The organism is Azotobacter salinestris (assembly GCF_009363155.1).
In the GTDB taxonomy this organism is placed as follows: domain Bacteria; phylum Pseudomonadota; class Gammaproteobacteria; order Pseudomonadales; family Pseudomonadaceae; genus Azotobacter; species Azotobacter salinestris.
Genome location: NZ_CP045302.1, coordinates 2472983 through 2520000 on the forward strand (window position 1 = coordinate 2472983; position 47018 = coordinate 2520000).

A 47018-nucleotide genomic window follows, 5' to 3' on the forward strand; every position below is an offset into this window, starting at 1 on the left:
AACGTGCTCGGCCTGGCCGATGTCTATGGCAGTCCGGTCCGCGGCTACGCCGGTGGCTACCTGCGCGAAGGCCCGCCCGCCGGATGATGGCACAATCGCAACCACCGACTCGGCAACCCTCCAGCACGAAACCTCTCCCATGCCTGCCTGCTATTTCCCACTCTGTCTCGCCGCCCTGCTGCTGTCCGCCCGTACAGGCGCCTTCGCCCAGCAACCGCCCGCCGCCGGCTCGCGCCTCGGCGCGAACGAGGTGCAGACCCTGCTGCGCGAGCACAACCGCGCCCGGGCGGATGTCGGGGTCGCGCCCCTGCAATGGTCGGCGCAGGTCGCCGGCACCGCCCAGCGCTGGGCCGACCAGCTCGCTGCCGGCAGTTGCCGCATGCAGCACAGCCGCGGCTCCAGGTACGGGGAAAACCTGTTCATGGGCACCGCCGGCTACTACGGCGTGAAGGATGCCGCCCTGGCCTGGGAGCGGGAGAAGAAGCTCTACAGGGGCGGCGTGCTGAAGCTGAACACCATGAAAGGCATCGGCCACTACACCCAGATGGTCTGGCACAAGACCCGCCGGCTCGGCTGCGCCCGCAGCCAGTGCAGCAACCGGATGATCGTGGTGTGCAATTACGAGCCGGCGGGCAACTACCTGGGGCAGGCGCCGTACTGAGGCGCTGTTGCCTGTTCAGATACCGAACAAGGCCCGATGCAACGCCTCCACGGACTCGACCCTCCGAAACCGCCCCTTGGGAATGACCCGGATGTTGGGCCGCTCCGCCTTGACGCCCAGGGCATTGGCCTTGGTATGCCGCGCCACCCGGAAATCCCCCAGCGGCGGCAGCGGCTCTCCCGGTGCACCGCCGAAGAACAGGAAGGGGCCGAGCTGCAGGGTTGCGGAGTCGAAGCAGATCCAGATCACGCAGCCGGAAGGCTTGGCTCCCAGGCCGACGTGAATCTTCTGGCTGGCCGCTGACGCATCGACGGCCGAGCTCTTGAGCTGCACATGGCGCATGACCCCGTTGGCCTCCAGCACGATATCGTGCCCGGCCCGGTCCAGCGACGCTTTCGAGACCTCGAGGGTGGCGCCATGACGAAGCCACGAAAGCTTGAGCAACTCCCCGATCAGCAGGTGCTCCAGCAACTGCTCGCGGTAGACGGATTGATGGGTATCCAGCGACATGTCCAGGCAGGCTCGGTCGTGCTCCCGCGCGCCTGCGCAGAAGCCGGATTGGCAAGGGCTCGGAATGAGGCCTACCGCTTGCCTGCCGCGGCGGATACCCGGCACTGCGTCATATGGCGATCCGGCGAGGACCACAGGCAGACGCTGCCTGTCTCTCGAAGTACCTCTTGATCCTCTTGAACGACTCGTCGTTGTTGCAGACCGAAATCCCCAGCCAGCCGAGCGTGTTTATCCTGAGCTGGTTGAAGAACTTGTCGATGGAGCTCCTCGAGGCCACCCGGTTCTGCTTCGACAGGCCATGCTCGTGCTTGATGAGGAACACCTCGCGCATGGCCTCCGGATAGGCCACGACGGGCGTTCCGGACCTCGCGACTATCTCGCTTATCCACAGGTCGTCCGTCTGCGGGCAAATGCTCAGGTAATCCTGATTGCCTAGAAAACACTCCTTGATATGACGCTTCTTGAGAATGACTCCGCCCACCCCGGTGATCAGGTAACCGGCATCGAGTTCGGTCTCCTTCTTGATCACAGGCCAGAGCATGTATGTCTTGTGGCGACCGAAGATGTTTCGTCTGCTGAGCCTGACCCGCGAGGCGATGATCTTTTCTTCACGATGCGTCCGAAACTTGGCGACCAGCAGCTTGAGCCAGTGCGCTTTGTAGACGACATCGTCGTCTGCATAGACGATGATCTGCTCCTCACCGGCCTCGCCGAGGGCGGGAAACAACTTTCTATACGGACCGGTATTGGGGGTCCATCTGAACTCCACGATATCCCTTATCTTGTTCAACTCCCCAACCCAGGCCGGCTCCTCGTCTACCCCGGTATCCATCAGGTAGGCCTCTCTGGAAACCCAGACCACTATCCGGTCGGGAAGGAGCGACTGGTTCAACAGCGACCATACCGTCTGCGAGCACAGATCCAGCCTGTCGTGCGTGGTTGTGATATTCACGGCAATAGTGCTCATGTATTTCATTGCCTCGATCAACCAATACGCCTTTCAGATCGGCTCCTTCAGGCAACCCCCTACAAAACCTGCCTCCACGCAGGCATGAACTCATGCCGACGGGTATTCGGGCGGAGATCAGGAGGTCACTCCGACCGGCACGCCGCCCGATACCTCCTCGGCACGCCTCCGGTCCCTATCGACTCCGGGACATCACATCGACACGGCATAAAAGTCTTCATTTTCCGGCACCCTCGACAACGAATTGCCAGGCGTCCATGGCAATTCCATCGACTTGCTGCCGGAGGTATTTATCGACATTTCAAGCAAGGCATGGGCTCGGGCCTTCTCGTAGTAGGCTCTTTTCTTGAAGAATCTTGCCGTTCCACTATCCCCGGCCTCACCGCACAGCTCATTAGCGATATCGCGATAGACATGTGCCAATTCCAGGCGCCGATAAGCACAACGTGCAATTCCATTCATCTTCATTCGACTCCAGAGCATGATGATGCGATAGGCTGGTCAAGCCCGCCCGACTCTCAGTAGTTAAGTATTAAAATGAAAAAACTGCTCTTTACGGGTGAATTTGGCGACGAACGGTTGTCTATCGCTATTGAACTCCCGAACAATGACCACACTATCTAGAAGTTTAACCTTCCTCAGGCGTAAAAATTTTGTGGAAGACCCGTGCGAGCCGTGAATAATTCGTGAAAGCGCACCGTCATTTGATTAATACGCCAGTCCCAACTGGAGAGGCTTCCAAATAAAAGTGCCACGGTCGAAGTTGGCTCGGGGAACTTGGCTTTCACGCATGGCCTACCAAGAACTCCGCCTCCGGCCAGGTCATCCGGGCGCGACAATTACGGCGGGCACATACAGGACCCTGCTGATGCAAAATCCTTACGGTATTCGTTATCAATACATTGATTAGGGAAGAATCCTATTTTTCATATGCCCCTGCTGTGGCCATGACCGGGAAATCAAGAAAAGAACCCTGTGCCGCCTGCCGGGTACAGGCCGCGCCGGGACAGTTGCCCGGCGGCGACGTCCCGATGGGCGAGCCGCCCCGGCTACCGACCCTGAAACGCCATGCCGAGCAAGGCCGCCCGCATGCGCGGCGATGATCGCTGAAGGGCGGACCGCCGCAGCCGAAAAGCCCGTTGCCCCGCGGGCCAGGGCAGCGGTGAACGGGCCTGCCTCCCCTGTGCAGAGAGCGCCGCTGGTGTGCCCGCGCAAGCCCGGACAGGATATGGGAGAGCGATTCCGCCCGCCCCGTACCGCCCCTAATACTCCATGAATCTCAGCAGGCGCCGTCTCAGGCTCTCGTTCTCGGCCTTCAGGCGCGCCACCTCGTCGAGCAGGTCCAGGGTCACGGCCACGGCCTGCCAGTCGAGCTCCAGCTCGCGCTGCAGGCGCAGCGCCTGGCGCAGCCGGCCCAGGGCGACGGCATCGAAGCGCCAGTCGCGGGGGCTGCCGCCGTCCGGATCGACGATGCCGTATTCGACGATCTCGATCAGGCTGGCGGCCGGCGCCTCGACCAGTTGGCTGCATTCCTCCAGGGTCAGTTGCACGGTCAGGGTCGTAGTCATGCTTGCTTGCTCCATTGACTGCGCGGCTCGAAGCCCGCCGCATCGCGCAGCTCGGCCCACAGCTGGCGGGCGCGTTCGTCGCTGTGCACCGGCATCACCACCTTCAGCACGGCATAGAGATCGCCCTCGCCCTGCCTGCCCTTCAGGCCCTTGCCCTTGATGCGCAGGCGCTGGCCCGTCTGGGTGTCCGGCGGGATGCTCAGGTTGATGCGCCCGATCAGCGTCGGCACCTCGATCCGCGCGCCCAGCGCCGCCTCCCAGGGCGCCAGGGGTACGGTGAGGAGGAGGTCGCGGCCGTCGACGTCGAAGATCGGATGGGGCGCCAGGCGGACGGTCAGGTACAGATCGCCGCTCGGCCCGCCGTTGACGCCCGGCGCCCCCTGGCCCTTGAGGCGGATGCGTTCGCCGTCGGCGACGCCGGCGGGAATCTTGATGTTGAGGCTCTTCGACTGGTTGATGCGCCGGCCGTGCTCGTCGAAGGCCGGCACCAGGTAGTCGAGCGGCTTGCGGTGCTCGACCAGGGTTTCCTCGAGGAACACCGGCATCTCCAGCTCGATGTCGCGCCCCCGCCGGGCCGGCCGCGCATGCGGATGGGCGCCCGGCCGGCCGCCGAAGATCGCCTCGAAGAAGTCGGAAAAATCGCCGCCGAAATGCTCGTGCATACCCCCGAAGCCTCCTGCCCGCTGCCAGCCCGGCGGCACCTCGAACTGCTCGCCGGCATGGCCGTATTGACGTAGCCGATCGTACTCGGCGCGCTTCTCCGCATCGCTCAGCACCTCGTAGGCCTCGGCCACCTCCTTGAACCGGTTCTCCGCGCCGGCCTCCTTGTTCATGTCCGGGTGGTACTTGCGCGCCAGCCGGCGGTAGGCCGTCTTGATGGTTTTCTCGTCGGCCGTGGGCTCGACGCCGAGCATCGTGTAATAGTCCTTGAACTCCATGGAAGCTCCCCTGGTTCTGGGCTGCTTTCAGTCTAGGTGCACCAGACGGGGGCGGATCGATGCAGAAGGCGGTTGCAGGCCGATGCAGCGGCCCGCCATACCCCTACCAGACGTAAGTCGATTGCCTGCAACGCCCTTGCTGCGTCATAGTGACGCAAGCTCATATGTAGGAACCTATTGAAAGCCCCTGCATCAGGAGGAGTCGATGATCTTCAGTCCGACTGTTTCCGCCACCCTGGTGGTGATCCTTCTTGTGGTTTCCCTGTACCTGGCAACCCGGCCGCGCCGATCCGGGTCCGCTCAGGACGCGCCCGGCGACGATGCGCTGTTCGATGGCTGGCACGAACTCGGCCCGGACGAGCGCAAGCAACGCCTGGCAGCGTACCGGCAGCAGTTGACGGAAAATGGGCATGCAGAGGGCCAGCCGCTCCGGCCGCGGCGGGGCCTGTGCGTGTGAGGGCATAGGGGCGCGGTGCAGCGCGCCGCGCCATGTTCTTCTCAGGCTTTACAAGAACTCGCCCGATACAGATATCGAGCGAGCTTCCGCAGCAGCCTGTCCGAGCCTTTGCCGAGGCCCCTCCCGCGTCGGGGCCTGAAGGCGAATGGTGGACAAGCGGAGCGTTGTCCACCCTACCCAACCCGACACTCCGGCGTAGAGTGGAAAATCGCGAAGTGTTTTCCACGGGATGGAATTCGGGCTACCTTGCTGCAGAGTCTTTCAGACTGCTCTGTCCTCTGGCTAGGGTTTGTCTGAAAAGTCGATTTGGCTAAAATGCCGCCTCCGTTGTTCCGAGCGCAGCCATGTCAGGCCGTTACGAGATTTCTGCCCAGCGCTGGGCGATGATCGAAGCCATCGTTTCTCCCCCTCAACGCATGGGCCGCCCCCGGCGAGATGACCGCCAGATGCTCAACGGCATCTTCTGGATTCTGTGCTCAGGGGCCAAGTGGCGCGATCTTCCCGAGCGTTATGGCCCCTGGAAGACGGTATATCAGCGCTTCAGGCTGTGGCGTGACAACGGCACCTTCGAGCAGGTGCTGCGGCATCTGCATCTGCGTCTGCGTGAGGACGGCTTTATCGACCTGGATACCTGGATGGTCGACTCAACGTCGATTCGGGCCACCAGAGCCGCCAGCGGTGCGAGAAAAAAAGGGGCCTGCAAGAGCCGCAGCACCAATGTCTCGGCCGAAGCCGTGGTGGGCTGACCACCAAGCTTCATCTGGCCTGTGACAGCAACGGGTATCCGCTGGCAGTGATGCTTTCACCCGGGCAGGACGCCGACTCGCGCTATTTCATGCCCTTGCTTGAGCAGATCAGCCTGCCTGGCAGCCAGGGTCGTCCGCGCAAGCGCTGCCGGTATGTACTGGCTGACAAAGGCTACGACAGCGAAAGCCTGCGCCAATACTGCGACCGGTATGGCATGAAGCCCATCATTCCCTTACGCAAGATGCACCGTAAGCCTCGACCGGGCTTGCCTCGCCTATTTGACAGACCGCAGTACCAAAAGCGCAACGCCATTGAACGACTGTTCAGTTGGCTCAAGGAAAAGCGCCGTCTTTGCACCCGTTATGACAAGCTGGCCAGCAGTTTCAAGGCCATGGTCACGCTGGCCTGCATCGAAAAATGCTTACGTGCCGACTTTTCAGACAAACCCTAGTGTGGTGAATCACAAGTTCGCTTCATTATTTCTTTGCAAGGCTCGAGCAGCCCTGCCGACAGAGGCCAGGATTTCACCTGCTCCCTTACGCCAGCGGAAGGGCCTTGGATTCTGGTTGTAGGTCGCCAGGTAATACTCGATGGACTGCTCGAGATCCTTCACGCTGGTATGGGCCTGGCGCTTTATCCACTTCTGGGTGAGCATCGAGAAAAAGCGCTCCACCAGATTCAGCCATGACGCAGACGTCGGGGTGAAATGCACGTGATAACGCGGGTGTGCGACAAGCCAGGCACGCACCTTGTCGGTCTTGTGCACGGCATAGTTATCCATGATCAGGTGTATGGCCTTGTCGCTCTCGACCGTTTCCTCGATGGCCCTGAGAAACTCCAGGAATTCTGCGCTGCGGTGACGGCGCTTGAGACGTCCGATCACCTCGCCGGTGGCCACATCCAGGGCGGCAAACAAGGACGTCGTGCCATGGCGCTGATAATCATGGGTACGGGTCGCCGGATACCCAGGCTCCAGCGGCAGCCCCGGCTGTGTTCGATTGAGCGCCTGGATCTGGCTTTTCTCATCGACGCACAGTACCAGCGCCTTATCCGGCGGATTCAGGTAGAGCCCTACGATATCCTGCACCTTGTCGACAAAGGCAGGATCGGTGGACAGCTTGAAGGTGTGCTCCAGGTGAGGCTTGAGCCCGAAGGCTCGCCAGATACGCTGTACGCTCGCCGGTGAAATATGGGTGGCCTTGCTCATCCGGCGCGAGCTCCAATGGCTGGCATCGTCGGGCCGGGTCTGCCGCACCCGGTCGACCACTTCCTGGACCTTTTCATCACTGATGCTGCGTGGGCGGCCTGAGCGCGGCTCGTCATTGAGGCCTTGCAGGCCCAAACGGGCGAAGCGAAGGCGCCACCTCGAAACGGTTTGCGCCGTAATGCCGAGCCGTCGAGCAATGGAAGAGCCGGACTCGCCTCGAGCGCAGGACAGAATGATCTCGGCGCGCAGCTGCATATCGGCAGGCCCCTTGTGCCTGGCTCGGCGGCGGGTGAGTTCGGCATGCTCGTGTTCGGTCAGTTCGATCCGAACGGCTGGGCGGCCTGTTTTCATCGCATGCCCTCCGAAAAAACTCTGCCAGCTCCGCGGTAGACAAGACTTATCCTGAGTAGTTGTGATTCACCACACTAGAGCAAGCCTGGCTTCAAGCCCCCCAACTATCGAGCGAAATTACATTTACACACTTCGCCGAATGTATCGATCAATTTTCCTGACAGATCCTGAGAAAAACTCTAGCAATTGAGGCAGTGATGAATTCAGAAAAAATACTCTCTGAGGCTTCAAGCGTTATCAGCTTGGTAGTTAGTGCAATCCCATTACTTTCCGCCACCATAATCCTCTTACTCGTAACTTACATCTGGAAACGCGCGGGATCGACAAACTTTATACTTGAAAGAATATGGAGCACCCTAGCTGGCGGAAAAGAATTCAACGACCAGAAGCTAAGCACCGAGTGGAATAAAGTCATAGACTTTGAGCGCTTCAAATTCAAAACCGGAATCAGATTTCCCAACAGCGCCAAAATCCACGAAACCTTGGACTGGCTTGACAGACATGGAATTACCCTAGAGCAACTGATAATTGCAAGAAATTATTTTGACATCCAAAATCTAGAAATACGCGACCCGAATAGCAAATTCAAAAAGCCCCTAATCAATTTAATAGCCGTCGTCATTGCGATCTGGATTGCTGCATCTTTAACTTTTGCCGCATCAGATTCTGCGCTACTAAAAATCAAAAAAACAGGAACAATATTATGGCTTTCTGAAAGCTCGGCACAGTCCTGGGACTTATTTTCATGGAATATAAATGGCGAAACATGCGAAAACAATGAAACAAAAATCAACCCACATGACAAGCAAGTAATATGCAATGTAATATCCAACAAGAATGACTTGAGCTACTTAAAAAAATTGTGCCAACTCAGAAAATCATTGGATGGTCGCTTTTCGGGATCGGCTTGCTTTTTATTTTCACCGTCAACCGGAGCTTGACTGCCTCTCGTGCAGCGGAAAGCTTATACAAGCAATTAAAAACCCACTCTATGCAGCAAATTGAATTAGATTTTTATGAAGAGCATCGACAAGCCATAGAGGTCGCACCAAAGAATTTAATCTCTCAACATAGAAACACGTGATGCTAAATACACTGATGGTATAGCACCGCACTTATACCTACTCCTCCAACAAAGCCCCCACGCAATCCAGCACCTGCTGCACGATCTCGTCCGGTGCCTTTTCCTTGAAGGTGGCCCGGCGTACCCGCCAATCCAGGGTGCGGACTTGGTGGCTGTGGATGTTTCCCTGGGTATCGGTTCCCGTCCCCATCAGGGTGATCAGGAAACCATGGCTGCGCGCCTGCTGCGCCGCGCCCTGGGAGATCGGGCACACCAGGGCCAGTCCGAACGCTTCGTTGAATTCGCGCTTCGACAGCACCAGGCAATAATGCTCGCCCAGCATCTCGCGCTTGGTGGAAGGATCGAAATTCGAATGCCAGATTTCGCCGCATCCCAGAACGGTGGGCAGGCGCTTCACCATTGCTCGTTCCCGGCCGCCGGCATGGCATCCCAGCCCTCGGCCCGTGCTTCTTTCGGCGTTTCGGCGATCAGTTCGGCCAGCATCGGTTTCTTGTGGGCCGGCTTGATGATCAGGACGTCCCCTTCGATCTTCCAGACCATCTGGCAGCCGGCCGACAGTCGGTTCTGCGCGGCGAAGGCTGCCGGCACGGCCAGAATCAGCGATCCGCCGGAGCGGCGCAGTGCAACGGTACCCATGGCGAGAGCCTCCTCAGGTTTTCCGAAAACATAACCAAGGTTTTACGGATGGAAAACCAGCAGGAGAAAGCCGAGCCGAGCGGCGGATGCCGCAGCCGGCACACAGCGGCAGGTTGGTGTGCCGGCGCCCATGCCGGTCGCGGCCGATGGCGTCGCTGCGGATCGGCTTGCAGCAGCCGACCGCCAGCAGACAGCCCACGAATCACTCTCGCCAGTCAGCCTGGCTGGCCTCCAGCAGGGCAGCCCAGTCATCCGGTGGATGGCCGCGCTGGAGCATTTTCTGAAAGACGATGTACGGGTCGGTCTTGCTGCCCGAGGAACGCAAGGTGTTCTCGTCGTTCACCCAGGCAAACACGATGATCCGGGCCTTGGAGTCGAAACGGAAGAAGAGGCGAAAGCGCCGTCCGATCTTGGCCCGACGCCAATGGCGGAAAGCCGTGCCCATGGTGTTGCCCTGCCGGTACTCGTCGCGCCCCGGGTCGGTCGGAACGACGTCCAGAATCAGTTTCGACAGTGCGCCAAACAGCTTCGTGTTGGCGTTCGATTCATAACCGGTGGGGTCTTGCAAGCGGGCACGCTCGACGGCGGCCTCCAGGGAGCGGAGTTGCTCGATCAGGCATTGGTGGAAGAGCAGAGTCCACCCGTGGCGCCGAATCACAATGCCACATCGCCATCGATTTCCTCGTCGAGGTCGATGGGGCGCTCCAGGCTGGCCAGCATCGAGCGCGCAAGATCATCCGGCAGGGCCGTCATGTGCTGCCCGGATCGAATGTCCTGCTCCAGCAGACGCAGAAAGCTGCCAATTGCAGGATCGTCGTGATCCTCATCCGCTACGCGGGAGACGATGACCTGCGAGCCCACCAGATCGAACGCGACTTTGCCGCCCAGATCCACGCCCAGCGCTTGGCGGATCGACTTGGGCAGGGTGATTTGCCCCTTGGCGGTAATGGTGGCGACGCCATGAATGCTGGCCATGCTGGAACCCTCCTGATTTCGAGCAAAAGTAAGGAATAATCCTTACCTCGTCAATGACCGTCTGCCTACCCTGGACGGAAACAGGCTCTGGCCTGCCTTGAGTCGCCTCTTGCTTCGACAAAAAGCCGCTGCCCCTCTCGGAAGCAGCGGCTTTTTCTTGCCACAAACGCGCTTACCGGCGGGCGCCGCGCACACCCTCAGCCAGTTCGCGGCAAAGCCCCAGCACATCCCCCACCGCCTGCTCCTTGCCGGCAGCCTTGGCGATGCGGTCGACCAGTGCCGAACCCACCACCACGCCGTCGGCCAGGCGGGCGACGCTGGCGGCGTGTTCCGGGCTGCGGATGCCGAAGCCGATGCACACCGGCAGGTCGGTGTGGCGGCGCAGGCGGGCGACGGCCTGCTCGACGTGCGCCAGGGTGGCGGCGCCGGCGCCGGTCACGCCGGCCACGGAGACGTAGTAGACGAAGCCGGAGCTGCCGGCGAGCACCACCGGCAGGCGCTGGTCGTCGGTGGTCGGGGTGGTCAGGCGGATGAAGTCGAGGCCGGCGGCCTGGGCCGGGTCGCACAGCTCGTCGTTGTGCTCCGGTGGCAGGTCGACCACGATCAGGCCGTCGACGCCGGCCTCCCTGGCGTCGGCGATGCAGCGTGCGACGCCGTAGGCGTAGATCGGGTTGTAGTAGCCCATCAGCACCAGCGGGGTGTCCTGATTGCCGGTGCGGAATTCGCGCACCATCTGCAGGGTTTTCACCATGTTCTGCTTGCCGCCGAGGGCGCGGATGTTGGCCAGCTGGATGGCCGGGCCGTCGGCCATCGGGTCGGTGAAGGGCATGCCCAGCTCGATCACGTCGGCGCCGGCCTCCGGCAGGCCCTTGAGGATGGCCAGGGAGGCGTCGTAGTCCGGGTCGCCGGCGGTGACGAAGGTGACCAGGGCGGCGCGGTTGGCTTGCTTCAGTTCGGCGAAGCGGGTCTGCAGGCGGCTCATGCGTGCTTCTCCAGTTTATCCTGCATGTGGTGCATCACGGTCTGCATGTCCTTGTCGCCGCGGCCAGACAGGTTGATCACCATCAGGTGATCCTTCGGCAGCGTCGGCGCGCGCTTGAAGGCTTCGGCCAGGGCGTGGGAGGACTCCAGCGCCGGGATGATGCCTTCCAGACGGCAGCACTGGTGGAAAGCCTCCAGTGCCTCGTGGTCGGTGATCGGCACGTATTCGACGCGCTTGATCTCGTGCAGCCAGGCGTGTTCCGGGCCGACGCCGGGGTAGTCGAGGCCGGCGGAAATCGAGTGGGCATCGGTGATCTGGCCGTCCTCGTCCTGCAGCAGGAAGGTGCGGTTGCCGTGCAGCACGCCCGGTGCGCCACCGGCCATGCTGGCGGCGTGCTTGCCGGTGTCGATGCCGTGGCCGGCGGCCTCGACGCCGACGATCTGCACGCTGGCGTCATCGAGGAAGGGGTGGAACAGGCCGATGGCGTTGGAACCGCCGCCGATGCAGGCGACCAGCGAGTCGGGCAGGCGGCCTTCCTTTTCCATGATCTGCGCGCGTACTTCGTTGCCGATCACCGACTGGAAGTCGCGGACCATCGCCGGGTAGGGGTGCGGGCCGGCGGCGGTGCCGATCAGGTAGAAGGTGGTCTCGACGTTGGTCACCCAGCCGCGCAGCGCCTCGTTCATGGCGTCCTTCAGGGTGCCGGTGCCGGCGACGACTGGGATGACCTCGGCGCCCAAGAGCTTCATGCGGAACACGTTGGCCTGCTGGCGATCGATGTCGGTGGTGCCCATGTACACCACGCACTGCATGCCGAAGCGCGCGGCCACGGTGGCGGTGGCCACGCCGTGCATGCCGGCGCCGGTCTCGGCGATGATGCGCCGCTTGCCCATGCGCCGGGCCAGGAGGATCTGGCCGATGCAGTTGTTGATCTTGTGCGCGCCGGTGTGGTTCAGGTCTTCGCGCTTGAGAAAGATCTTCGCGCCGCCGAAGTGCTCGGTCAGGCGCTCGGCGAAGTACAGCGGGCTGGCACGGCCGATGTAGTCGCGCTGGAAGTAGGCGAGTTCCTCGAGGAAGGCCGGATCGTTCTTGGCCTTTTCGTATTCCGCCGCCAGCGAGTTGATCAGCGGCATCAGGGTTTCGGCGACGAACTGGCCGCCGAACTGGCCGAACAGGCCTTTTTCGTCGGGGCCGGTGCGGTAGGAAGTCTCGGTCATGGGTGCTCCCGGAGTGTGCAAAGAGGCAGGCTGACGCTCTTCACGGTCCACCTGCGATGGTCACACGTTAACCAATGGCGCCCCCGGCGAAAAGCGATAAGATCGCGCCGATACGTCAGGAAAACTCACCGATGATGCACCCGGACCTGCCCTCCCTGAACGCCCTGCGCGCCTTCGAGGCCGCCGCCCGCCTGCAGAGCGTCAAGCAGGCAGCCAAGGAGCTGTACGTCACCCATGGGGCGGTCAGCCGGCAGATCCGCGCCCTGGAGGAGGAGTTGGGGGTGGCGCTGTTCGTCAAGGAGGGGCGCGGCGTAAAACTCACCGATGCAGGCATAGTGCTACGGGATGCCGCCGGCGATGCCTTCGCCCGTCTGGATAGCGCCTGCGCCGAGCTGAAGCGGCGCACCGAGGAGGCGCCCTTCGTGCTCGGCTGTCCGGGGAGCCTGCTGGCGCGCTGGTTCATCCCGCGCCTGGATCGCCTCAATCGCGAGCTGCCGGAGCTGCGCCTGCAGCTCTCCGCCAGCGAGGGCGGGCCGGACCCGCGCCGGCCGGGCCTGGACGCCACCCTGCTGTTCGCCGAGCCGCCGTGGCCGGCCGACATGCGGGTCTTCGAACTGGCCGCCGAGCGCATCGGCCCGGTGCTCAGCCCGCGCCATGCGCGCTTCGCCGCGCTGCGCCGGGCGCCGCCGCAGGCGCTGCTCGACGAGACCCTGCTGCACACCGCTTCGCGCCCGCAGGCCTGGCCGAGCTGGGCGGCGAGCCAGGGGCTGCCGACGGCCGGGCTGCGCTACGGCGCCGGCTTCGAGCATCTGTATTACCTGCTGGAAGCGGCGGTGGCCGGGCTCGGCGTGGCCATCGCGCCGCAGCAACTGGTCGCCGACGATCTAGCCGCCGGGCGATTGGTGGCGCCCTGGGGCTTCGTCGAGACGCCGGCACGGCTGGCACTGTGGGTGCCACAGCGCCGCGGCGACGGCCGGGCGGAGCGGCTGGCCGGCTGGTTGAGGAGGCAGTTGGCGGATCGGGCCGTGCGCTGAGGAGTTGGCCGGGGATGGACAGGTGCGGGGTTGCCCCCTCTCCCGCTGCGGTTCAGCCCGCCAGAGCGGTGTCCTTGTCCAGTTCGTAGCCGTTCGGGTTGCGCCGCTGCCAGCGCCAGGCGTCGCGCAGCATGCAGCTCAGGTCGCGCTCGGCGCGCCAGCCCAGTTCACGCCCGGCCTTGCCCGGGTCGGCCCAGCAGCGCGCCACGTCGCCGGGGCGGCGGGCGACGAAGCGGTGCGGCAGCGGCCGGCCGGTGACCTGCTCGAAGGCGCGGATCATCTCCAGCACCGAGTAGCCGCGGCCGGTGCCGAGGTTCCAGATGGACACGCCGTTGCTGGCCGACAGCCGCTGCAGCGCCTTGAGGTGCCCGCGGGCCAGGTCGACCACGTGGATGTAGTCGCGGATGCCGGTGCCGTCCGGAGTCGGGTAGTCGCTGCCGTAGACGTTGAGGCATTTCAGCCGGCCGACGGCGACCTGCAGCATGTAGGGCAGCAGGTTGTTGGGCAGGCCGTTGGGCGATTCGCCGATCAGTCCGGAAGGGTGGGCGCCGATCGGGTTGAAGTAGCGCAGCAGGCCGATGGACCAGCGCGGGTCGGAATGGGCCAGGCCCTTGAGCACGTTTTCGGCCATCAGCTTGGACTGGCCGTAGGGGTTGGTCGGGATGCCGGTCGGGCAGTCCTCGCGGATCGGCATGCTCACCGTTTCGCCATAGACCGTGGCCGAGGAGCTGAACACCAGGCGGAACACCCCGGCCCTGCGCATCGCCTGGCACAGGGCGATGCTGCCGGCGACGTTGGTCTCGTAGTAGCGCAGCGGTTCGCGCACGCTCTCGCCGACCGCCTTGAGGCCGGCGAAGTGCATCACCGCGTCGATCGGGTATTGCTGGAACAGACGGTCGAGCAGCCGGCGGTTGCGGATGTCGCCCTGCACGAAGTCGAACGTTCGGCCACTGAGCTGCTCCAGGCGCTCGAGCGCGAGCACCGAGCTGTTGCACAGGTTGTCCAGCACCAGCACGTCGTGGCCGGCGTCGAGCAGTTCGAGCACGGCATGGGAGCCGATGTAACCCGCACCTCCAGTCACCAGAATCATTCAGGACCTCCGTCTGCGAGCAGGGCGACGGGCCAGCCAGGCGGAGCACGCCGGCACCGCGAGGCGCCGGAGGCGATGCCGGTGGCCGGCTCGTCGGGCTGAAACGAGCCGAGCATGGGAATACGGATGCCTCGCCGCCAGCGGAGTTCCCTGCCGGCCGCCGGGCTGCACGGCTCGACGGCCGCCCGGCGGGCAGGCGGAACCTGGCCGCTTTTCCTCCGGTCCATACCCCCCATGACGGCTCGTTCGCCTGCCGGACGGCGAGCCAGACACCGACAAACCGGGAGCAGGAGGCAGCCGGCTTCCGCACGGGGGAACAGGCATGAGCTGGGCAGGACCCTTTCAATACGCCCTCGGCAAATCGAACCAGGCCAGCGCCGCGGCACCGATCGACTACGCGGCGGATGCGCCGACCCTCTTGTGCCTTTCGCACCTGCGCTGGAGCTTTGTCTACCAGCGTCCGCAGCACCTGATGGCGCGCTTCGCCCGCGACTGGCGGGTGCTGTTCTTCGAGGAACCCATGGCCGACGCCGGCGGCGAGCCCTGGCTGGAAAGCCGTCACGAGGAAGGCGTGCAGGTGCTGGTGCCGCACCTGCCGGCGGACTGTCGCGGCCCGGCGGCGGCCGCCGCCCTGCGCCGCCTGCTCGACGAGCACCTGGCCGCGCAGCGCCCGCGGCGCCTGATCCTCTGGTACTACACGCCGATGGCGCTGGCCTATAGCGACCACCTGACGGCCGAGGCGGTGGTCTACGACTGCATGGACGAGCTGTCGGCCTTCCGCGGCGCGCCGCCCGAGCTGGTCGAGCGCGAAGCCGAGCTGCTGGCGCGCGCCGATCTGCTGTTCACCGGCGGCTACAGCCTCTGGGAAGCCAAGCGCCAGCGCCACGCCAACGCTCACCCCTTCCCGAGCAGCGTCGACATCGCCCACTTCGCCGCCGCCCGCACGCCGCAGGCCGATCCGCCCGACCAGGCGACGCTGGCGCGCCCGCGCCTGGGCTTCTACGGGGTGATCGACGAGCGCCTGGACCTCGAACTGCTGGATGCGCTGGCCGCGCGGCGGCCCGACTGGCAGCTGGTCATGCTCGGCCCGGTGGTGAAGATCGATCCGGCCAGCCTGCCGCGCCGCCCCAACCTGCACTTTCTCGGCGGCAAGGTCTACGACGAGCTGCCGCGCTACCTGGCCGGCTGGGACGTGGCACTGATGCCCTTCGCGCTGAACGAGTCGACGCGCTTCATCAGTCCGACCAAGACGCCGGAATACCTGGCCGGCGGCCGCCCGGTGGTCTCCACGCCGATCGCCGACGTGGTGCGCAGCTACGGCGACAGCGGCCTGGTGCGCATCGCCGCCGGTGCGGACCCATTCGTCGCCGCCTGCGAGGCCGCCCTGCGCGACAGCGCCGACCGCGAACGCCTGCTCGAGCGCGCCGATGCGCTGCTTGCCGACATGTCCTGGGACACCACCTGGGCACAGATGAGGGAGAAGATCGCATGCACGATGAACCGAACGGCAGCCGGCGCCGCAAGCGCCAGGGTTTCGACTACCTGATCGTCGGCGCCGGCTTCGCCGGCAGCGTGCTGGCCGAGCGCCTGGCCGCCGGACTCGACAAGCGCGTGCTGCTGATCGACCGCCGCCCGCACATCGGCGGCAACGCCTACGACCACTACAACGACGACGGCATCCTGGTGCACCGCTACGGGCCGCACATCTTCCACACCAATTCGCAGCGCATCGTCGACTACCTGTCGCGCTTCACCGCATGGCGCCCCTACGAGCACCGGGTGCTGGCCGAGGTGGACGGCCGGCAGGTGCCGATCCCGATCAACCGCATCACCCTGAACCGGCTCTACGGCCTGGCGCTGGACGAGGCCGGGGCCGCGGCCTTCCTCGCCGCCCGCGCCGAGCCGGTGGCCGAGATCCGCAGCAGCGAGGACGTGGTGGTCAACCAGGTCGGCCGCGAGCTGTACGAGAAGTTCTTCCGCGGCTACACCCGCAAGCAGTGGGGCCTGGACCCGTCGCAGCTGGACCGCTCGGTCACCGCCCGGGTGCCGACGCGCACCAGCGACGACGACCGCTACTTCACCGACAGCTTCCAGCAGATGCCGCTGCACGGCTACACGCGGCTGTTCGAGCGGATGCTCGACCACCCCAACATCAAGATCCTGCTCAACACCGACTACCGCGAGATCCGCAGGGCGGTGCGCTACCGGCACTTGGTCTACTGCGGGCCGATCGACGAGTACTTCGACTACTGCTACGGCCGCCTGCCCTACCGCTCGCTGCAGTTCCGCCACGAGACCCTCGACCGGGAGCAGCTGCAGCCGGTAGCGGTGGTCAACTACCCGGCCGAGGACGTGCCCTGGACGCGGATCACCGAGTACAAGCACCTGACCGGCCAGCGCCATCACAAGACCAGCGTCACCTACGAGTACCCCTCGGCCGAGGGCGAGCCCTACTACCCGATCCCGCGCCAGGAGAACACCGAGCTGTACAGGCGCTACCAGGCGCTGGCCGAGGCCACGCCGGGGGTGACCTTCCTCGGCCGGCTGGGCACCTACAAGTACTACAATATGGACCAGGTGGTCGGCCAGGCGCTGGCGCTGTACAAGCGCATCGAGGAGGCCGAACGCGGGACGGCGCCGGACGAGAGCCCGGAGCACGCCGCGAGCCTGGCCCGGCAGGCATCCTAGGATGCTGCGCGGCGCCGAGCGCGCCGCGCCTTCCGCACCCGTGGGTATCAGACCAGCATTCCCAGGCAGGAGTGGATGATGCACCGACCGACCATCTTCGCCGGTTTCTTCCAGGGGGGCTTCGAGTGCTCCACCCACCGGCGTCACGACGACCTGCGTCTCGACCTGATCGCCGCCACCGGCCATGACCGCCACGCGGCCACCGACTACGCCATCATGGCCGCCCACGCGCTGTTCACCGTGCGCGACGGCGCGCGCTGGCACCTGATCGAGCGCTCGCCGGACCAGTACGACTGGTCGAGCTTCCTGCCCATGCTGCGCGCCGCCCAGGACCAGGGCCTGCAGGTGATCTGGGACATCTGCCACTACGGCTGGCCGGACGACCTCGACATCTGGCGGCCAGCCTTCGTCGAGCGCTTCGCCCGCTTCGCCGCCGCCCTGGCCCGACTGCTGCGCGACGAGGGCATAGCCGAGCCCTTCTATTCGCCGGTCAACGAGATCTCCTACTGGGCCTGGGCCGGCGGCGACCAGGCGCTGTTCAACCCGCTGGCCCGCGGCCGCGGCCAGGAGCTCAAGCACCAGTTGGTGCGCGCCAACATCGCGGCGATCGAGGCGATCCGCGCCGTCGAGCCGCGCGCGCGCTTCGTGCAGATCGACCCGGCGATCCACGTGCTGCCGTCCCGGCCCGCCGATACCCAGGCGGCCGAGGCGCATCGCGAGGCCCAGTACGAGGCCTGGGATCTGCTCACCGGGCGGGCCTGGCCGGGGCTCGGCGGCCGTCCCGAGTACCTGGACATCGTCGGCGTCAACTACTACTCGGACAACCAGTGGTTCCATGGCGGCGCCACCATCCCCCTCGGCCACCCGGCCTACCGGCCCTTCCAGGGCATCCTCGCCGAGGTCTACCAGCGCTACCGGCGGCCGGTCCTGATCGCAGAGACCGGCGCCGAGGGCGAGGCCCGCGCGCCCTGGCTGCGCTACGTCGCCGAGCAGGCCTTCGCCGCCCTGCAGCGCGGCGTGCCGATCGAGGGCATCTGCCTCTACCCGATCCAGGACTATCCCGGCTGGTTCGACGAACGGCACTGCTCGACCGGCCTGATCGGGGTGCCCGACAGCCAGGGTCGGCGCATACTGCACAGCCCGCTGCAGACCGAGCTGCGCACGCAGCAAGCCCGTCTGTCCCAATTGCTGGAAGACCCGAGCGCATCGCATTTCCCGTCATGAGCCCAAAAAACAAGTCTGCCCCCCGCCGACGGCTGAAGCTGCCGAGCAGTCCGCTGCCCTTTCTCTGGCGTTACGTGCGCCTGCGTCCCGGGCATTTCGGCCTGATGTTCACGCTGATCGTCGGCGCCGCCGGCTGCGCGGTGGCCGTGCAGTACGGCATGAAGCTGCTGGTCGACGCCATGGCCGCCGGCGACCGCCAAACCGCCGACGTATGGACGCCGCTGGCGCTGTTCCTCGGCCTGATCGTCGCCGAGAACGCCCTCTGGCGCCTCGGCGGCTGGCTCGGCTGCCACACCGTGGTGGCCAGCTGCGTGGACATCCGCGTCGAGCTGTTCCGCTACCTCACCGGCCACCCGATGCGCTACTTCAACGAGCACTTCGCCGGCGCCCTGGGCAACCGCATCACCGCCACCGGCTCGGCGGCCGGCACCATCTACGGCGGCTTCGCCTGGAAAATCATGCCGCCCCTGGTCGACTTCGCCGGCGCCGTGGTGGTGCTGCTCACCGTCGACTGGCGCATGGCTCTGGCGCTGATCGGCGCGGTGCTGCTGGTCGCCCTGCTGATCACCAGCTACGGCATCCGCGGCCGTACCAAGCACCAACGCTACGCCGCCCACGCCGCGCACGTGGGCGGCGAGTTGGTCGATGCGGTGTCCAACGTCTGGACCATCAAGGCCTTCTCCGCCCGCGACCGGGAGAGCGAGCGCCTGGCGCAGAAGATCGGCAGCGAGGCCCGCGCCCACCGCAAGAGCTGGATGTACATGGAGAAGGCACGCCTGCTGCACGATGCCTGCCTGTCGCTGATGGCCGGCGGCATGCTGGTCTGGGCCATCCTGCTGTGGCGCGCCGGCAGCGTCAGCGCCGGCGACGTGGTGCTGGTCAGTGCGCTGACCTTCCGCATCCTGCACGGCTCGCGCGACCTGGCCCTGGCGCTGGTGGACACCGCCCAGCAGCTCGGCGCGATCGCCGACACCCTGCGCATCATCGTCCAACCCCACGCCCTGCACGACCCCGACCAGCCGCTGACCGCCGCCGACGGCACCATCGACCTGATTGGCGTGGGCTACCGCTACCCGGACGGCCGCCAGGTGTTCAAGGACTTCGACCTGCACATCCCGGCCGGGCAGAAGGTCGGCCTGGTCGGCCCCAGCGGGGCCGGCAAGTCGACCCTGGTGTACCTGATCCAGCGCCTGGACGACGTCCTGGAAGGCAGCATCCGCATCGACGGCCACGACATCCGCCAGGTCAGCGTGGACAGCCTGCGCCAGATGATCGCCGTGGTGCCCCAGGAAACCGCGCTGTTCAACCGCAGCATCCGCGAGAACATCCGCTACGGCCGTCCCGAGGCCAGCGACGAGGAGGTCGAGGAGGCGGCGCGCATGGCCTATTGCGACGTCTTCATCCGCGAGCTGCCGCAGGGCTACGACACCCAGGTCGGCGAGCGCGGGGTGATGCTCTCCGGCGGCCAGCGCCAGCGCCTGGGGATCGCCCGCGCCTTCCTCAAGGACGCGCCGATCCTGATCCTCGACGAGGCCACCTCGGCCCTCGACACCCATTCCGAGGCGGAGATCCAGGTCGCCCTGGCCGACCTGGTGCGCGGCCGCACGGTGCTGGCGGTGGCCCACCGGCTGTCCACCGTGGCCAATTTCGACCGCATCCTGGTGATGCAGAAGGGCAAGGTGGTGGAGGACGGCACCCCGGCCGAACTGCTCGCCCGCGACGGCCTCTACGCCTCGCTGTGGCGGATGCAGGCCGAGGGCTTCCTGCACGATCCCAGGCTGCCGACGGTCAGTTGAGCGGCGCGACGGCGGCTGAACTCTCGCGCCTGCGGCCTGCCTCACCTAGGGTCTGTTGAGGTTTTGGCGTGAGCCGCGTTGCCACGTCAAATGCCGCCAGGTTAGGCGCGGGGCGCCGGCAATGGTCATTCCCTTGCCAAGACCCGCAACGCCGCATGGCGGCATTTGCCGCGCAACCCGTAGGGACGGGGCCCGTTTGGCGCAGCACGGCGTCGCCCGTCGTTCGTTTGGAATGACCAAACCTCTCTTCTCGTTCCTTGTTCTGCGCCAAACGGGCCGCCGTCGCGGCCTACGCCAAAACCTCAACAGACCCTAATGGGGCAGGCACCTGGGCCGGCCCCGCCCATCGATACGGGAGGCCCGCATGTCCGACCACCACACCTACAAGAAGATCGAAATCATCGGCTCCTCGCGCAGCAGCATCGAGGACGCGATCAGCAACGCCCTGGCCGAGGCGTCGAAGACCCTCGACTATCTGGAATGGTTCGAGGTGGGCGAGATCCGCGGCCACATCGAGAACGGCGCGGTCGGCCACTATCAGGTCACCCTGAAGGTCGGCTTCCGCCTGGCCGACAGCTGAAGGGCCGCCAGCCCGGACAAGGCGGCCACCGGCGCCGCCTTTTGCTTTAGTCTCCTCCCTTTCCCGACGGACGAGTCCCGGAGCGACTCGAGGAAACCTCCATGCCACGACTGGCCGACACCGCGCTTTCCATTCTCGACCTGGCGCCGATCCGCGACGACGGCGGGCCGGCCCAGGCCCTGCAGAACGCCCTGGTCCTGGCCAGGCATGCCGAGGCGTTGGGCTTCACCCGCTTCTGGGTGGCCGAACACCACAACATGGACGGCGTCGCCTGCTCCGCCACCGCCGTGCTGGTCGGCTATCTGGCGGCCGGCACCCATCATATTCGCGTCGGCGCCGGCGGCGTCATGCTGCCCAACCATGCGCCGCTGGTGGTCGCCGAGCAGTTCGGCACCCTCGCCACCCTCTATCCGGGACGCATCGACCTCGGTCTCGGCCGCGCGCCGGGGGCCGATCACCACACCGCCCGCGCCCTGCGCCGCGACCGCCTGGGCAGCGACGAGGACTTTCCGGCGGACGTCGAGGAACTGCAGGCCCTGCTCGGCCCGGCGCAGCCCGGCCAGCGGGTGATCGCCATGCCCGGGGTCGGCACCGAGGTGCCGATCTGGCTGCTCGGCTCCAGCCTGTTCAGCGCCCGGCTGGCGGCATGCAAGGGCTTGCCCTACGCCTTCGCCTCGCATTTCGCGCCGCGCTACCTGCACGAGGCGATCCGCCTCTACCGCGACAACTTCCGGCCTTCGGCGGTGCTCGACAAACCCTACGTGATGATCGGCGTACCGCTGATCGCCGCGCCCACCGACGAGGAGGCGGAGTTCCTCGCCACCACCGCCCTCCAGCGCGCACTGGCGCTGATCCGCGGCGAGAGCCGGGTGCTGCGCCCGCCGGTGCCGTCGATGATCGGCCGCTGGCAGCCGCAGGAGCAGGCGGCGGTCGGCGAGTTCCTCGGCCTGGCGGTGATCGGCGGCCCGGAGAAGGTCCGTGCCCGCCTGGACGTGCTGCTCGAGCAGACCGGCGCCGACGAACTGATCTTCACCGGCGACATCTACGACCCGGCTGCCCGCCTGCGCTCGTTCGAGATCCTCGCCGGGCTGCGCTGAGAGAGCGGAGCCGGGAGAGTCCGCCTCTCCCGCCGCCGGAGATTCAAAAAAAAAGGGAGTCTCACGACTCCCCAAACCGCCTTTCAAACTTTTGCAAACTGCAACTCAGCCCTCGATCTCCACCAGCAGTTCGCCGGGGTTGACGCGATCGCCCTTGGCGATGTGGATGGCCTTGACCGTGCCGCCGATCGGCGCCTGCACTTCGGTTTCCATCTTCATGGCCTCGGTGATCAGGATCGGCTGGCCGGCCTTGACCACATCGCCCTCCTTGACCAGGACGTCGACGATATTGCCCGGCATGCTGGTGCTGACGTCGCCCGGTGCGCCGGCCTGCTTGCGCTTGCCGGAGCCGCCGGCGACGAACTCGTTGAGCGGCTCGAACACCACCTCTTCCGGCATGCCGTCGATAGACAGGTAGAAGTGGCGCTTGCCCTCGCCCTTGAGGCCGACGCCGGTGATGTCCACCCGGTAGGTCTCGCCGTGCACGTCGATGAGGAATTCGGTGGGCACGCCTTCGCTGGCCGGGCCGGCGCCCGCGGTGGGGATCGGCAGCAGGGCTTCGGGCACCAGGGTGCCGGCCTTGCGCTCCTCGAGGAACTTGCGGCCGATGTCGGGGAACATGGCGTAGGTCAGCACGTCCTCCTCGTTGCGCGCCAGCTCGCCGATCTCCGCACGCAGCTTGGTCATTTCCGGCTTGAGCAGGTCGGCCGGGCGCACGTCGATGACTTCCTCGGTGCCGATCGCCTGGAAGCGCAGGTGCTCGTTGACCTTGCCCGGCGCCTTGCCGTAGCGGCCCTGCAGGTAGAGCTTCACCTCGTTGGTGATGGTCTTGTAGCGCTCGCCGGCGAGCACGTTGAACACCGCCTGGGTGCCGACGATCTGCGAGGTCGGGGTGACCAGCGGCGGGAAGCCGAGGTCTTCGCGCACGCGCGGGATTTCGGCGAACACCTCGTTGATGCGGTGCAGGGCGCCCTGCTCCTTCAGCTGGTTGGCCAGGTTGGACATCATGCCGCCCGGCACCTGGTTGACCTGCACGCGGGTGTCGACCGCGGTGAATTCGCTCTCGAACTGGTGGTAGCGCTTGCGCACCGCGTAGAAGTACAGGCCGATCTCCTGCAGCAGCTCCAGGTCCAGGCCGGTGTCGTACTCGCTGCCGCGCAGGGCGGCGACCATCGACTCGGTGCCGGGGTGGCTGGTGCCCCAGGCGAAGCTGGAGATGGCGGTGTCGATGTGGTCGGCGCCGGCTTCGATGGCCTTGAGCTGGCACATCGCGCCGAGGCCCGCGGTGTCGTGGGAGTGGATGAACACCGGCAGGTCGATCTCGGCCTTCAGCGCCTTGACCAGCTCGGCGGTGGCGTAGGGGGTCAGGAGGCCCGCCATGTCCTTGATCGCCAGGGAGTCGACGCCCTTCTCCTGCATGCGCTTACCCAGCTCGACGAAGGACTCGACGGTGTGCACCGGGCTGGTGGTGTAGCAGATGGTGCCCTGGGCGTGCTTGCCGGCGGCCTTGACCGCCTCGATGGCCACGCGCAGGTTGCGCACGTCGTTCATCGCATCGAAGATGCGGAACACGTCGATGCCGTTGACCGCCGCCTTGGCGACGAAGGCCTTGACCACGTCGTCGCTGTAGTGGCGGTAGCCGAGCAGGTTCTGTCCGCGCAGCAGCATCTGCAGGCGGGTGTTGGGCAGCGCGGCGCGCAGCTGGCGCAGGCGCTCCCAGGGATCTTCCTTGAGGAAGCGGATGCAGGAATCGAAGGTGGCGCCGCCCCAGACTTCCAGCGACCAGTAGCCGACCTTGTCCAGCTTGTCGCAGATCGGCAGCATGTCCTCGAGGCGCATGCGGGTGGCGATCAGCGACTGGTGGGCGTCACGCAGGATGGTGTCGGTGACCGTGATCTTCTTCATTCGTCAGTTCCTCTTGAGCCTGCAGCCGGACAGCCGGGCTGGTGTTCGTCAGAGCCCGGCATGGGCGGCGATGGCGGCGGCGATGGCGATGGCCAGCTCGCCAGGCCTGCGCTTGATCGAGTAGTCGAGCAGTTCCGGATGTTCGTCGACGAAGCTGGTGTTGAACTGCCCGCTGCGGAAATCCGGATTGCCGAGAATCTGCTGGTAGTAGGGCGCGGTGGTCTTCACCCCCTGCACGCGCATGTCGTCCAGGGCGCGCAGGCCGCGGGCCAGCGCCTCTTCCCAGGTCAGCGCCCAGACGATCAGCTTCAGGCACATCGAGTCGTAGTACGGCGGGATGGTGTAGCCGGTGTAGATCGCCGTGTCGGTACGCACGCCGGGGCCGCCGGGGGCGTAGTAGCGGGTGATCTTGCCGAAGCTGGGCAGGAAGTTGTTCTTCGGGTCCTCGGCGTTGATGCGGAACTGCAGGGCATAGCCGCGGTGCTGGATGTCCTTCTGCTCGATGGAGAGTGGCAGGCCCGAGGCGACGCGGATCTGTTCGCGGACGATGTCGATGCCGGTGATTTCCTCGGTGATGGTGTGCTCCACCTGGACCCGGGTGTTCATCTCCATGAAGTACACCTCGCCCTCGGCGAGCAGGAACTCCACGGTGCCGGCGTTCTCGTAGCCCACCGCCTTGGCCGCGCGCACCGCCAGATCGCCGATGTAGGCGCGCTGTTCGGGGGTCAGCTGGGGACTCGGGGCGATCTCGATCAACTTCTGGTTGCGGCGCTGGATCGAGCAGTCGCGCTCGAACAGGTGCACGGTGTTGCCGAAGGAGTCGGCGAGGATCTGCGCCTCGATGTGCTTCGGGTTGACGATGCACTTCTCGAGAAAGACTTCGGCGCTGCCGAAGGCCTTGGTCGCCTCGGAGATCACCCGCGGGTAGGCGTGCTCCAGTTCGGAGACGCTGTTGCAGCGGCGGATGCCGCGGCCGCCGCCGCCGGAGGTGGCCTTGAGCATCACCGGGTAGCCGATCCGCTCGGCCTCGCGCAGCGCCTCGGCCAGATCGGCGACGTTGCCTTCGGTGCCGGGGGTGCAGGGCACGCCGGCGGCGATCATGCTGCGCCGCGCCTCGGTCTTGTCACCCATGCGACGGATCACCTCGGCCGACGGGCCGATGAACTTGATCCCGCGCTGGGCGCAGATCTCCGCCAGCTCGGCGTTTTCCGAGAGGAAGCCGTAGCCCGGGTGCAGGGCGTCGCAGCCGGTTTCCACCGCCAGGTTGACCAGCTTGCGCGGGTTCAGGTAGCCGGCCAGCGGATCCTCGCCGATGAAGTGCGCCTCGTCGGCCCGCTTCACGTGCAGGGCATGGCGGTCGGCTTCGGAGAAGATGGCCACCGAGCGGATGCCCATCTCGGCGCAGGCGCGCACGATGCGGACAGCGATCTCGCCACGGTTGGCAATGAGGATTTTTTTTATCACGGAGGTCTCCCTCGGCTGAGCTGGCCAACTCGGACGGTCAGTCGGCAGGTGTGCTAACCCTAGGCCGGGGGATCGATTAAGAAAAATGAATATTTGTTAGGTTAAGCATAAACTACAACTTATACATCCACAGATAGCCACACGCGGAATGCGGTCTTTCCTGCCGAAAACCGCGCCGCACGCCTTTTCGCCACCGAGGTCACCATGCGTAAGTCCTTGATGCGCCTGACCCTGCGCCAGTTGCGGGTATTTCGCGCGGTATGCGAGAGCCGCTCCTACAGCCGCGCCGCCGAGGAGATGGCGCTGACCCAGCCGGCGGTCAGCCTGCAGATCCGCCAGCTGGAGGAACTGGTCGGCCAGCCGCTGTTCGAGTACGTGGCCAAGAAGCTCTACCTGACGCCGGCCGCCGAGGCGCTGCTGAAAACCAGCGAGGACATCTTCGGCCACCTGGAAAGCCTCGACATGCAGCTGTCGGACCTGCAGGGCTCGCTGCAGGGCCAGCTCAACCTGGCGGTGGAGTCCAGCGCCAAGTACCTGGTGCCGCACCTGTTCGCCGCCTTCCGCGCACAGCACCCGGAGGTCAGCCTGCAGCTGGTGGTGGTCAACCACGCCCAGGCGGTGCGCCGCCTGTCGATGAGCCGCGACGACCTGCTGATCATGTCGCAGGTGCCGAGCGAGCTGGCGCTGAACTTCTATCCCTTTCTCAACAATCCGATCGTCGCCGTGGCCCCGCCCGGACACCCGCTGTGTGCGCGGCCGAGCCTGCGCCTGCAGGATCTGACGGACTTTCCGCTGCTGCTGCGCGAGCCCGGCTCCGGCACCCGCCGCGCCGGCGAGGAGTATTGCCACCAGAAGCGCGCGCACTTCGCCGAGACGCTGGAGATCGGCTCGACCGAGGCGCAGTTGCAGGCGGTGATCGCCGGCCTCGGCCTGGCCCTGCTGCCGCGCCATGCGGCGAGTCTGGAACTGGCCGCCGGCCAGCTCTGCGAGCTGCCGGTGGAGGAGTTGCCGCTGTACCACAGCTGGTGCCTGGTGCACACCGAGGGCAAGCGGCTGAGCCCGGTGGCGCGGGCGTTCGAGACGTTCATCCGCGCCGAGCGCGCGAAGATCAGCGCGCTGGCCGAGCGCTTTGCCGGAAGATCGCCGCGGATGCCGGCGCCAGGCTGACCATGCGCAGATCCGGGTAGTCGTCCAGTTCATGCTGCAGCCGACGCTGCTCGTCGTAGCGCTCGATGGCCCGGCGAAAATGCATCCGGCGCTCGTCCAGGCGCTTGCGGCGGGCCTTCGAATCCAGGGGGCAAGGATAATACGCGTCTTCCGTGTGGCGAGGCATGAGGGTCTCCCAGCAAAGGTCGGGGGTCCTCAGGATTGCCGGCGGCCGATGACGCCTTCACGGCAGGCGGATGACACTGTCGTGACCCGCGACCGCCGGGTGCGCTACTCCTCTGCGGCGCGCACTGCCTTGGGCGACAGGCGCAGGCTGCGCAGGCTGCGCTTGACGCTCTTCAGGTGGTTGACCAGATCCGGTCCGCGGGCCATGGCCACGCCCATGGCCAGCACGTCGATCACCACCAGGTGGGCGATGCGCGAGGTCAGCGGGGTGTAGACCTCGGTGTCCTCGTGAACGTCGATCGCCACGTTGATGTCGGCCAGCTCGGCCAGCGGTGTCTGCCCGGGGCACAGGGTGATCAGGGTGGCCCTGGTCTCGCGGACCAGGTTGGCGGTGATCAGAAGGTCCTTGGAGCGTCCCGACTGGGAAATGCAGATCGCCACGTCGCCGGGCTTGAGGGTCACCGCCGACATGGCCTGCATGTGCGGGTCGGAATAGGCGGCGGCGGTGAGCAGCAGGCGGAAGAACTTGTGCTGGGCATCGATGGCCACCGCGCCGGAGGCGCCGAAGCCGTAGAACTCGATGCGCGGCGCCCCGGCGATGGCATCGATGGCACGCTGCAGGGCCGCCGGATCGAGCTTCTCGCGCACCCCCATCAGGGTGTGCAGGGTGGTGTCGAAGATCTTCAGGCTGAAGTCGACGACCGAATCGTTCTCGTGGATGGCGAACTGGCCGAAGCTGGCGCCGGCGGCCAGGCTCTGCGCCAGCTTCAGCTTCAGGTCCTGGAAGCCGGCACATCCGATGGCCCGGCAGAAGCGCACGATGGTCGGCTCGCTGACCCCGACCTCCTGGGCCAGACTGGCCATCGAACTGTGCATCGCCGCGGCCGGGTCGAGCAGCACATGATCGGCCACCTTGAGTTCCGACTTGCGCAGCAGGGCGCGTGATTGGGCAATATGCTGCAAGAGATTCACGGAGGCTGAACTCGGTTATGATCGGGATCGGGCTGTAGTGCGCCTGTAGTTATACTACATGACTGGCGCCCAGCCCATAGCCAAACGCGTTGGAGGCTGTTGTGACCCTTCCCTGCGACATGCTGGTTTTCGGCGGCACCGGCGACCTGGCGCTGCACAAGCTGCTGCCGGCGCTCTACCACCTGCACCGCGACCGGCGCCTGCCGGCCGACATGCGCATCCTCGCGCTGGCGCGCAAGCCGCTGGGCCGCGATACCTATCGCGCCCTGGCCGAGCGCCATTGCCGGGCCCACGTGCCGCGGGCAAGCTTCGACACCGCCACCTGGCAGGGTTTCGCCGAACGGATCGACTATTTCGCCATGGATGCCAGTCAGAGTGCCGACTACGGCCGCCTGGCCCGCCACCTGGGCAACGCCTGCCAGCGTGGGCGCATCTATTACCTCGCCACCGCCCCCAGCCTGTTCGAGGACATCGCCGCGCACCTGGCCAATGCCGGCCTGGCCGGGAACGACACGCGCATTGTGCTGGAGAAGCCCATCGGCCATTCGCTGGAGTCGGCGCTGGCGATCAACCAGGCCATCGGCCAGGTGTTCCAGGAGTCCCAGGTCTTCCGCATCGACCACTACCTGGGCAAGGAAACCGTGCAGAACCTGATGGCGCTGCGCTTCGCCAACGCCCTGTTCGAGCCGGTCTGGCGTGCCGGACACATCGACCACGTACAGATCAGCGTCTGCGAAACCCTCGGCGTGGAGAACCGCGGCAGCTACTACGACAAGGCCGGGGCGATGCGCGACATGCTGCAGAACCACCTGCTGCAGCTGCTCTGCCTGGTCGCCATGGAGGCCCCGGTGCGCTTCGATGCCGAGGCGGTGCGCAACGAGAAGGTGAAGATTCTCGAAGCGCTGAAACCCATCACCGGCTTCGACGTGAAGGATCGCACGGTGCGCGGCCAGTACGCCGCCGGCAAGATCGGCGGCCAGGAGGTCCCGGCCTACTATTTCGAAAAGCATGTCGACAACGACAGCGATACGGAAACCTTCGTCGCGGTGCATGCCGAGATCGACAACTGGCGCTGGGCGGGCGTGCCCTTCTACCTGCGCACCGGCAAGCGCATGGCGAAGAAAAGCTCGGAGATCGTCATCCAGTTCAAGCCGGTACCGCACCGGCTGTTCCCGGGCGGCCAGGCCAATCGCCTGCTGATCCGCCTGCAGCCGGAGGAGTCGATCAGCCTGCAACTGATGGCCAAGAGCCCGGGCAAGGGCATGCATCTGGCGCCGGTCGAGCTGGACCTCAACCTGGCCCATGCCTTCCGCCAGAAGCGCCGCTGGGACGCCTACGAGCGTCTGCTGCTGGACGTGATCGAGGGCGACTCCACTTTGTTCATGCGCCGCGACGAAGTGGAGGCCGCCTGGCGCTGGGTCGACCCGATCATCGGCGGCTGGCATGCCTACTACCAGAGGCCGCGCCCCTACCCCGCCGGCTCATGGGGACCGGAGCAGGCCCACAGCCTGCTCGAACAGCAGGGCCATGCCTGGCACCAGTGAGCCGACTCACCGGGGCTCAGGCCCCGGCGCCCGCCTCGCCTTCGTCGTCTCCGGCCAGGCCCAGCCAGTGCGCCAGCACGTCGTGGGCCTCCTCGACCCCCTGGCGCTTGGGTGCCGAGAACAGCTGGATACTCACCCCCTCGCCCCAGCCCTTGTGGAGCTCCCGCCGGACCTTGAGCAAGGCGTTCTTCGCCGCACCGAAGGCCAGCTTGTCGGCCTTGGTCAGCAGGATGTGCATGGGCATGCCGCTGGCGCTGGCCCAGTCGAGCATCATCCGGTCGAAGTCGGTCAGAGGGTGGCGGATGTCCATCAGCAGGACCACGCCGGCCAGACTGCGGCGGCTGCCCAGGTAGGCCTCCAGGTGGTGCTGCCAGTGCTGCTTGAGAGGAATCGGCACCTTGGCATAGCCGTAGCCGGGCAGATCGACCAGGCGACGCTGGTCGTCGAGACGGAAGAAGTTCAGCAACTGGGTGCGCCCCGGGGTCTTCGAGGTGCGCGCGAGATTGGCGTGGGTCAGGGTGTTCAGCGCGCTGGACTTGCCGGCATTGGAGCGTCCGGCAAAGGCGACCTCGAGGCCGTCGTCGGCAGGACACTGGTCGACCCGGGCAGCGCTGAGCATGAAGACAGCCTGCTGACACAGGCCGAGAATGGGATTCTTGAAGGACATCGGAGAGTTCCGCTGGGTTGGCACGCACAGGCTGCGGCGCCATGTCGTTTCCGTTTCGGAGCCATCAGTATATAATGCCGCGGATTTTGTGTGCGCTTTGCCCCTGTCCCTGGGTAAGTGTTCACGGGAACGGTTTAAGACTGACCGTACGTTGACCGCACGGTGCTTGTTCCCTGCGGAAGGCCTGCTCAAGGAGCCTGTTGCCCGCCGCAGCGTCGTGATGCTGCCCTTGACTGCCAGCTGCCCAGTCGACTCTGGCCCCTGCAGGCGCGCATGGATGCATGGACAGCCACGCCGAAGCCGCCGGGAATTCCCCTGAGATCGGGCACATCGGTCGACAACAACACTTTTCTTGAGCCGTGATTTGGATTAGCTGATGAACAAAGCACTCGTGACTCTGCTGTTAACCCTGGGGATCACCGGCCTGGCCCATGCCGAGGGCGATGCCGCCGCCGGCCAAGGCAAGGCGGCCATCTGCGGTGCCTGCCATGGTCCGGACGGCAACAGCGCGGCACCGAACTTCCCGAAACTGGCCGGCCAGGGCGAGCGCTATCTGCTCAAGCAGATGCAGGACATCAAGGCCGGCTCCAAGCCGGGCGCTCCCGAAGGCGTCGGCCGCAAGGTGCTGGAAATGACCGGCATGCTCGACAACTTCAGCGACCAGGACCTGGCCGATCTCGCCGCCTACTTCGCCTCGCAGAAGATGACCGTCGGCGCCGCCGATCCGCAAATGGTCGAAGCTGGCGAAGCCCTCTACCGCGGCGGCAAGCTGGCCGACGGCATGCCCGCCTGCACCGGCTGCCACTCGCCGAACGGCGCGGGCAACGCCCCGGCCGCCTACCCGAAACTGGGCGGTCAGCATGCACAGTACGTGGCCAAGCAGCTCACCGACTTCCGCGAAGGCGTGCGTACCAACGACGGCGACAGCATGATCATGCGCTCCATCGCCGCCAAGCTGAGCAACAAGGACATCGCCGCGATCTCCAGCTACATCCAGGGCCTGCACTGAGCACGGTTCGTCGGTGTTGAAAAAAGGGCGGCAGATGGCCGCCCTTTTTCATTGGCCCTCCCCTTACAATAGGTCACCCGCTTCGCCCTTGCGGGTCGAAGACTGCCCGTACCGGAAGCCCCCACCAGCAATGCAAGGAGTCGTCACGCATGCGTAAATTGATTCTCGGCGCCGTTCTCGCCAGTGCCAGCCTGTTCGCCCTGGGCACCCAGGCGGAGTCGCTCTCGCCCGCCGACATCAAGGTCGGCAAGCAGTATGTCGAGCTGCCCACCCCGGTGCCGGTGGCGCAGCCGGGCAAGATCGAGGTCGTGGAGCTGTTCTGGTACGGCTGCCCGCATTGCTACCAGTTCGAGCCGAGCATCAACGCCTGGGCCAGCAAGCTGCCGGAAGACGTGAACTTCCGGCGCGTTCCGGCCCTGTTCGGTGGTGTGTGGAACGTCCATGGCCAGCTGTTCCTCACGCTGGAGACAATGAACGTGGAGTCGAAAGTCCATGCCGCGATCTTCGAAGCCATCCACAAGGACGGCAAGAAGCTGGCAACCCCCGAGGAGATGGCCGAGTTCCTCGCCGGCCACGGCATCGACAAGGACGCCTTCCTCAAGACCTACAGCTCCTTCAACGTGAAGAGCCAGATGGAGAAGGCGAAGAAGCTGGCGATCGCCTACCAGATCTCCGGCGTTCCGGTCATGGTCGTCAACGGCAAATACCGCTTCGACCTGGGCAGCGCCGGCGGCCCGGAGAACACCCTGCAGGTGGCCGACTACCTGATCGACCAGGAACGCAGTGCCCAGTGACGCTGGGCGGGAGGAGTCATGCTGCGCCGACGCACGGTTGAACGCCAGGCCGCCGTGCGGCAACCGCGGACCAATCCGCAATGCCGCGATGCACGCGCGCTGACCGCCGACGGTCGGCTGCGCCTGCTGAGCTTCAACATCCAGGTCGGTATCCGCACCGAGAATTACCGGCACTATCTGACCCGCAGCTGGCAGCATCTGCTGCCGCATGCCGGGCGAGCCGTGAATCTGCAGCGAATCGGCGACCTGCTCGCCGACTTCGACCTGGTAGCCCTGCAGGAGGTCGACGGGGGCAGCCTGCGCTCCGACTATGTCAACCAGGTGGAACACCTCGCCCAGCTCGGCAACTTCCCCTACTGGTACCAGCAGCTCAACCGCAACCTCGGCCCGCTGGCCCAGCATAGCAACGGCCTGCTCAGCCGCCTGCGGCCCTCCGCGCTGGAAGACCACCCGCTGCCCGGCCCGCCGGGACGCGGCGCGATACTCCTGCGGCTCGGTGAAGGCCCCGATGCGCTGGCGGTGGTCATGATGCATCTGGCCCTCGGCGCCCGAACGCGCACCCGTCAGCTCGCCTACATTCGAGAGCTGATCGGCGACTATCGCCATCTGGTGCTGATGGGCGACATGAACACCCATGCCCGCGAATTGCTGGAATACTCCCCTCTGCGCGATCTCGGCCTGCTCGCCCCGCAGATCGAGGCCACCTTTCCCAGTTGGCGTCCGCAGCGCTGCATCGACCACATCTTGCTCAGCCCCAGCCTGACGCTGGAGCGGGTACAGGTGCTGCCGCAACAGATCTCCGATCACCTGCCGGTGGCGGTGGAGGTCCGCCTGCCCGAACACCTCGGGCACAACACTCTGCCACAGGCCCAGCCCTGAACGGGAACGGTCTGGCGGCGCGCCCACCGACGAACGCAGCAAATCGCCATGCTTTTGCAATACTTCCCTGGTGCGTACGGTCCATCCAGCGGAGCCCGCCGCACCCTCGATCCTTGCCGGACACGCCCACACTTCATGAAGTCGCTCGCCCTCCCCCTGATCCTCGCCCTGCTGGCCGGCTGCGCCGCCGGCCCGCGGATCGATACCCGCTACAGTTCGCGCAGCCAGGACAGCCGCGTGCAGTACATCGTCCTGCATTACACCTCGGAGGATCTGCCGGGCTCGCTGCACCAGCTCACCCAGGGTGAGGTCAGCAGCCACTATCTGATCGACGCCAAGCCTGCGACCATCTACCGCTTGGTTGAAGAAGACCGCCGCGCCTGGCACGCTGGCAACAGCCAATGGCGCGGCAGGACCTGGCTGAATGCCAACAGCATCGGCATCGAACTGGTCAACCTCGGCTATCTGGACACCCCCAACGGACGTCTCTGGTATCCCTATTCGTCGGAGCAGATCGATGCGCTGATCCTTCTCCTCAAGGACATCGTCAAGCGCCACGGATTGGGACCCGATGCGATAATCGGCCATAGTGACATTGCCCCGCTGCGCAAGGTCGACCCGGGTCCGCTGTTTCCCTGGAAGCGTCTGGCCGAGGCCGGGCTCGTCGTCTGGCCGGATGCGCGCCGGGTAGCCGAGCTGCAGGCGCGCTACGCCGTCCAGTTGCCGGAGGTCGCCTGGTTCCAGGAGCAACTGGCCCGGCACGGCTATGCCCTGGAGCGGCACGGGGTTCTGGACGCCGAGACGCGGCGGATCCTTGCCGCCTTCCAGATGAAATACCGTCCGGCCCGCTTCGACGGCGAGCCGGACGCTGAAACCGCGGCCCTGCTGGCAACCCTGAACGAAACGGGGTAAGGAAAACTGGCGGCAGGCGTCATTCCTGAAAGGATGTCGGGAGCGCTGACATGCAACACGCCCTGGTGCAACTGTACCGAGCCATCTACCGGCCTTGGCCGATGGCCCTGCTGACGACCCTGGCCGGTGCCCTTCTATTCGTGCTTCTCGGCCTGGGCCTGGCGCTCTCCCAGGCGCGGGAAGCCCAGCGGGGAGATCTGGCAAGTCGCGGCGACCGCATCCGGGGACGTCTCGAACAGGTGCTCGACCAGTTGCATCAGGGACTCGCCACCCTGGAACTGCAGCCCCTGCGTCGCTGCGATCCGGCGCTGGTGGAAAACCTGCGCCAGGTCAGCTTCGACCATCGCTTCATTCACGAAGCCAGCTTCGTTGCCGACGGACAGCGCTGCTCCAGCCGGCCGCGTCATGCGTCGCCGGAGCCGTCCCGGCCGGCCGATTTCCGCAGCCAGGGCCAGGACTACTGGCTGACGGCAACGAACAATCCCGGCGACACCCCGGCCTCCCTGGTGGTCGCCCACGGTCCCTTTCGGGTTTCCAGCCTCCGCAGCCATCTGCTCGATGCGATCGACTCATCCGACGGCCTGGGCGTCTATCTGATTCCCCGTGGCAGCCCCAAGGCACTGCCGCTTCTCGCGGCGACGCGCCCCCTGACGATCCTGCCCGGAGCAGCCGACAGCACCTCGCTGCAGTTGCTCGACGGACAGCCGTTCTATTCTCTGCCGGGCGACAACCCGGACTATCGGCTGGCCCTGCTGGCTCCACGCGCCAGGCTGCTCGAGCGCATCCGCGCATACTGGGAGCGCCTGCTGCCGGCCAGCCTGCTGCTGGCCCTGCTGGGTGGCGGCATAACCTTCTGGCTGGTACGCGGGCGCCTGTCGCTGCGCGGTGAGCTGCAGGGCGCCCTGCGGCGCCAGGAGCTGAAGGTCCATTACCAGCCGATCTTCGACCTCGCCAGCCGCCGCTGCATCGGCGCCGAGGCCCTGATGCGCTGGCAGCGCCCCGATGGCAGCCTGACCAGCCCCGAGCAGTTCATTCCGCTGGCCGAGTCGACCGGGCAGATCCGCGCAATCACCGACTTCCTTCTCAAGGAAGTGCTGGAACAGCTCGGCGAGCTGCTGCGCAGGCATCCCGAGCTGTACATCTCGATCAACCTGTCCGCCTGCGATGTCAGTGTGCCGCGGATCGGCCCGCTGACCGAGCGCCTGCTGGCCAGGCACGGCGTCCGGCCCGAGCAGATCGCCTTCGAGGTGACCGAGCGCGGGCTGATCGACGTGCAGGCGGCCAGCCGGAACCTGGCGGAGTTGCGCGCCCGCGGCCACCGGGTGCTGATCGACGACTTCGGCACCGGCTATTCCAGCCTGGCCTACCTGCAGATGCTGCCGGTGGACTGCCTGAAGATCGACAAGGCATTCATCGATGCCCTGGGGGCCGATGCCGCCAGCAGTGGCGTCGCCCCCCACATCGTGCGCATGGCCAGGGCGCTGCACCTCAAGGTCATCGCCGAAGGCATTGAGCGCGAGGACCAGGCGCGCCTGCTCGGCAGCGAGGGTGCCGACTACGGACAGGGCTGGCTGTTTGCCCGTCCGCTGAGCGCACATGCCTTCCGCGCCCTGATCGACGGCACTCTGCTGGAATCCCTTCCGCCCAGGAGCCGGCAGGCTGCAGCCGACGGGGTGGGCGGCAAGGTCACGCCGGCTCCGTGGCCCCTGGCAAAGGGGCCATCCCGCGCCTCAGGCAGTTGGTACCCCGACTTGGGCGGACGCAGATCCGGCGCCCATCAATCGGGTCTGCCACTCAAGGCGTCATGCCGTCGGCGGGGCGGCGCAAGGTGAAGGCGCCGCGCAGCTCGCCGAGGGCGAAGCCGCGTGCCTGGTCCTGGGGATAACGCTCGTCCAGGGTGGCGAGCAGGGCCTTGTCGATGTTCTTGCCATGACAAGCCAGACAAGGCTCGCCGGTGGGAATGGCCTGCATGTAGCGATACTCGCCGTCGACCACCTCGCCATGGCTCAGCCCGGCGACGGGCTGTCCCGCAGCGGCGGCCTCTGCGAAACGCTCCAGTACCTGGCGCTCCCAGACATCCGGACGGTTGGCCGGATTGCGCACCTTGAGCGCGGTCCGCCCGACGCGCCAGGGCTCCCGACTGTGCTGCTCGGCGATGGCCGGCGCCAGGCTCTGGCAGGCCTGCACTGCATTCTGCGGCCCGCCTTTGGCCAGCGCCTGCCTGACGGTGTCCTGCAGCGCCTGGGCGAAAGGCGGTATCAGGGCGCGCGCCTCGGCCTCGAATTCTTGCGGATCGGCAAACGAGAGCCCACTGGCGAGCAGCAGGGTCAGAGCAACGGGAAAACGAATGGCCACCTCCACACTATGCTGGCAGGGAGCCTTGAAGAAGAGGGAACGAAGGACTGGCCAGGCTCCCGAAGGCTCCATCCCCCACGCTTGCAAACAGTTTACAAACAAATATATTGTTTGATCAACATAACCAAGCGACCCTGCGGAGGAGCGACGGGATGTACATCGACTGGGTGCATTTCACTCCTGGGCCGGCCCTGGCCGGCGGCGTGCTGATCGGTCTGGCGGCCAGCCTGTTCGTGGTGCTGAACGGGCGCATCGCCGGCATCAGTGGCCTGCTCGGCAGCCTGCTGCAGGGCAACGCAGACGGTCGTGACGAGAAGGCGCTGTTTCTGCTCGGCCTGCTGGCAGCGCCTCTGCTCTGGGGGCTGTTCGGCACACTGCCGGAAGCCGAATTCCAGACCGGCTGGCCCGGCCTGGTGATCGCTGGTCTGCTGGTCGGCCTCGGCACTCGCTATGGCTCCGGCTGTACCAGCGGGCATGGCGTCTGCGGGATTTCCCGCCTGTCGCCGCGCTCCATGGCCGCGACCCTGACCTTCATGGCCAGTGGCTTCGCCACGGTCTTCGTGCTGCGTCACCTGTGGGGAGGTTGAACATGCGCAGACTGAGTGCACTGCTCGCCGGGCTGCTCTTCGGCACTGGCCTGCTGCTGGCCGGCATGAGCAATTCGGCCAAGGTACTGGGCTTTCTCGACCTGGCCGGAGCCTGGGATCCCTCGCTGGCGCTGGTGATGGCTGCCGCCATCGGCACCGCCCTGCTGCCCTTCTCCTGGGCCAGGCGCCAGCAACGCTCATTGCTGGACGCGCCCATGCAGTTGCCGCAGAAGCGCGAGCTGGACCGTCGGCTGATCGGCGGCAGCTTCTTGTTCGGCATCGGCTGGGACATCGCCGGCGTCTGTCCGGGCCCGGCCCTCACCCTGCTGCTCGGCGGCTACTGGCAGAGCCTGATTTTCGTGCTCGCCATGCTCGGCGGCATGTGGCTGTTCGGCGTGCTGGAACAGCAGCGCACCCCTTGGCCGTTGAACCGGGGATCAAGATGAAACCCGGCATCGCCCCCGCACCCTGAGCATAGCCGCCGGCTGCTTCCACGGGCGACGGGCCTACACTGTGATGGGCACCAATACCTGCGAGAGCGGAAAGTGAGGCCGGCCTCGGGCAGCTCCTTCCGCCAGGCTTTCGCATCAAGACTCCCCGGGGTATGGATCCCCTTGCCGAAGGACAGCCCATGAACGCCCGTGTAGAAGCCTTCCTCGACCCCACCACCTGCACCTACAGCTATGTGGTGAGCGATCCGGTCAGCCGTCAGTGCGCCCTGATCGACGCCGTGCTGGACTACGAGCCTGCATCCGGGCACATCGACCACGGCTCCGCCGATCGCCTGATCGCCCATGTCCGCACCCAGGAGCTGGAGGTGCGGTGGATTCTGGAAACCCACGTCCACGCCGACCACCTGAGCGCCGCCGCCTATCTCAAGCGGCAACTCGGCGGCAGGCTCGGCATCGGCGAACACATCACCCAGGTCCAGGAAACCTTCGGCACGCTGTTCAATGCCGGCGCGGAATTCGCCCGAGATGGCAGCCAGTTCGACCACCTGTTCCATGATGACGAGGCCTTCCAGATCGGCGACATCCGGGCCCGCGCCCTCCATACCCCCGGACATACCCCGGCCTGCATGACCTACCTGATCGGCGATGCCGCCTTCGTCGGCGACACCCTGTTCATGCCCGACTACGGCACCGCCCGCTGCGACTTCCCGGGAGGGGACGCACGCGCCCTGTACCGCTCGATCCAGCGCCTCTACCGGCTGCCGGACGAAACCCGGGTGTTCGTCTGCCATGATTACAAGGCGCCGGGTCGCACGGAGTTCCTCCACGAAACCAGCATGGGTGAAGAGCGCCGGCACAATGTCCACGCCCATCAGGGCATCGACGAGGAAGTGTTCGTGGCCATGCGCAACGCGAAGGACGCAACCCTCGCCATGCCGGCTCTGCTCCTGCCTGCGGTGCAGATCAACATGCGCGCCGGCGAGCTGCCGCCGGCCGAGGACAACGGCATCCGCTACCTGAGGATCCCGCTGAACGCATTCTGAACCATGACCTGCTCCCGCCGTCGGGAGCAGGTCATGCGATTGCCGCCCAAGTCATGCCAGAATGGCTGAGCCAGAGCCTCCCGGGCTCTGTCCGGGTAACGCGGGAAAGGACATTCGAGTCCGCGACTACCTTTGCCCTGACGCCGCGTCCCCTCTGAAAAACTCGAAAAAACCGTCAAGGACTACACCGTAATGCACAAGCTTTCGCTACTGGCCGCCGGGATCCTCCTGAGCGTCAACGCCCTGGCCGCACCGCAGGCCAACGAGCCGATCCAGCCTATACAACCGGCCAAGGTCGACAACCCGGGCAAGGTCGAACTGGGCAAGCAGCTGTTCTTCGATCCGCGCCTGTCCAAGTCTGGCTTCATCTCCTGCAACTCCTGCCACAACCTGAGCATGGGCGGCAGCGACAACCTGCCCTCCTCGATCGGCCACAGCTGGCAGCAGGGACCGATCAACTCACCGACTGTGCTCAATGCCAGCTACAACGTGAAACAGTTCTGGGACGGCCGCGCCGTCGATCTCAAGGAGCAGGCCGGCGGGCCAATCGCCAACCCCATGGAAATGGCCTTCAGCCATACGCTGGCGGTGGATTTGCTGAACTCGATTCCCCAGTACCGCGAGTCCTTCAGGAAGATCTACCAGTCCGAGAAGATCAGCCTGGATGAAGTGACCGATGCCATCGCCGAGTTCGAAAAGACCCTGGTCACGCCCAACGCACGCTTCGATCGCTGGCTGCAGGGAGACGAGACGGCGCTGAACAAGACCGAACTGGAGGGCTACCAGCTGTTCAAGTCGGTGGGCTGCGTGGCTTGCCACAACGGCCCGGCTGTCGGTGGCGGATCGTTCCAGAAGATGGGCCTGGTGACTCCCTACCAGACCAGCAACCCTGCCCTGGGCGTGGCCGGACTGACCGGCAAGGAGGCGGATCGCTTCCTGTTCAAGGTGCCGACCTTGCGCAACATCGAACTGACCTATCCCTACTTCCACGATGGCGCCTACTGGAAACTGGAGGAGGCTGTCGACGTGATGGCTCGCGTCCAGCTCGGTCGCCAGTTGAAGACGGATGAGATCGACAAGATCACCGCCTTCCTGAAGACGCTCACCGGCGAGCAGCCGCGTCTGGAAATCCCCGTTTTGCCGCCATCCACGGCACAGACGGCGAAACCATCTCCCTTCAATTGAACGAACTGCCGGAGCGGCATGACTGTCGCCCCGACCGCTGCACGGCACTGCATCGTCGAGAGCTGGTTGCGGGAGAAGAAAGCTGGGCGGCCAGGAGTTGGCCGCTCAGCTCGAGCTCCGGCGCAGGGCACGGGGCTCGAGAGCAACGCAGGATCAGAAGGCGTGGCTGTAGTAGGCCGAGAAGGACTCGATGCCGTCGTTGGGCTGCTTGATGCCGGCGTTGGAGTAGTGGATCGCCCGGATACCGACCTTCTGGCCACCCGCGAACTTGATGCCGGCGCCGATACGGTCCTCGAAGTTGAAGGAGGATCCCAGCTGCTGCTCGCCCACGCGGGTCTTCGAGAAGAAGGCGACACCGACGCCGAGCTCGACGAACGGGGTAACGCCAAAGCCGCTGAACTCGTAGGTGAACACGGGGCTGAACGACAGCGAGTGTGCACCCGAGTAGTTGTCGTTGCCGGAGCCACCCTCCCAGTAGGTATAGCCGGCATCCCAGTAACCCGTCACATGGCCCAGGTCACTCTTCCACCATTGCTTTTCCCAAGGCAGGCCCAGGCTGAGGCGATAGGTCATATCGCTCTGGCTGGTGACGCCGACTGCGGCGCCCACCTCGACAGCTTGTGCCACCCCCGCCGATCCCAGAAGCAGGACGGCGACAGCGGGCAATGACAGATACTTTCGCATTGAAACATCCTCTATTGTTAGCAATTACGATTATGCAGAACTCCTTGACAGCCCGGCCCTGCCTGGCCGGACGTAAGCCTGCCCGTCTGGCGACGGGCAAAACGAGTTTCGCAGAAAAGGCACGCGAGCATTACATGCGAAAACCGCACGCAATACGGCGGCGGGAGTTTCGCATGACAACGGCTCGAACTTGAATATTTATTCTATTGACTCGGCTCCTCACGGAGTGGCTAGAGCTTTCTTGTATTTCTCGTATTTATCCGGAGACAGAGTGCTCCGCCCCAGCATGCCTTGGGCGAACTCCTTGATCTCGGCATCCGAATAGGCCCTGTGGGCAATCTGAGGCGGCGATCCACAGCCGCTCAGTACGCACGGAACGAAGGCAAGCGCCATCCATAACGGAACGACCACCGGTGTCATAGGTTTAACCCGTAAGTTGAGTGGTTGGATTTCCGCACCCGGCGGCTGCGCCGCGGCTCCTTCCTTATCCAGGCAGTTCGGAAATGAAGCAGGGACTTCTACTGCGCTGACACAGCCAAGACCGGGAGTATGAAAAGCTCTGGGGATTCTAGAAGTGGTTGGCAGGGCAAAAAACCAGGGATTCCAAAAAGTATCGTTACTCTATTTGCAATAATATATTGAGGATTTCCTTACAATCTTATGGAGTGTTGTCGGAAATGTCGGCTTTGCGCCAGTCGCCGCCCACCAAGCGCAATGCCGCCCCGACGGCCGCAATCGGGCGCGGGGCGGGCAATGGCTGGAGGAGCTCCCTAGCCGCAATGGATCTGCCTGATCACCAGGCGCTCGTCGATATCCAGATTCAGGCGCTTGGAATCGTAGTCCAGCGTTACGCTGTCCTGAGGGCCGATCACGCGTGCCGTCTGTGCTCCGGCCCGCCGACGGGCTTCCTCGAGCAGGGCCGGGCTGGCAGTCTGGCCGACCAGATCCTGCACTGCGCTGTCGTTGCATCCCTGACCACCGGCTGCCGGGGCAGGTTCAGACTTGTCGGCGGAACTGCAGCCGGCCAGCAGCAGGATTGCAAAAAGAAGGCTGGAGGGGGCGTATCTTGAGATCATGTCTGCTCCTGAAATAATGCAAGCCCGACAACCATATCACCGTTGACGCTGCTGCCCCGGCTGCCTGCGAAGGATAGAGCTCCTCGCTGCCAAACGAAGCGACGAGAGCTCATGGCTCCTCATTGCGGCTGGCGATCCCTGAGCTGCGCTCCTTGAACAAGGAAGACACCAGCACATAGAACAGCGGCACCCAGAAGATCGCCAGCACGGTGGCGGTGAGCATGCCGCCGATCACACCGGTACCGATGGCGTGCTGGCTGCCGGCACCGGCACCGCTGGATACGGCCAACGGCACGACCCCGAGGATGAATGCCAGGGACGTCATGACGATTGGCCGCAGGCGCATGCGGCAGGCTTCCACAGCTGCATCGAAGAGTTCCATGCCCTGTTCGTGCAGATCCTTGGCGAATTCGACGATGAGAATCGCATTCTTCGCCGACAGGCCGATGGTGGTGAGCAGGCCCACCTGGAAATAGACGTCGTTGGAGAGCCCGCGCAGACTGGTGAACCAGAGCGCGCCTATGATCCCCAATGGCACGACCAGCATCACCGAGAAGGGGATCGACCAGCTCTCGTAGAGAGCCGCCAGGCAGAGAAACACCACCAGCAGCGATAGTGCATAGAGCGCTGGCGCCTGAGCCCCGGAAAGGCGCTCCTCGTAGGACAGACCTGTCCAGGCGTAACCGACGCCCGGCGGTAGTTCTCCGGCGATCCGCTCCACCTCGGCCATGGCGTCTCCAGAGCTATAACCGGGCGCCGGCTCGCCGAGAATCTCCATCGCCGAAACGCCGTTGTAACGGGCCAACTTCGGCGGGCCATAGGTCCACTCGCCGTGGGCAAAGGCGCTGAAGGGCACCATGGCACCAGCTGTGTTGCGCACGAACCATTTGCCAAGGTCCTGCGGACTCATGCGGGCCTCGGCCTTGCCTTGCAGATAGACCTTCTTCACCCGCCCCCGGTCGATGAAGTCGTTGACATAGCTGGCACCCCAGGCGATGGAGATACTGCTGTTGATGTCCGCCAAGGATAAACCATAGGCTCGAGCCTGCTCGTCGTCGATCAGCAGTCGATACTGCGGCTCATCGCGCAGACCGTTGGCGCGCACCCGGCTGAGCACCGGGCTTTCCGCAGCACGGGCAAGAAACTGGTCGCGAGCTGTACTCAGCACTTGGTGGCCGACGCCGGCCCGGTCCTGCAGAAAGACATTGAAGCCACTGGCATTGCCCAGTTCCATCACCGCCGGCGGGGCGTAGGCGAAAGCCAGGGCGTCGCGAAACGAGGCAAAACGCTGCTGAGCGCGTTGGGCGAGGGCGAACACACTGTCTTCCTCACCGGCTCGCTCAGCCCAGGGCTTCAATGAGATGAATGCCAGACCGGAACTCTGTCCCCGACCGGCGAAATTGAAACCGGTGACGGTAAAAACCGAATTGACCAGATGGCCCTCCTCGACCAGCAGGTAGTCGCGCATCTCGTCCACCACCAGCTGGGTTCGTTCGGCACTGGACCCTGCGGGTGTCTGCACTTGGGCATAAAGCACGCCTTGGTCCTCGTCGGGCAGGAAGGCAGTCGGTATGCGAGTGAACAGCCAGGCCATGAGGGCGACTATCGCCAGGTAGAGCAGCAGGTAGGGCAGCTTGCGCCTGAGCACCTGCCTGACACCATGCCCGTAGCCTTGCACACCTCGTTCGAAGGTGCGGTTGAACCAGCCGAAGAAGCCACGCCTCTGGTGATGCTCACCTTTGGCGACAGGCTTGAGCAGGGTCGCGCAGAGTGCCGGGGTGAAGATCAGCGCCACCAGCACCGATAGCGCCATGGCAGCGACGATGGTGATGGAAAACTGTCGATAGATCACCCCGGTCGAGCCGCCGAAAAAGGCCATGGGCACGAATACTGCAGACAGCACCAGGGCAATCCCGACCAGAGCACCCTGGATCTGCCCCATAGACTTGCGCGTGGCCTCTCGTGGCGGCAAACCATCCTCGACCATGACCCGCTCGACGTTCTCCACCACCACGATGGCGTCATCCACCAGCAGGCCGATGGCCAGCACCATGGCGAACATGGTCAGGGTATTGATGGTGAAGCCGAATGCGGCGAGCACACCGAAGGTGCCGAGCAGCACCACCGGGACCGTCAAGGTCGGAATCAGCGTGGCGCGGAAGTTCTGCAGGAACAGGTACATCACCAGGAAGACCAGTGCGATCGCCTCGCCGAGGGTTTTCACCACTCCCTCGATGGAGGCAGAAATCACCGGTGTGGTGTCGTAGGGGTAGACGACTCTCACCCCTGGCGGAAAGAAGGGCTCCAACTCGGCAAGGGTGTCCCGCACCGCCTGGGCCGTTTCCAGCGCATTGGCATCGGTCGCGAGCTTGATCGCCATTCCCGCGGCCGGCCGGCCGTTATAGGTCGAGGTGATGCTGTAGTTCTCGCCGCCCAGCCTTACCTCGGCGACATCGCCCAGGCGCACCTGCGAACCGTCACCATTGACCTTGAGCAGAATGTCGCGAAACTGCTCGGCCGTCTGGAGGCGGGTCTTGCCGATGATGGTGGCGCTGAGCTGCTGGCCAGGCACGGCAGGGAGGCCGCCGAACTGGCCGGAGGAAACCTGTATGTTCTGGATCTCGACTGCGTTGCGCACATCCACAGGAGTCAACTGGAAGTTGTTCAGGCGGGCAGGATCCAGCCAGATACGCATGGCATATTGCGAGCCGAAGACCTGAAAGTCGCCCACACCCTTGGCCCGGGAAATGGGGTCTTGGATATTGGAAACGATGTAGTTGGCCAGATCGTTGCGGTCCATGCTGCCATCTTCGGAAACGAAGCCAACGATCAAGAGAAAGTTTCGCACCGACTTGGTTACCCGGATGCCCTGCTGCTGTACTTCCTGGGGCAGCAGAGGGGTGGCCAGCTGCAGCTTGTTCTGGACCTGCACCTGGGCAATGTCCGAATCGGTACCGGGTTCGAAGGTGGCAGTGATGGTCATGCTGCCGTCGGAGTTGCTGTCCGAAGTGATATAGCGCAGATTATCGATGCCGTTGAGCTGCTGCTCGATCACCTGCACCACGGTATCTTGCACAGTCTGCGCCGAAGCGCCCGGATAGGTCACGGAAATGCCCACTGCCGGCGGAGCGATGCTTGGATACTGATTGATCGGCAGTCCGAGAATGGATAAACCGCCGGCCAGCATGATCACCAAGGCGATCACCCAGGCAAAGATAGGGCGGTCGATAAAGAATCCGGACATCGTGCTATCCCTTGCGCAGACCCTCTAGCCTGAAGGCAGCGAGGTCGCCCTGGTTTCTTGTCCGACATTGCCTGCCGGTACCACCTTTACCTCGATCCCCGGATGAATGAACTGCAGCCCCTCGGTAATCAGCCGATCGCCCGGTAGAAGCCCCTCATTTACCAGCCAGCGATTGCCGACGGCACGCTCCGCCTTGAGCGTCCGCAACTCAACCTTGTTCTCTGCATTGACTACCATGGCTGTGGCTTCGCCCTTGGTATTGCGTGTCACTCCCTGCTGTGGCGCGAGAATCGCCTCGCTCTTCATCCCTCCGAACAGGCGGGCATGGACGAACATCCCCGGCAGCAGCTCCCGGTCGGGATTGGGGAACACGGCTCTCAGAGTTACCGAACCGGTACTTTCATCGACGGAAACCTCGGAGAACTCCAGCCGCCCCTCATGGGTATATTCGCTACCATCCTCCAGTATCAGTATGACTTTGGCCGTATGCTCCCCTGTCCTTTCCAGACGACCGCTGGCCAGATCACGGCGCAGGGCCAGCAACTCACGCGCCGGCTGTATGACATCCACATAGATGGGGTCAAGTTGGTGGATGGTCGCCATCACCTGAGTCTGGCCATTGCTGACCAGTGCGCCTTCGGTCACGGCAGAGCGCCCAATACGCCCGGAGATGGGCGCCAATACCTTGGTGTAGCGCAAATCTATGCGGGCCTTGTCCAGACTGGCCTCGGCCTGCAAGCGGGCAGCCAGGGCCTCTTCATAGGCCTGCTGGCTCACCGCACGGCTCTTGATCAGTACGGCATAGCGTGCTGCAAGCGATCTGGCGGAGGCCAGAGTAGCCTCCGTCTCCTTCAAGGCTGCCTCGTATACTGCTGCATCAATTTGATACAGCTGTTGTCCGGCCCTGACTTCGTTACCTTCGATGAACAGGCGTTTCTGGATGATGCCATTGACCTGTGGGCGAACCTCCGCGATCCGATAGGCAGCAGTACGGCCAGGTAGCTCATGAGTCAGCACATATGGTTGTGGCTCGAGTGTGACGACTCCCACTTCAAGCGCTTGGCGCGGCGGCGGTGAAGACTCCTGCTTACAGCCATTCAACGCCAGTGCCTCCAGAACGACGATAGCCACTGCAGCGACAGGCGCTCGCCTCTTTGGCATCTGAATAACCTCTTTCGTGATGATTTCGGCTAAGTCTTGCTGACTTACAAGCGTAGATGCCGCATGAGTAGTCACAGACCAGATGATGACGAAGCCGACGCGAAAGATGGATGACGAGCTTAGGTTCTGTTGACGCAAGCCCAGTGCTAAAACTGGGCTTTTGCCATGACTGACAGAAGCCGTCTGAGCGATACCGACTGGTCCCGTATCCAAAGTCTGCTGAGCGCCACGAAGGGGATCCGGCTGACCCGTACTCTCGGCTGTCGCCGCTTTGTCGAGGCGGTGCTCTGGATACTACGCAGCGGCGCTCAATGGCGGATGCTGCCTCGTTGCCTCGGCTCATGGAACAGCGTTTTCAAACGCTTCACCCGCTGGTGCCGGCTCGGCGTCTGGGACCGGCTTCACTCGGTACTGGCTCGGGACGCTGACCTTCAGCACGTCTGCATCGACAGCTCCGTCGTGCGTGCCCATGCCTGTGCAGCCGGGGCGGCCAGCAGTACTGCGGCCCAGGAGGCACTGGGGCATTCGCGAGGAGGCTTCAGCAGCAAGATCCATGTGTTGACCGATGCGCTGGGGTTACCGATTCGCTTCATCCTGACGGAAGGCCAAGCGGCCGATATCAGCCAGGCGATCCCACTCATGGCGGGGATCGCCACGTCGGCACTGCTGGCCGACAAGGGCTATGACGCCAACCAGCTTCTGGCCTGGCTGAAGGAGCGCCAGATCCAGGCCGTCATTCCCGCCAGACGGAACCGCATCGAGCAACGCTCCTGCGACTGGCATCTCTACAAGGAGCGGCACGTGATCGAGTGCCTGTTCGGCAAGCTGAAGCACTACCGGCGGATCACCACTCGCTATGAGAAGAGGGCCAGCCATTTCAAGGGAATGCTGGCTTTTGCGGCTGTTTTGCTATGGCTGCGCTGATACGTCAACAGAACCTAGATATAGGCCGGCTCTGAAGAAAATCAGAGTAGCCACGCCGCTCCAGAAGCCTTGTGCCGCCCCCCGACCCGCCGCCGGGGCGTCCGGGGGCGCAAGCAAGAACCCCCGAGCCGGATGACGGCTCGGGGGTTCGGAAAGGGCGCTTGACGATGACCTACTCTCGCATGGGGAAGCCCCACACTACCATCGGCGATGCGTCGTTTCACTGCTGAGTTCGGGATGGGATCAGGTGGTTCCAACGCTCTATGGTCGTCAAGCAATTCGGTGGGGAGGTCGCTGTGCGGCGCCCTCCCGTATCGGGCATGTGATATCGGTGTCGCGGTGCTCTTGCGGTTCAGGCGAATCTTCGGTTCTGTCGGCTTCGACCCCACCCGCTGCCGCAGCGTGCTGCGTGCAGATTGTTTGGGTGTTATATGGTCAAGCCTCACGGGCAATTAGTATGGGTTAGCTCAACGCCTCACAGCGCTTACACACCCCACCTATCAACGTCGTAGTCTTCGACGGCCCTTCAGGGAGCTCGAGGCTCCAGTGAGATCTCATCTTGAGGCAAGTTTCCCGCTTAGATGCTTTCAGCGGTTATCTTTTCCGAACATAGCTACCCGGCAGTGCCACTGGCGTGACAACCGGAACACCAGAGGTTCGTCCAACCCGGTCCTCTCGTACTAAGGTCAGCCCCTCTCAAATCTCAAACGTCCACGGCAGATAGGGACCGAACTGTCTCACGACGTTCTAAACCCAGCTCGCGTACCACTTTAAATGGCGAACAGCCATACCCTTGGGACCGGCTTCAGCCCCAGGATGTGATGAGCCGACATCGAGGTGCCAAACACCGCCGTCGATATGAACTCTTGGGCGGTATCAGCCTGTTATCCCCGGAGTACCTTTTATCCGTTGAGCGATGGCCCTTCCATACAGAACCACCGGATCACTAAGACCTACTTTCGTACCTGCTCGACGTGTCTGTCTCGCAGTCAAGCGCGCTTTTGCCTTTATACTCTGCGA

Annotated in this window: 48 protein-coding genes and 2 rRNA genes (2 of these 50 running past the window's edge); 25 read left to right on the plus strand and 25 right to left on the minus strand. The window is 64.7% G+C overall.

What is annotated here, in order from left to right; all coding sequences use genetic code 11:
- A protein-coding gene (locus GCU53_RS11545) for a hypothetical protein (protein WP_244306732.1) crosses the window boundary here: on the plus strand, window positions 1-87 show its 3' portion. It extends 741 nt beyond the left edge of the window; the window shows 87 of its 828 coding nt (coding positions 742-828); its start codon lies beyond the left edge, outside the window; the stop codon is at window positions 85-87.
- A gap of 52 nt (window positions 88-139) precedes the next feature.
- Window positions 140-661 carry a CAP domain-containing protein gene (locus tag GCU53_RS11550; RefSeq protein ID WP_152387746.1) on the plus strand — a complete coding sequence of 174 codons (522 nt, stop codon included), beginning with the start codon at window positions 140-142 and terminating at the stop codon, window positions 659-661.
- A 15-nt stretch (window positions 662-676) separates the two neighbouring features.
- Here the strand turns inward: GCU53_RS11550 and GCU53_RS11555 are convergent, their stop codons facing one another.
- The 5 genes from GCU53_RS11555 to cbpA all read right to left on the minus strand — a co-directional run bounded on the left by GCU53_RS11555 (window position 677) and on the right by cbpA (window position 4644).
- The gene (locus GCU53_RS11555; RefSeq protein ID WP_152387747.1) at window positions 677-1171 is read right to left on the minus strand and encodes a hypothetical protein; all 495 of its coding nucleotides are present in this window, start codon (window positions 1169-1171) and stop codon (window positions 677-679) included.
- Window positions 1172-1280: 109 nt separating this feature from the next.
- Window positions 1281-2138, minus strand: a complete 858-nt coding sequence (locus GCU53_RS11560; RefSeq protein ID WP_152387748.1) for a glycosyltransferase family A protein — start codon at window positions 2136-2138, stop codon at window positions 1281-1283.
- Between the two features lie 192 nt (window positions 2139-2330).
- Window positions 2331-2600, minus strand: a complete 270-nt coding sequence (locus GCU53_RS11565) for a hypothetical protein (RefSeq protein ID WP_152387749.1) — start codon at window positions 2598-2600, stop codon at window positions 2331-2333.
- An 800-nt stretch (window positions 2601-3400) separates the two neighbouring features.
- Complete coding sequence (locus GCU53_RS11570; RefSeq protein ID WP_244306733.1) at window positions 3401-3706, minus strand: chaperone modulator CbpM; 306 nt, start codon at window positions 3704-3706, stop codon at window positions 3401-3403.
- Window positions 3703-4644 carry a curved DNA-binding protein gene (cbpA, locus tag GCU53_RS11575; protein WP_152387751.1) on the minus strand — a complete coding sequence of 314 codons (942 nt, stop codon included), beginning with the start codon at window positions 4642-4644 and terminating at the stop codon, window positions 3703-3705. Before cbpA ends, GCU53_RS11570 begins: the two co-directional genes overlap by 4 nt.
- A gap of 205 nt (window positions 4645-4849) precedes the next feature.
- Here cbpA and GCU53_RS11580 point away from each other — a divergent pair, with 205 nt between their 5' ends.
- The 3 genes from GCU53_RS11580 (at window position 4850) to GCU53_RS26545 (ending at window position 6299) form a co-directional block, all read left to right on the plus strand.
- Entirely contained in the window at window positions 4850-5101 is a 252-nt protein-coding gene (locus GCU53_RS11580; protein WP_152387752.1) for a hypothetical protein, read from the plus strand.
- A gap of 344 nt (window positions 5102-5445) precedes the next feature.
- On the plus strand, window positions 5446-5847 hold the full coding sequence (locus GCU53_RS26540; protein ID WP_152388120.1) for an IS5 family transposase: 402 nt from the start codon (window positions 5446-5448) through the stop codon (window positions 5845-5847).
- Window positions 5799-6299: an IS5 family transposase gene (locus GCU53_RS26545; protein WP_244307155.1), complete on the plus strand. Its 501-nt coding sequence runs from the start codon at window positions 5799-5801 to the stop codon at window positions 6297-6299. The genes GCU53_RS26540 and GCU53_RS26545 overlap by 49 nt, the downstream gene beginning before the upstream one ends.
- 9 nt (window positions 6300-6308) lie before the next feature.
- Here the strand turns inward: GCU53_RS26545 and GCU53_RS11590 are convergent, their stop codons facing one another.
- Complete coding sequence (locus tag GCU53_RS11590) at window positions 6309-7406, minus strand: IS630 family transposase (RefSeq protein ID WP_152386219.1); 1098 nt, start codon at window positions 7404-7406, stop codon at window positions 6309-6311.
- A 197-nt stretch (window positions 7407-7603) separates the two neighbouring features.
- Between GCU53_RS11590 and GCU53_RS11595 the strand changes: the two genes are divergently transcribed.
- Entirely contained in the window at window positions 7604-8347 is a 744-nt protein-coding gene (locus GCU53_RS11595) for a DUF6216 family protein (protein WP_152387753.1), read from the plus strand.
- Window positions 8348-8527: 180 nt separating this feature from the next.
- On the opposite strand, the gene GCU53_RS11600 is transcribed toward GCU53_RS11595, so the two are convergent.
- The 6 genes from GCU53_RS11600 to trpB form a co-directional block, all read right to left on the minus strand.
- Window positions 8528-8890 carry a type II toxin-antitoxin system PemK/MazF family toxin gene (locus tag GCU53_RS11600; RefSeq protein WP_152387754.1) on the minus strand — a complete coding sequence of 121 codons (363 nt, stop codon included), beginning with the start codon at window positions 8888-8890 and terminating at the stop codon, window positions 8528-8530.
- Window positions 8884-9126, minus strand: a complete 243-nt coding sequence (locus GCU53_RS11605; protein ID WP_152387755.1) for an AbrB/MazE/SpoVT family DNA-binding domain-containing protein — start codon at window positions 9124-9126, stop codon at window positions 8884-8886. Before GCU53_RS11605 ends, GCU53_RS11600 begins: the two co-directional genes overlap by 7 nt.
- A gap of 202 nt (window positions 9127-9328) precedes the next feature.
- Complete coding sequence (locus GCU53_RS11610; protein WP_152389870.1) at window positions 9329-9781, minus strand: type II toxin-antitoxin system YhaV family toxin; 453 nt, start codon at window positions 9779-9781, stop codon at window positions 9329-9331.
- Complete coding sequence (locus GCU53_RS11615) at window positions 9781-10101, minus strand: type II toxin-antitoxin system PrlF family antitoxin (RefSeq protein ID WP_152387756.1); 321 nt, start codon at window positions 10099-10101, stop codon at window positions 9781-9783. Before GCU53_RS11615 ends, GCU53_RS11610 begins: the two co-directional genes overlap by 1 nt.
- A gap of 172 nt (window positions 10102-10273) precedes the next feature.
- Window positions 10274-11083: a tryptophan synthase subunit alpha gene (gene trpA / locus GCU53_RS11620; RefSeq protein ID WP_152387757.1), complete on the minus strand. Its 810-nt coding sequence runs from the start codon at window positions 11081-11083 to the stop codon at window positions 10274-10276.
- A complete protein-coding gene (gene trpB / locus GCU53_RS11625; protein WP_152387758.1) occupies window positions 11080-12300 on the minus strand; it encodes a tryptophan synthase subunit beta in 1221 nt (406 codons plus the stop codon). Before trpB ends, trpA begins: the two co-directional genes overlap by 4 nt.
- A gap of 134 nt (window positions 12301-12434) precedes the next feature.
- Between trpB and GCU53_RS11630 the strand changes: the two genes are divergently transcribed.
- A complete protein-coding gene (locus tag GCU53_RS11630; RefSeq protein WP_208845512.1) occupies window positions 12435-13334 on the plus strand; it encodes a LysR family transcriptional regulator in 900 nt (299 codons plus the stop codon).
- A 52-nt stretch (window positions 13335-13386) separates the two neighbouring features.
- Here the strand turns inward: GCU53_RS11630 and galE are convergent, their stop codons facing one another.
- Entirely contained in the window at window positions 13387-14424 is a 1038-nt protein-coding gene (gene galE, locus GCU53_RS11635; protein WP_152387760.1) for a UDP-glucose 4-epimerase GalE, read from the minus strand.
- A 322-nt stretch (window positions 14425-14746) separates the two neighbouring features.
- Between galE and GCU53_RS11640 the strand changes: the two genes are divergently transcribed.
- The 6 genes from GCU53_RS11640 (at window position 14747) to GCU53_RS11665 (ending at window position 21809) form a co-directional block, all read left to right on the plus strand.
- Window positions 14747-15970, plus strand: a complete 1224-nt coding sequence (locus GCU53_RS11640) for a glycosyltransferase family 1 protein (RefSeq protein ID WP_152387761.1) — start codon at window positions 14747-14749, stop codon at window positions 15968-15970.
- A complete protein-coding gene (glf, locus tag GCU53_RS11645; RefSeq protein WP_152387762.1) occupies window positions 15913-17112 on the plus strand; it encodes a UDP-galactopyranose mutase in 1200 nt (399 codons plus the stop codon). The genes GCU53_RS11640 and glf overlap by 58 nt, the downstream gene beginning before the upstream one ends.
- Before the next feature lie 78 nt (window positions 17113-17190).
- Window positions 17191-18336, plus strand: coding sequence for a beta-glucosidase (locus tag GCU53_RS11650; RefSeq protein WP_152387763.1), 1146 nt, complete (start codon window positions 17191-17193; stop codon window positions 18334-18336).
- Complete coding sequence (locus GCU53_RS11655; protein ID WP_152387764.1) at window positions 18333-20132, plus strand: ABC transporter ATP-binding protein; 1800 nt, start codon at window positions 18333-18335, stop codon at window positions 20130-20132. Before GCU53_RS11650 ends, GCU53_RS11655 begins: the two co-directional genes overlap by 4 nt.
- Before the next feature lie 364 nt (window positions 20133-20496).
- Window positions 20497-20712, plus strand: coding sequence for a dodecin (locus GCU53_RS11660; RefSeq protein WP_152387765.1), 216 nt, complete (start codon window positions 20497-20499; stop codon window positions 20710-20712).
- Between the two features lie 101 nt (window positions 20713-20813).
- Window positions 20814-21809 carry an LLM class flavin-dependent oxidoreductase gene (locus tag GCU53_RS11665; protein ID WP_152387766.1) on the plus strand — a complete coding sequence of 332 codons (996 nt, stop codon included), beginning with the start codon at window positions 20814-20816 and terminating at the stop codon, window positions 21807-21809.
- Window positions 21810-21914: 105 nt separating this feature from the next.
- Here the strand turns inward: GCU53_RS11665 and oadA are convergent, their stop codons facing one another.
- Window positions 21915-23714, minus strand: a complete 1800-nt coding sequence (oadA, locus tag GCU53_RS11670) for a sodium-extruding oxaloacetate decarboxylase subunit alpha (protein ID WP_152387767.1) — start codon at window positions 23712-23714, stop codon at window positions 21915-21917.
- A 48-nt stretch (window positions 23715-23762) separates the two neighbouring features.
- Window positions 23763-25178, minus strand: a complete 1416-nt coding sequence (locus GCU53_RS11675; protein WP_152387768.1) for an acetyl-CoA carboxylase biotin carboxylase subunit — start codon at window positions 25176-25178, stop codon at window positions 23763-23765.
- A gap of 204 nt (window positions 25179-25382) precedes the next feature.
- Between GCU53_RS11675 and GCU53_RS11680 the strand changes: the two genes are divergently transcribed.
- On the plus strand, window positions 25383-26345 hold the full coding sequence (locus tag GCU53_RS11680; protein WP_167520063.1) for a LysR family transcriptional regulator: 963 nt from the start codon (window positions 25383-25385) through the stop codon (window positions 26343-26345).
- On the opposite strand, the gene GCU53_RS11685 is transcribed toward GCU53_RS11680, so the two are convergent.
- A complete protein-coding gene (locus GCU53_RS11685) occupies window positions 26287-26511 on the minus strand; it encodes a PA3496 family putative envelope integrity protein (protein WP_152387769.1) in 225 nt (74 codons plus the stop codon). The genes GCU53_RS11680 and GCU53_RS11685 overlap by 59 nt on opposite strands.
- A gap of 104 nt (window positions 26512-26615) precedes the next feature.
- Window positions 26616-27482, minus strand: a complete 867-nt coding sequence (gene hexR, locus GCU53_RS11690; RefSeq protein WP_152387770.1) for a transcriptional regulator HexR — start codon at window positions 27480-27482, stop codon at window positions 26616-26618.
- 101 nt (window positions 27483-27583) lie between these two features.
- On the opposite strand from hexR, the gene zwf reads away from it, so the two are divergent.
- Complete coding sequence (zwf, locus tag GCU53_RS11695; protein ID WP_152387771.1) at window positions 27584-29026, plus strand: glucose-6-phosphate dehydrogenase; 1443 nt, start codon at window positions 27584-27586, stop codon at window positions 29024-29026.
- A gap of 16 nt (window positions 29027-29042) precedes the next feature.
- Here zwf and yihA read toward each other — a convergent pair whose 3' ends face one another.
- Window positions 29043-29693 (minus strand): ribosome biogenesis GTP-binding protein YihA/YsxC, encoded by a 651-nt coding sequence (yihA, locus tag GCU53_RS11700; RefSeq protein ID WP_152387772.1) that lies wholly within the window; start codon window positions 29691-29693, stop codon window positions 29043-29045.
- Between the two features lie 376 nt (window positions 29694-30069).
- On the opposite strand from yihA, the gene GCU53_RS11705 reads away from it, so the two are divergent.
- From GCU53_RS11705 to GCU53_RS11725, 5 genes are all read left to right on the plus strand, one after another.
- Window positions 30070-30702 (plus strand): c-type cytochrome, encoded by a 633-nt coding sequence (locus GCU53_RS11705; RefSeq protein WP_152387773.1) that lies wholly within the window; start codon window positions 30070-30072, stop codon window positions 30700-30702.
- A gap of 149 nt (window positions 30703-30851) precedes the next feature.
- Window positions 30852-31496: a thiol:disulfide interchange protein DsbA/DsbL gene (locus GCU53_RS11710; protein ID WP_152387774.1), complete on the plus strand. Its 645-nt coding sequence runs from the start codon at window positions 30852-30854 to the stop codon at window positions 31494-31496.
- A gap of 18 nt (window positions 31497-31514) precedes the next feature.
- On the plus strand, window positions 31515-32375 hold the full coding sequence (locus tag GCU53_RS11715) for an endonuclease/exonuclease/phosphatase family protein (protein ID WP_152387775.1): 861 nt from the start codon (window positions 31515-31517) through the stop codon (window positions 32373-32375).
- A gap of 135 nt (window positions 32376-32510) precedes the next feature.
- Window positions 32511-33287: an N-acetylmuramoyl-L-alanine amidase gene (locus GCU53_RS11720; protein WP_152387776.1), complete on the plus strand. Its 777-nt coding sequence runs from the start codon at window positions 32511-32513 to the stop codon at window positions 33285-33287.
- Window positions 33288-33337: 50 nt separating this feature from the next.
- The gene (locus GCU53_RS11725) at window positions 33338-35119 is read left to right on the plus strand and encodes an EAL domain-containing protein (protein ID WP_152387777.1); all 1782 of its coding nucleotides are present in this window, start codon (window positions 33338-33340) and stop codon (window positions 35117-35119) included.
- Here the strand turns inward: GCU53_RS11725 and GCU53_RS11730 are convergent.
- Window positions 35082-35618 (minus strand): Tll0287-like domain-containing protein, encoded by a 537-nt coding sequence (locus tag GCU53_RS11730; protein WP_244307175.1) that lies wholly within the window; start codon window positions 35616-35618, stop codon window positions 35082-35084. The genes GCU53_RS11725 and GCU53_RS11730 overlap by 38 nt on opposite strands.
- Before the next feature lie 176 nt (window positions 35619-35794).
- Here GCU53_RS11730 and GCU53_RS11735 point away from each other — a divergent pair, with 176 nt between their 5' ends.
- The 4 genes from GCU53_RS11735 to GCU53_RS11750 all read left to right on the plus strand — a co-directional run bounded on the left by GCU53_RS11735 (window position 35795) and on the right by GCU53_RS11750 (window position 38909).
- Window positions 35795-36229, plus strand: coding sequence for a YeeE/YedE family protein (locus GCU53_RS11735; protein WP_152387779.1), 435 nt, complete (start codon window positions 35795-35797; stop codon window positions 36227-36229).
- Between the two features lie 2 nt (window positions 36230-36231).
- A complete protein-coding gene (locus tag GCU53_RS11740; protein ID WP_152387780.1) occupies window positions 36232-36675 on the plus strand; it encodes a DUF6691 family protein in 444 nt (147 codons plus the stop codon).
- Between the two features lie 185 nt (window positions 36676-36860).
- Window positions 36861-37724, plus strand: a complete 864-nt coding sequence (locus tag GCU53_RS11745) for an MBL fold metallo-hydrolase (RefSeq protein WP_152387781.1) — start codon at window positions 36861-36863, stop codon at window positions 37722-37724.
- A 192-nt stretch (window positions 37725-37916) separates the two neighbouring features.
- The gene (locus tag GCU53_RS11750; RefSeq protein ID WP_152387782.1) at window positions 37917-38909 is read left to right on the plus strand and encodes a cytochrome-c peroxidase; all 993 of its coding nucleotides are present in this window, start codon (window positions 37917-37919) and stop codon (window positions 38907-38909) included.
- Window positions 38910-39062: 153 nt separating this feature from the next.
- Here the strand turns inward: GCU53_RS11750 and GCU53_RS11755 are convergent, their stop codons facing one another.
- The 4 genes from GCU53_RS11755 to GCU53_RS11775 all read right to left on the minus strand — a co-directional run bounded on the left by GCU53_RS11755 (window position 39063) and on the right by GCU53_RS11775 (window position 45074).
- Window positions 39063-39593 carry an acyloxyacyl hydrolase gene (locus tag GCU53_RS11755; RefSeq protein WP_152387783.1) on the minus strand — a complete coding sequence of 177 codons (531 nt, stop codon included), beginning with the start codon at window positions 39591-39593 and terminating at the stop codon, window positions 39063-39065.
- Window positions 39594-40363: 770 nt separating this feature from the next.
- Window positions 40364-40669 carry an I78 family peptidase inhibitor gene (locus GCU53_RS11765; protein WP_244306734.1) on the minus strand — a complete coding sequence of 102 codons (306 nt, stop codon included), beginning with the start codon at window positions 40667-40669 and terminating at the stop codon, window positions 40364-40366.
- A 109-nt stretch (window positions 40670-40778) separates the two neighbouring features.
- A complete protein-coding gene (locus GCU53_RS11770; protein WP_152387785.1) occupies window positions 40779-43913 on the minus strand; it encodes an efflux RND transporter permease subunit in 3135 nt (1044 codons plus the stop codon).
- A 24-nt stretch (window positions 43914-43937) separates the two neighbouring features.
- Window positions 43938-45074, minus strand: a complete 1137-nt coding sequence (locus GCU53_RS11775) for an efflux RND transporter periplasmic adaptor subunit (RefSeq protein ID WP_152389873.1) — start codon at window positions 45072-45074, stop codon at window positions 43938-43940.
- 165 nt (window positions 45075-45239) lie between these two features.
- On the opposite strand from GCU53_RS11775, the gene GCU53_RS11780 reads away from it, so the two are divergent.
- The gene (locus GCU53_RS11780; protein ID WP_152386438.1) at window positions 45240-45998 is read left to right on the plus strand and encodes an IS5 family transposase; all 759 of its coding nucleotides are present in this window, start codon (window positions 45240-45242) and stop codon (window positions 45996-45998) included.
- Between the two features lie 159 nt (window positions 45999-46157).
- On the opposite strand, the gene rrf is transcribed toward GCU53_RS11780, so the two are convergent.
- Window positions 46158-46273 (minus strand): 5S ribosomal RNA (gene rrf / locus GCU53_RS11785).
- Window positions 46274-46429: 156 nt separating this feature from the next.
- Window positions 46430-47018: ribosomal RNA gene (locus GCU53_RS11790) — 23S ribosomal RNA — on the minus strand; it runs 2303 nt beyond the window's last position.

Coding starts and splice junctions, on each gene's coding strand:
- GCU53_RS11720 (WP_152387776.1), top strand. CDS start 32,511: ATGAAGTCGCTCGCCCTCCCCCTGATCCTCGCCCTGCTGGCCGGCTGC.
- trpB (WP_152387758.1), bottom strand. CDS start 12,300: ATGACCGAGACTTCCTACCGCACCGGCCCCGACGAAAAAGGCCTGTTC.
- GCU53_RS11750 (WP_152387782.1), top strand. CDS start 37,917: ATGCACAAGCTTTCGCTACTGGCCGCCGGGATCCTCCTGAGCGTCAAC.
- GCU53_RS11715 (WP_152387775.1), top strand. CDS start 31,515: ATGCTGCGCCGACGCACGGTTGAACGCCAGGCCGCCGTGCGGCAACCG.
- GCU53_RS11595 (WP_152387753.1), top strand. CDS start 7,604: ATGAATTCAGAAAAAATACTCTCTGAGGCTTCAAGCGTTATCAGCTTG.
- GCU53_RS11555 (WP_152387747.1), bottom strand. CDS start 1,171: ATGTCGCTGGATACCCATCAATCCGTCTACCGCGAGCAGTTGCTGGAG.
- trpA (WP_152387757.1), bottom strand. CDS start 11,083: ATGAGCCGCCTGCAGACCCGCTTCGCCGAACTGAAGCAAGCCAACCGC.
- GCU53_RS11615 (WP_152387756.1), bottom strand. CDS start 10,101: ATGGCCAGCATTCATGGCGTCGCCACCATTACCGCCAAGGGGCAAATC.
- GCU53_RS11740 (WP_152387780.1), top strand. CDS start 36,232: ATGCGCAGACTGAGTGCACTGCTCGCCGGGCTGCTCTTCGGCACTGGC.
- GCU53_RS11655 (WP_152387764.1), top strand. CDS start 18,333: ATGAGCCCAAAAAACAAGTCTGCCCCCCGCCGACGGCTGAAGCTGCCG.
- GCU53_RS11640 (WP_152387761.1), top strand. CDS start 14,747: ATGAGCTGGGCAGGACCCTTTCAATACGCCCTCGGCAAATCGAACCAG.
- GCU53_RS11660 (WP_152387765.1), top strand. CDS start 20,497: ATGTCCGACCACCACACCTACAAGAAGATCGAAATCATCGGCTCCTCG.
- GCU53_RS11705 (WP_152387773.1), top strand. CDS start 30,070: ATGAACAAAGCACTCGTGACTCTGCTGTTAACCCTGGGGATCACCGGC.
- GCU53_RS11630 (WP_208845512.1), top strand. CDS start 12,435: ATGCACCCGGACCTGCCCTCCCTGAACGCCCTGCGCGCCTTCGAGGCC.
- GCU53_RS11590 (WP_152386219.1), bottom strand. CDS start 7,406: ATGAAAACAGGCCGCCCAGCCGTTCGGATCGAACTGACCGAACACGAG.
- oadA (WP_152387767.1), bottom strand. CDS start 23,714: ATGAAGAAGATCACGGTCACCGACACCATCCTGCGTGACGCCCACCAG.
- GCU53_RS11570 (WP_244306733.1), bottom strand. CDS start 3,706: ATGACTACGACCCTGACCGTGCAACTGACCCTGGAGGAATGCAGCCAA.
- GCU53_RS11775 (WP_152389873.1), bottom strand. CDS start 45,074: ATGCCAAAGAGGCGAGCGCCTGTCGCTGCAGTGGCTATCGTCGTTCTG.
- GCU53_RS11550 (WP_152387746.1), top strand. CDS start 140: ATGCCTGCCTGCTATTTCCCACTCTGTCTCGCCGCCCTGCTGCTGTCC.
- GCU53_RS11650 (WP_152387763.1), top strand. CDS start 17,191: ATGCACCGACCGACCATCTTCGCCGGTTTCTTCCAGGGGGGCTTCGAG.
- GCU53_RS11755 (WP_152387783.1), bottom strand. CDS start 39,593: ATGCGAAAGTATCTGTCATTGCCCGCTGTCGCCGTCCTGCTTCTGGGA.
- GCU53_RS11600 (WP_152387754.1), bottom strand. CDS start 8,890: ATGGTGAAGCGCCTGCCCACCGTTCTGGGATGCGGCGAAATCTGGCAT.
- GCU53_RS11605 (WP_152387755.1), bottom strand. CDS start 9,126: ATGGGTACCGTTGCACTGCGCCGCTCCGGCGGATCGCTGATTCTGGCC.
- GCU53_RS11685 (WP_152387769.1), bottom strand. CDS start 26,511: ATGCCTCGCCACACGGAAGACGCGTATTATCCTTGCCCCCTGGATTCG.
- glf (WP_152387762.1), top strand. CDS start 15,913: ATGCACGATGAACCGAACGGCAGCCGGCGCCGCAAGCGCCAGGGTTTC.
- yihA (WP_152387772.1), bottom strand. CDS start 29,693: ATGTCCTTCAAGAATCCCATTCTCGGCCTGTGTCAGCAGGCTGTCTTC.
- cbpA (WP_152387751.1), bottom strand. CDS start 4,644: ATGGAGTTCAAGGACTATTACACGATGCTCGGCGTCGAGCCCACGGCC.
- galE (WP_152387760.1), bottom strand. CDS start 14,424: ATGATTCTGGTGACTGGAGGTGCGGGTTACATCGGCTCCCATGCCGTG.
- GCU53_RS11665 (WP_152387766.1), top strand. CDS start 20,814: ATGCCACGACTGGCCGACACCGCGCTTTCCATTCTCGACCTGGCGCCG.
- GCU53_RS11710 (WP_152387774.1), top strand. CDS start 30,852: ATGCGTAAATTGATTCTCGGCGCCGTTCTCGCCAGTGCCAGCCTGTTC.
- GCU53_RS11560 (WP_152387748.1), bottom strand. CDS start 2,138: ATGAGCACTATTGCCGTGAATATCACAACCACGCACGACAGGCTGGAT.
- GCU53_RS11565 (WP_152387749.1), bottom strand. CDS start 2,600: ATGAATGGAATTGCACGTTGTGCTTATCGGCGCCTGGAATTGGCACAT.
- GCU53_RS11580 (WP_152387752.1), top strand. CDS start 4,850: ATGATCTTCAGTCCGACTGTTTCCGCCACCCTGGTGGTGATCCTTCTT.
- GCU53_RS11680 (WP_167520063.1), top strand. CDS start 25,383: ATGCGTAAGTCCTTGATGCGCCTGACCCTGCGCCAGTTGCGGGTATTT.
- GCU53_RS26540 (WP_152388120.1), top strand. CDS start 5,446: ATGTCAGGCCGTTACGAGATTTCTGCCCAGCGCTGGGCGATGATCGAA.
- GCU53_RS11735 (WP_152387779.1), top strand. CDS start 35,795: ATGTACATCGACTGGGTGCATTTCACTCCTGGGCCGGCCCTGGCCGGC.
- GCU53_RS11770 (WP_152387785.1), bottom strand. CDS start 43,913: ATGTCCGGATTCTTTATCGACCGCCCTATCTTTGCCTGGGTGATCGCC.
- GCU53_RS11745 (WP_152387781.1), top strand. CDS start 36,861: ATGAACGCCCGTGTAGAAGCCTTCCTCGACCCCACCACCTGCACCTAC.
- GCU53_RS11765 (WP_244306734.1), bottom strand. CDS start 40,669: ATGATCTCAAGATACGCCCCCTCCAGCCTTCTTTTTGCAATCCTGCTG.
- GCU53_RS11725 (WP_152387777.1), top strand. CDS start 33,338: ATGCAACACGCCCTGGTGCAACTGTACCGAGCCATCTACCGGCCTTGG.
- GCU53_RS11780 (WP_152386438.1), top strand. CDS start 45,240: ATGACTGACAGAAGCCGTCTGAGCGATACCGACTGGTCCCGTATCCAA.